Origin of the sequence: Streptomyces sp. NPDC058000, from assembly GCF_042886435.1 — a bacterium.
GTDB lineage: Bacteria > Actinomycetota > Actinomycetes > Streptomycetales > Streptomycetaceae > Streptomyces.
The window spans coordinates 1-57671 of sequence record NZ_JBHVQS010000047.1 but is presented as its reverse complement, the minus strand read 5'-3'; the positions used below and the strand labels follow the sequence as shown (position 1 = coordinate 57671).

The 57671-nt window shown below is 72.9% G+C and carries 39 protein-coding genes and 1 riboswitch (1 of these 40 running past the window's edge); of the genes, 25 read left to right on the top strand and 14 right to left on the bottom strand.

From position 1 onward, the window contains the following. From ACFVT2_RS32290 to ACFVT2_RS32220, 15 genes are all read left to right on the top strand, one after another. On the top strand, positions 1–184 hold the end of the coding sequence (locus tag ACFVT2_RS32290) for an ATP-binding protein (protein WP_390023665.1). It extends 1922 nt beyond the left edge of the window; the window shows 184 of its 2106 coding nt (coding positions 1923–2106); its start codon lies off the left edge, out of view; the stop codon is at positions 182–184. A gap of 266 nt (positions 185–450) precedes the next feature. Next, on the top strand, positions 451–696 hold the full coding sequence (locus tag ACFVT2_RS32285; RefSeq protein ID WP_390023663.1) for a hypothetical protein: 246 nt from the start codon (positions 451–453) through the stop codon (positions 694–696). Further along, positions 693–7784 carry a DUF4157 domain-containing protein gene (locus ACFVT2_RS32280; protein ID WP_390023661.1) on the top strand — a complete coding sequence of 2364 codons (7092 nt, stop codon included), beginning with the start codon at positions 693–695 and terminating at the stop codon, positions 7782–7784. Before ACFVT2_RS32285 ends, ACFVT2_RS32280 begins: the two co-directional genes overlap by 4 nt. Before the next feature lie 23 nt (positions 7785–7807). After that, complete coding sequence (locus ACFVT2_RS32275; protein ID WP_390023659.1) at positions 7808–8401, top strand: hypothetical protein; 594 nt, start codon at positions 7808–7810, stop codon at positions 8399–8401. Next, positions 8398–9069: a hypothetical protein gene (locus tag ACFVT2_RS32270; protein WP_390023657.1), complete on the top strand. Its 672-nt coding sequence runs from the start codon at positions 8398–8400 to the stop codon at positions 9067–9069. The genes ACFVT2_RS32275 and ACFVT2_RS32270 overlap by 4 nt, the downstream gene beginning before the upstream one ends. Positions 9070–9072: 3 nt before the next feature. After that, positions 9073–9459, top strand: coding sequence for a hypothetical protein (locus ACFVT2_RS32265; protein WP_390023655.1), 387 nt, complete (start codon positions 9073–9075; stop codon positions 9457–9459). Next, on the top strand, positions 9452–10597 hold the full coding sequence (locus ACFVT2_RS32260; RefSeq protein ID WP_390023653.1) for a hypothetical protein: 1146 nt from the start codon (positions 9452–9454) through the stop codon (positions 10595–10597). Before ACFVT2_RS32265 ends, ACFVT2_RS32260 begins: the two co-directional genes overlap by 8 nt. Positions 10598–10655: 58 nt before the next feature. Beyond that, positions 10656–11180, top strand: a complete 525-nt coding sequence (locus ACFVT2_RS32255; protein WP_390023651.1) for a phage baseplate assembly protein V — start codon at positions 10656–10658, stop codon at positions 11178–11180. Between the two features lie 59 nt (positions 11181–11239). Then, entirely contained in the window at positions 11240–11575 is a 336-nt protein-coding gene (locus tag ACFVT2_RS32250; protein ID WP_390023650.1) for a hypothetical protein, read from the top strand. After that, positions 11572–11961 carry a GPW/gp25 family protein gene (locus ACFVT2_RS32245; protein WP_390023648.1) on the top strand — a complete coding sequence of 130 codons (390 nt, stop codon included), beginning with the start codon at positions 11572–11574 and terminating at the stop codon, positions 11959–11961. Before ACFVT2_RS32250 ends, ACFVT2_RS32245 begins: the two co-directional genes overlap by 4 nt. Then, positions 11961–15305 carry a putative baseplate assembly protein gene (locus tag ACFVT2_RS32240; RefSeq protein WP_390023647.1) on the top strand — a complete coding sequence of 1115 codons (3345 nt, stop codon included), beginning with the start codon at positions 11961–11963 and terminating at the stop codon, positions 15303–15305. Before ACFVT2_RS32245 ends, ACFVT2_RS32240 begins: the two co-directional genes overlap by 1 nt. Beyond that, on the top strand, positions 15302–19345 hold the full coding sequence (locus tag ACFVT2_RS32235) for a putative baseplate assembly protein (RefSeq protein ID WP_390023645.1): 4044 nt from the start codon (positions 15302–15304) through the stop codon (positions 19343–19345). The genes ACFVT2_RS32240 and ACFVT2_RS32235 overlap by 4 nt, the downstream gene beginning before the upstream one ends. Continuing rightward, positions 19342–21567 (top strand): hypothetical protein, encoded by a 2226-nt coding sequence (locus ACFVT2_RS32230; RefSeq protein WP_390023643.1) that lies wholly within the window; start codon positions 19342–19344, stop codon positions 21565–21567. Before ACFVT2_RS32235 ends, ACFVT2_RS32230 begins: the two co-directional genes overlap by 4 nt. Positions 21568–21678: 111 nt before the next feature. Further along, complete coding sequence (locus ACFVT2_RS32225; protein ID WP_390023641.1) at positions 21679–23319, top strand: DUF6519 domain-containing protein; 1641 nt, start codon at positions 21679–21681, stop codon at positions 23317–23319. Beyond that, positions 23319–24380: a peptidoglycan-binding protein gene (locus ACFVT2_RS32220; RefSeq protein WP_390023639.1), complete on the top strand. Its 1062-nt coding sequence runs from the start codon at positions 23319–23321 to the stop codon at positions 24378–24380. The genes ACFVT2_RS32225 and ACFVT2_RS32220 overlap by 1 nt, the downstream gene beginning before the upstream one ends. Positions 24381–25037: 657 nt before the next feature. On the opposite strand, the gene ACFVT2_RS32215 is transcribed toward ACFVT2_RS32220, so the two are convergent. From ACFVT2_RS32215 to ACFVT2_RS32195, 5 genes are all read right to left on the bottom strand, one after another. Continuing rightward, the gene (locus tag ACFVT2_RS32215) at positions 25038–26168 is read right to left on the bottom strand and encodes a hypothetical protein (protein WP_390023637.1); all 1131 of its coding nucleotides are present in this window, start codon (positions 26166–26168) and stop codon (positions 25038–25040) included. A 91-nt stretch (positions 26169–26259) separates the two neighbouring features. After that, a complete protein-coding gene (locus ACFVT2_RS32210) occupies positions 26260–27144 on the bottom strand; it encodes a hypothetical protein (RefSeq protein ID WP_390023635.1) in 885 nt (294 codons plus the stop codon). A gap of 134 nt (positions 27145–27278) precedes the next feature. Then, the gene (locus tag ACFVT2_RS32205) at positions 27279–28469 is read right to left on the bottom strand and encodes a VWA domain-containing protein (protein ID WP_390023633.1); all 1191 of its coding nucleotides are present in this window, start codon (positions 28467–28469) and stop codon (positions 27279–27281) included. Next, positions 28466–31162, bottom strand: a complete 2697-nt coding sequence (locus ACFVT2_RS32200; protein ID WP_390023631.1) for a DUF5682 family protein — start codon at positions 31160–31162, stop codon at positions 28466–28468. Before ACFVT2_RS32200 ends, ACFVT2_RS32205 begins: the two co-directional genes overlap by 4 nt. Next, positions 31159–32286 (bottom strand): AAA family ATPase, encoded by a 1128-nt coding sequence (locus ACFVT2_RS32195; protein ID WP_390023629.1) that lies wholly within the window; start codon positions 32284–32286, stop codon positions 31159–31161. Before ACFVT2_RS32195 ends, ACFVT2_RS32200 begins: the two co-directional genes overlap by 4 nt. A gap of 214 nt (positions 32287–32500) precedes the next feature. Here ACFVT2_RS32195 and ACFVT2_RS32190 point away from each other — a divergent pair, with 214 nt between their 5' ends. Both ACFVT2_RS32190 and ACFVT2_RS32185 read left to right on the top strand, forming a co-directional pair. Next, positions 32501–33952, top strand: coding sequence for an SWIM zinc finger family protein (locus ACFVT2_RS32190; RefSeq protein ID WP_390023627.1), 1452 nt, complete (start codon positions 32501–32503; stop codon positions 33950–33952). Positions 33953–34075: 123 nt separating this feature from the next. Next, the gene (locus ACFVT2_RS32185; protein WP_390023625.1) at positions 34076–35773 is read left to right on the top strand and encodes a DUF5691 domain-containing protein; all 1698 of its coding nucleotides are present in this window, start codon (positions 34076–34078) and stop codon (positions 35771–35773) included. Between the two features lie 206 nt (positions 35774–35979). Here ACFVT2_RS32185 and ACFVT2_RS32180 read toward each other — a convergent pair whose 3' ends face one another. Then, on the bottom strand, positions 35980–36438 hold the full coding sequence (locus ACFVT2_RS32180; protein ID WP_390023623.1) for a cobalamin B12-binding domain-containing protein: 459 nt from the start codon (positions 36436–36438) through the stop codon (positions 35980–35982). A 375-nt stretch (positions 36439–36813) separates the two neighbouring features. Between ACFVT2_RS32180 and ACFVT2_RS32175 the strand changes: the two genes are divergently transcribed. Then, the gene (locus ACFVT2_RS32175; RefSeq protein ID WP_390023621.1) at positions 36814–37620 is read left to right on the top strand and encodes an esterase/lipase family protein; all 807 of its coding nucleotides are present in this window, start codon (positions 36814–36816) and stop codon (positions 37618–37620) included. 318 nt (positions 37621–37938) lie between these two features. Beyond that, positions 37939–39759 (top strand): peptidoglycan DD-metalloendopeptidase family protein, encoded by a 1821-nt coding sequence (locus ACFVT2_RS32170; protein ID WP_390023619.1) that lies wholly within the window; start codon positions 37939–37941, stop codon positions 39757–39759. Positions 39760–39871: 112 nt separating this feature from the next. Here ACFVT2_RS32170 and pcrA read toward each other — a convergent pair whose 3' ends face one another. Further along, positions 39872–42406 carry a DNA helicase PcrA gene (gene pcrA / locus ACFVT2_RS32165; RefSeq protein WP_390023617.1) on the bottom strand — a complete coding sequence of 845 codons (2535 nt, stop codon included), beginning with the start codon at positions 42404–42406 and terminating at the stop codon, positions 39872–39874. A 234-nt stretch (positions 42407–42640) separates the two neighbouring features. After that, positions 42641–42827: riboswitch (cyclic di-AMP (ydaO/yuaA leader) on the top strand. Between the two features lie 7 nt (positions 42828–42834). On the opposite strand from pcrA, the gene ACFVT2_RS32160 reads away from it, so the two are divergent. Next, positions 42835–43968 carry an NlpC/P60 family protein gene (locus ACFVT2_RS32160; RefSeq protein WP_390023615.1) on the top strand — a complete coding sequence of 378 codons (1134 nt, stop codon included), beginning with the start codon at positions 42835–42837 and terminating at the stop codon, positions 43966–43968. 187 nt (positions 43969–44155) lie between these two features. Here the strand turns inward: ACFVT2_RS32160 and ACFVT2_RS32155 are convergent, their stop codons facing one another. Then, the gene (locus tag ACFVT2_RS32155) at positions 44156–44509 is read right to left on the bottom strand and encodes a hypothetical protein (protein WP_390023613.1); all 354 of its coding nucleotides are present in this window, start codon (positions 44507–44509) and stop codon (positions 44156–44158) included. A 257-nt stretch (positions 44510–44766) separates the two neighbouring features. On the opposite strand from ACFVT2_RS32155, the gene ACFVT2_RS32150 reads away from it, so the two are divergent. Then, entirely contained in the window at positions 44767–45564 is a 798-nt protein-coding gene (locus ACFVT2_RS32150) for a C40 family peptidase (RefSeq protein ID WP_390023611.1), read from the top strand. Between the two features lie 318 nt (positions 45565–45882). On the opposite strand, the gene ACFVT2_RS32145 is transcribed toward ACFVT2_RS32150, so the two are convergent. From ACFVT2_RS32145 to ACFVT2_RS32130, 4 genes are all read right to left on the bottom strand, one after another. Continuing rightward, positions 45883–47007 (bottom strand): alpha/beta hydrolase, encoded by a 1125-nt coding sequence (locus ACFVT2_RS32145; RefSeq protein WP_390023609.1) that lies wholly within the window; start codon positions 47005–47007, stop codon positions 45883–45885. Between the two features lie 215 nt (positions 47008–47222). Beyond that, positions 47223–47933, bottom strand: coding sequence for a LuxR C-terminal-related transcriptional regulator (locus tag ACFVT2_RS32140; RefSeq protein WP_390023607.1), 711 nt, complete (start codon positions 47931–47933; stop codon positions 47223–47225). A 119-nt stretch (positions 47934–48052) separates the two neighbouring features. Next, on the bottom strand, positions 48053–49384 hold the full coding sequence (locus ACFVT2_RS32135; protein WP_390023605.1) for a PspC domain-containing protein: 1332 nt from the start codon (positions 49382–49384) through the stop codon (positions 48053–48055). A 495-nt stretch (positions 49385–49879) separates the two neighbouring features. After that, positions 49880–51745, bottom strand: coding sequence for a serine/threonine-protein kinase (locus ACFVT2_RS32130; protein WP_390023682.1), 1866 nt, complete (start codon positions 51743–51745; stop codon positions 49880–49882). Between the two features lie 420 nt (positions 51746–52165). Here ACFVT2_RS32130 and ACFVT2_RS32125 point away from each other — a divergent pair, with 420 nt between their 5' ends. Further along, the gene (locus ACFVT2_RS32125) at positions 52166–53587 is read left to right on the top strand and encodes a PspC domain-containing protein (protein WP_390023603.1); all 1422 of its coding nucleotides are present in this window, start codon (positions 52166–52168) and stop codon (positions 53585–53587) included. After that, entirely contained in the window at positions 53584–53808 is a 225-nt protein-coding gene (locus ACFVT2_RS32120) for a hypothetical protein (RefSeq protein WP_390023601.1), read from the top strand. Before ACFVT2_RS32125 ends, ACFVT2_RS32120 begins: the two co-directional genes overlap by 4 nt. Positions 53809–53848: 40 nt before the next feature. Here ACFVT2_RS32120 and ACFVT2_RS32115 read toward each other — a convergent pair whose 3' ends face one another. Continuing rightward, the gene (locus tag ACFVT2_RS32115; RefSeq protein ID WP_390023599.1) at positions 53849–54382 is read right to left on the bottom strand and encodes a DoxX family protein; all 534 of its coding nucleotides are present in this window, start codon (positions 54380–54382) and stop codon (positions 53849–53851) included. Positions 54383–54621: 239 nt separating this feature from the next. Beyond that, positions 54622–55899, bottom strand: coding sequence for a hypothetical protein (locus ACFVT2_RS32110; protein ID WP_390023680.1), 1278 nt, complete (start codon positions 55897–55899; stop codon positions 54622–54624). Between the two features lie 279 nt (positions 55900–56178). On the opposite strand from ACFVT2_RS32110, the gene ACFVT2_RS32105 reads away from it, so the two are divergent. Further along, positions 56179–56814, top strand: a complete 636-nt coding sequence (locus ACFVT2_RS32105; protein WP_390023597.1) for a hypothetical protein — start codon at positions 56179–56181, stop codon at positions 56812–56814. 9 nt (positions 56815–56823) lie between these two features. Next, a complete protein-coding gene (locus ACFVT2_RS32100; protein WP_390023595.1) occupies positions 56824–57582 on the top strand; it encodes a hypothetical protein in 759 nt (252 codons plus the stop codon). Positions 57583–57671 lie beyond the last annotated feature (89 nt).

Below are 57671 nucleotides of genomic sequence, written 5' to 3'. Positions count from 1 at the left end.
GGCGCTGCTGGCCCAACTCACCGTCGCCGGCGGCTCGATCCGCAACATCGCGCTCTCCGGCGCCTTCCTCGCCGCGGAGGAGGGCGACCGCCTCCAGATGCGCCACATGCTGGCCGCGGCCCGCACCGAGTACCTGAAGTTGGAACGTTCTCTGGCGCCGTCGGAGGTCCACGGATGGGTCTGAAGCACGAGATCGGCAGGAACGTCGCGCGGGCGGCCGGAAGCGGTCCGGGGTTCGGGGCCGGTACGGGGCACGGGGCCGGTACGGGTTCCGGTCCCGGTGCCGATTCACCGGCGACGGCGACGGCGCCGTCGGCATCGCCATCGGCATCGGCATCGCCATCGGCATCGCCGTCATCGGGAGCGGCAGCGCCGGCGCCGGCGCCGGCGTCCGAAGGGCCGCAGTCCGGCCGTTCCGCCGGCACGTTCCGGATCGAGATCGGTGAGCTGGTGCTGGACGGCTTCGATGCCCGGGTCGATCCGAGCCGGGTATCGGCCGCCTTCCAGGCCGAGTTGAGCCGTCTCGTACGCGAGCGGGGCGTGCCGCTGGCGGCGGACGGTGGCGGTGCGGACATCGCGCTCGACGGGCTCGCCGGCCTGCCGCCGCTGCCGGCCACCACCCATCCCGTACGGCTGGGTGAGGCACTGGCCCGTGCGGTGCACGCGGGCCTCGCCGGACGGGGGGAGGCGCGATGAGCGGCTCGGCCCGGTCGGCCGCCCAGGACGGCCAGTCCGCCCGCGACGAACGGCGTCGCAAGCGCAAGGAGCGGTCCGCCAGGTCCGCCGCCCCCGAGCCCAAGCGCATCGTCAGCGGCGCCGGCCAGCCCCTCGACCTGAGCGTCCGCCGTGAGCTGGAGGAACAGCTCGGCCACGACTTCAGCCAGGTCCGCCTGCACACCGACCGCGACTCCGGGCAGCTCGCCGAGCTGATGGGCGCCGACGCGTTCGCCGTCGGCCAGGACATCTTCTTCCGCGCGGGCACCTACCGCCCCGGCACGGCCGACGGCCGGCGCCTCCTCGCCCACGAACTCCTGCACACCGTCCAGAACCCGCACGGCCTGGGCGCGTTGCGCGCCGGCCGCGACCTGGGCGCGGTCAGCCTGCCGCAGGAGACCGTCGAGCGGGAGGCGGAGTCGGCGGCGCAGGAGTCCGTCCGGTCCGCCATGCTCGGCGCCGTACGGGCGGCCGAGCCGGCGGCCGAGATCGAACCGGGCCAGGCCACCCCGGGCTGGCTGCGCTACGCCACGGTGGACGCCGACCGCCGCCGCATGGAGCTGATCGACCCGGCGACGTTGGTGGACCGGCTGGCCAACGGGGTGCTGCGGTCGTTGCGGGGGGATCCGGAGGACCGGTCCAAGCGCGCCCGGATGCAACTGGCACAGCTGCCCGACGAGTTGCAGGACGCGGTGCTGGAGCGGCTGGAGCGGCGGCTGCTCAGCTCGGAGCACGAGCGGGTGCTCGACCTCGTTGCGGAGATCGAGGCCGACGAGGAGCTGGAGCGCGGTTCGCTCGATGCGCCGGTGGTCGAGACGGACCCCGCCGAGGAGCTGCGGTCCACGCGCGAGAGCGCGTGGCAGGAGGCGGCCGAACAGCGGGAGCAGGAGGAGAAGCCGGGCCTGGCGCCCGGGCCGGAGAAGGACGAGGACGAGGCGGCGGGCGCCACCGGGAGCACCCCGCGGAACGGTGGGACCCGGGAGGACGGCACCACTCCGCAGGGCGGCGGCGCACCGGGCGGGCCCGTCACGGAGGGCGGGAACGCGGGGCCGGAGCAGCGTGTGGTTGGCGGGGGCTCGTCCCCGGGGGCCGCTGCCGGGGCGCCGGGTGCCGCGCCCGCACAGCAGGCGCCGCAGTCCGCGGCCGCGGCACCGGGCGGTCAGCCGGCGGACCGGGCGACGGCCGGCGGTGGGCAGTCCACCGACGGGAAGTCCCCCGACGGACAGTCCTCCAACGGACAGTCCTCCAACGGTGGGCAGCAGGCCGGGGGCGCGAAGGACGCCGGGGCCGACGGCAAGGAGGGCACCGAGCGCGAGGGCACCCCGGTGGCCAGCAAGGAGGAGTCCGCGGCCAAGAACCGTCCCGGCGCCGTCGACGCGCTGGTGGCGGGGAAGCAGCTGAACCCGGCGGACAAGCGGGGGCAGGCGAAGCCCTCGGGTTCGCCGTCGACGGCGGGGGCCGGGGCGCAGCAGCCCGGCGCGGTGAGCACGCTCGACGGGGTCCGCACCCAGGACCTCGACGGCCCGGAGCCGCAGGCCGACGAGGACCCGTTCGGCGCGGGCAGCGAGTCCGAGGTGGACGTCGGGGGCGGGGAGCCGAGCGCCTGGGACGTCACGCTTCAGCCGGACGACTACCTCCCGGCCCAGGACCTGGACGTATCCGCCGTACCGACCGCGGACCAGCTGGACCCGTCCTCGTCCGGCAGCCCGGCGGCCCCGTCGTTCCCGGCTCCGCCGGTGACCAGGGCCGACAAGGTGCAGGCGGAGCGGGCCGCCGAGGACACGGAGGACGCGGCGTCGGACGCCGGGCCCGAGGAGGACGTCGACGACGGGCCGGCCGGTGCGGAGGCCACCACCGAGGCGGACGGGGCGGGGCCGGACGACGGGCTCGCCCCGGACCGGGCCGCCGAGGCGCGGACGGCGCCGGGTACCGCGTCGAAGGATCCGAAGGGCGGCGCCGACCCGAAGGCCGGTCCGGTGGCCGCGCAGGTGGCGGTGCAGGAGGCGCCGGGCCGGCCGGAGGGCGGCGGCGAGGCCCAGGAGCAGGCGGCCAAGGAGGAGAAGGGCACGCCGGCCGCGGGCGACGCGTCGGGGGCCGGGCAGGAGAAGGGCTCCCCGCAGGCGGCGGGCGGTGGGCCGGCGGCGGCCGGGTCCGCGGGCGGCGGCGAGCAGCAGAAGGCCGGGGCGGCACCGGCGGACAAGGGCGCCCCGGCGGGCGGCGCCCAGATGTCGTCGCCGGGGCGGGACAGCCATGTCTCCGGCGGGTCCAACGCGGACACCTCCGGTGGGGCGAGCGCGGACGCGGCCGCCGGGGCGCGGCGCGAGCCGTCGGGCGGGGGGACCGGGTCCCGTACGGAGCAGCCCGCGGCCCGTACGGAGGCGCCGGCGCAGAAGGGGGCCCCGGCGGGCGCGGAGCAGGGCGCGGGCGGTGCTCCGCAGTCGGCCAAGGCGGCCCCCGAGGCTCCGGCGGCCGACGCGTCGGCGGGCGCGTCGGCGCCGGCCGCCAAGGAGGAGCGGGCACCCGAGGCCGCGGCCCGGCCGGCGCCGGCCGCCACGGGCGCGGGCGGAGGCGGCGGGGGCGGCGGCAGTGCGGCCGTGCCCGTCAAGAAGGCCAAGAAGGACTCCGGGCCGGCGCCGAACCTGTCGAACGTCTCCCCCGAGGCGGGCCTGTCGACCGCGTCGAAACTCAAGCCGCACAAGGCACTTGAGGCCATGGGCGGGGTGGGCGGTGCGGTGGACCGCACGGTCGGCGACGAGCACAAGGCGCTGTCCGCGGCGCCGCCCTCGATGCAGCGTCCGGCCGGTGCGCCGCAGACCCTCCAGGGCCAGCCGAAGACCGACGCCCCGGCGCAGTACGACCAGAATCCGGCGCAGAAGAGCGACGCGCCCAACGCCGACAAGGCCGAGGTCACCGGCGCCAAGGAGCCCGAGGGCCAGATCGAGGCGGAGAAGGCCGAGGAGCCCGGCGGCTGGCAGACCTTCAAGATGGCCCTGGGCTTCGGCATCGGGTGGGTGGCCGAGGAGCTCGGCTTCAAGGTGGACAAGCAGGAGCTGGCCGCCAAGTTCGCCGGGCTGCCGACGAAGGACGAGGCGCTGAAGAAGGCCCAGGCGGGCAATGCGCCGGGCGTGCAGATGCAGGGCGCCGCCGGGGACAAGGCCGACGAGCAGGGCGGCGCCGTCGACGCCAAGGGCCAGGACACCGTCGCGACCGGCCGGGACGACGCGGGCCGGCCGATGGGCGAGGACCAGGTCTACCCGGACGCCCCCAAGGAGCAGATGGCCGCCAAGGTGCCCGGTGCCCAGGGCGGGAAGGGCGGCGGGCCGCAGGGGGCGGCGGACACCGGGGCGGTACCGCCCGACGCGGCTTCGGAGGTGGCGGAGCACGAGCGGGGGCCGCAGTTCCAGGCCGCGTTCGGCGACGGCCAGAAGAGCATGTCCAAGGGCCGCGAGAAGAAGGACCAGGACTTCCGCGACTCCCAGGAGAAGCACAAGAAGCAGGTCGACGCCGAGATCGACGGCAACACCAAGAGCCAGACCGAAGAGCGCCACAAGGCGATGGGCGAGGTCACCGACCACCGCTCCGACTGGCGCAAAGAACAAGACACGGAGCTGAAGAAGCTCGGCGACAAGAAGTCCGACCGGCACGACAAGGTCCGTAAGGACGTCAAGGACAAGGAAGAGCAGACCGACAAGGACTCCACCAAAGAAAAGGACGACGGCGACAAGCAGATCCAGGACAAGAACACCTCGGCCGAGAACGACGCGAAGAAGAAGCGCGACGACAGCGTCAACGAGTCGGGGAACTGGCTCTCCGAGGGGTTCGACTGGATCAAGAACAAGGTCATCGAGATCAAGAACGCGATCGTCGATGTCATCAAGCGGGCCCGCGAGGCCGTCGTCGGCTTCATCAAGCACTTCAAGGAGACCGTCGAGCGCTTGATCAACGAGGCGCGCCAGTACATCGCGGACGCCATCAAGACCCTGATCAACGACCTGATCGAGTTCGCGAAGGACATGGTCCGCGCGGTCATCGAACTCGCCCTGCGCATACGCAAGTTGATCGCCGACCTCGTCTCCGCCGCGATCGCCCTCGTCAACAAGCTCGCCACGATGCTGAAGAAGGTGCTCACCGACCTTCTCGACGCCATCGGCAAACTCCTCAGCGGAATTCTCGACATCCTCAAGCAGGTTCTCGACGAAGCGATCAAGCAGGTCATCGGGGCCATCAAGGCGGTCCTGGACTTCGCGTCGAAACTGCTGAGCGCGCTCGGCGACTGGATGCTGATCGCGGTCGACTTCCTCTCCGACCCGGGCGGCTGGCTGAGCGGCGCGAAGAACTCCGCCGTGGACGGCGCGAAGAACCATCTCTTCCGGGAGATCTCCACCGCCGTCAAACAGTGGTTCAAGGACAAGATCCAGGAAATCATCGGCGTCCCGAAGGCCATCCTGGACAAGCTCCTCAACGGCGGCTTCAAACTCGACGACATCGTCAAGGAAGCCTGGGAGGCGGTCCTCCCCCAACTCCCGCTCATCATCGGCGAACTGGTCATGACCAAGATCGTGGCCAAGCTGATCCCCGGGGCCGGCTGGGTGATGGCCGTCATCGACGCCATCCGCACGGCGTGGGGCGCGCTCAGCGCGATCCTGCGCGCGCTGTCCATGGTCCTCGACTGGCTGAAGGCGGTACGCGCGGGCGGCGCCGGCATCCTCTTCGCCAAGGCCGTCGCGGCGGGCGTGGTGGCCCTCCTCGAAACCCTCTACCAATGGCTCCTGAACGGCATCGGCAAGTACGTCGCCAAGGTCGGCCAACGCCTCAAGGGCGTCGCCGCCCGCCTCGGCAAGGGCTTCGGCAAGGAAGGCCGCGGCGGCCGGAAGGGCGCCGCGGGCGAGGGCTCGGGCGGCAAGGGCGACCGAACCGGCGACAAGAAACCCCGGCCCGCCGACGCCCCTTCCAAGGAACCCGCCCCGAAGTCCGCCGGCGCCCCGGCCACCCGCCCGACGACCGCCAAGCCCCACGAGACCAAGCCCGGCGAGACCAAGCCCGGCGAAAAACCGGGCGAGAAGCCGGGGGCCGGCAAGCCCACGTCCAAACCCGGCGAAACCCCGGAACGGCCGACGCCCGGCAAGCCCAAGTCCCCCGCCGACGAGCCCAAGAAGCCCACGGGCAACGACAAGAACGGCAAGCCCAAGTCCAAGGCCGACGAAAAACCGGACACCCGCCCCACCCCGTCCCCCAAACCCAAGCCCGAACCGGAACCCCGCCCCAAGCCCAAGCAGGAACCGGAATCCACACCCAAGCCCAAGGAGGACTCCCCCACCAAGCCCACCGACAAGGAACCCGCCAAGCCCAAGGACAACGAAAAGCCGACCACCAAACCCAAAGAAGACCCCCACGACCCCAACAAGCCCAACAAACCCAACAAGCCCAAAGAAGAAGACCCCACCAAGCCCAAGCCCGGCAACGAGGACGACCACCCCCACAAACCCAACGACAAACACCCGGGCGAAGACCCCAAGAAGCCGAAGAACAAGCCCGACAAGGAGCACGACCCGAAGAAGCCCAAGGAAGGCGACAACAAAAAACCCAAACACAAGCCAGACGAAAAGGGCCCCCACAAGCCCAAGGAAGACCACCCCAAGGACAAGGACCCCAACAAGGAAAAGAACGACAAGAAGGACAAGAAAAAGGAAGACGAGAACAAGAAGGACTCGAAGGACGCCCGGCTGGCGAAGATTGTCGCGCGAATAAGGCCAGCGTTGAACGGGCTGCTGAGAAAGGGCGTACAGGACCGCATCCTCCGAGGAACTGCGGGCACTCTCAAGCTCTGGCATCGCCTCACCGAGCTCACCGAGCAAGGCGCAGAGAAATTCGACTTCGAAGCCGTTCTCAACCCTAGGGCGAGAGCTCGAATAGCCGGTGTCAGGGTTGAGCGAGACGAGATTCTCCGCTTCATACGAACAGTGGCTAGCGAGGTGCAGAATTCGCCAAGAACACAAGCACGCGCAGAGGCACTGTCCGGACAAGGACGACAGGTAAATGTTGGAGAGAATGGGTACTCGCCAGCATTCGCCTCACACCTGAGGGAACCGGAAACGGACATGTCGCGCGGACAAAATGTGCGCTTCACGACCAACAGCGGAGATTCCGCTTCCGTGCAGCAAGGGTCCAGCGTGCGCAACCGGTTCGTGAGTCAGGTGGGCGTAAAAAAGGAAGACCGCTTCAACGATGCCTACGCCACCATGCTGGGCGGCATGCCGGAAGGTGCACAACGAGATCTCGCCCAGTCGATGATGGGTGACTTGACCGGAACTGCGGAACCGGCGACAGCACCGCAGCACCAACGTCTCTTCCTCCACTCACTGGGAGCGGTGGAAGAGAATCGCTCCCCCAGTGACATCGTCTATCGCGGCCTCGCCTACAGCCTCGCCGAACTCCCCGAGACGCAGGTCACCCGCGCCCAGCGGCAACGCGGATTGACATCTCTTCAAAAAGTTCTCCCGAAGATTCCAATGGGCCTAAGCACCGAGGTAGCAAAGAAAAACAGCAAATGGGGCGGCGGAGCGCAGAGCATGGCACGCCAACTGAACTCCAGGCTTCTCTTCGAGGACCAGATCGCCGGAGCGAGCAGTTCAGCCTCACCCGAGAGCATTTCTCGTAGGATGATTGCTTACAGCAAACGAGAAGGCGTGACCCCTTCAGATCTGGAAAGGCTCACCGGGCTCCAGCGCGACGGTCACACGACAGCAGACGGAATCACAAAAGCCGACTATAACGCGGCCCTGAAGATCTCCAGGAATAAGGAAGCCGACCCGGCGGAACGCGAAAGAGCCCAGGAAAAAATGTCTCGCTGGGAAGACTCCTACACCAGGGCTGCATGGGGGCGAGCAGCACACCAAGGTGGGGTCGCCGACACACCCGGGGCGAAGGCCATGGCGCAGCGTGAGATCAGGTTCCTGCAAGGGTGGGCGTCATCGCTTCAGCTCGACTACACCGGGAGCCCCGAACCGAAGAAGGAATTGTTCGACAGGATTCGTGCTGAAATCCACAGAATTTATGGCCTCACCTCATGAGGCAGGGAAAGGTAGCAGAAAACATGAAAGAGCGACACGCAAGCCGTCGCATCGTCCTTCGGCACAATATTCCTGACAACGCAATCTGGGAGTTCGCAGAGGAGCAAGGATGGGAATATCTGGGGCACGTACCCCGAGACCCCGATAGAGGCGTGTTTTACGAAGCCCGATGGGAATCCAGCGAGGGCAATACCGTCCACTTCATCATCGACGAATTTGCCGACACGCTGTATATGGTGGCGCAGAACCATATCGAGAAAGCAGCGGATGAGATCGCGGAACGCATCCAAGCTTCCTTGCCTTCTTTCTCGATTGACCAGCTGGCGGAAGAGTTCGATGTCAACATGTATCCCGCCGGGTGGGCGGCTGCTCTGCTGCGGCTGGGCGTGGCGGCACCGAGAACCACAGACGAAGAGATCCTGACCCGGATCCGAGAGTCTGTGGGGCACCGTGAGGCGGCAGTGCGCAGGGCTGCTGTCTGGGCGATGAGGTATGCGGCATGGCCTGAGCTCAAGGGGGAGCTGGAGAAGATGCTGAGCGTCGAGAAAGAACCGGAAATCGCTGAAGAAATCCGGCGAGCGATCGCCGCGTTCGGCGAGGCGGGGGGTGAAGCATGACCCGCTACGCCGACATTCCCAAGCCCATCCGTTCTGGGATCGTTGTCGTCGACCCCGATCTTGGTATTCCGCAGCGGATCATTGTGCTGCAGTTCAACCCGGACACGTTGGAGCGGCAGGTGGCGCCGCAGGCGGCCGGGGGTGAGGGCGATAGTGGTGGCGGCGGGGGTGGGAGCGGCGGGGATCGGAATGAGGCGCTGCGGCTGAAGGGGCCGGCGCAGGAGACGTGGAAGTTCACGGCTGAGATCGATGCGACGGATCAGCTCGACGTAGCGGCGCCGGACGGGATTCATCCGGAGTTGGCGGTGTTGGAGATGTTGGTGCAGCCGACCACCGCGCAGCTTTTGGCGGCGTCGAAGCTGACCAAGAACGGGACTATTGAGATCAGTCCCATTGAGACGCCGTTGACGCTGTTCACGTGGGGCAGTAAGCGGGTCATGCCGGTGCGGTTGACGGAGTTGTCGGTCAACGAGTCGGCGTTCGACGTGAACCTCAATCCGATTCGGGCTTCGCTCAGCATCGGGATGAAGGTGTTGACGGTGAGTGATTTGCCGGCCGGGCATCCCGGGGCCGCGTTGTACCTCGCGCACCTGGCGCAGAAGGAGCAGTTGGCGCGGCGGGCGCGGGGCGGGTCGTTGGCGCAGTTGGGGTTGGGGAGGGGGATCTGAGGCATGGCCATCGAGCCGTACGAGAGTGCGTTGGACGACGTGCCCGGGGCGCATCCGTATCCGCGGAGCAGCCGGTATGCGGGGATCGGCATCGGGGTGCACACCCTGCCCGACGGGACGGAAGTGCGGTATGCGAAGCGGAGGTTGTTGCCGCCGCTGCACGAGGCGGCCGACGAGGCCGTGCCGCATGTGGTGAGTGCGGGCGAGCGGCCCGATCAGCTCGGGCAGCGGTATTTCGGGGATCCGGGGCAGTGGTGGCGGATCGCGGATGCCAATCCGGTGTTGGAGCCACGGGAGTTGACGGCGGAGCCCGGGGTGGAGATAGCGGTGCCGTTGCCGGGTGGGTTTTCCGGCGGGGTCGGCGGCGGGCCGGGGGTGCGGCATGGCTGACGGTGATGAGCCGGTCGGGCGGGGGCCTATTCACGTCTCGCTGTATATGGGCCCGAAGTTGGCGCGGTTGGTCCCGCAGGAGGTGGTGGAGGCGCTGTTGTCGGCGCAGATCACCAGTACGGCGGGTGAGCGGAGCGGGTTCCAGCTGGCGTTCGACCTGACGAAGAAGGGGGCGATCGTCGAGCGGTTGCTGCCGGAGGGGTTCTTTGATCCGAAGACGCGGGTCATCGTCACCGTTGCGATCAAGGGGACGCCGGTGGTGCTGCTGGACGGCGTGATCGTGCGGCAGGAGGTGGGGAGCAGCAATCATCCCGGGCAGAGCACACTGACGGTGACGGGCGAGGACCTGACGCTGCTGATGGATTTGGAGGAGCGGACGGATCGGTATCCGAACCTCGCGCCGTCGCAGCGGGTGGAGCGGATTCTGGGGAAGTACGCCGATTACGGGATCGACGCGCGGATCATTCGGGAGCAGATTCCGCAGCCGCCGCGGGAGCAGGTACGGGTCGATTACCAGACGGGGACCGATCTTCAGTACATGAACGACCTGGCGCGGGCGAACGGGTACACGTTCTACCTGGAGCCGGGGCCGGTGCCTGGGCGATCGATGGCTTTCTGGGGGCCGGAACAGCGGCTGGGACAGCGCCAGCACGCCCTGAATGTGAATATGGATGCGAACTCGACCGTCGATCAGTTGACGTTCGCCTATGACGGGACGGCGAGAGAAGAGCCGCAGGCGCGGGTGCAGGACCCGGTGACGCGGCAGGCGCCGTTGCTGGCGCAGCCCGATATCAGTCCGCTGCGGCCGCCGTTGGGGCTGCGGGGGTCGCCGGCGCTCAAGCGGAAGACGCTGAGCGGGACGGCGAAGATGGATGAGGGGCTGGCGAAGGCGGAGGCGCTCGGCCGGGCCGCCACCAGTGCGGACGCCATTTCGGGGTCGGGGTCGTTGGACGTGACGCGGCATGGATATGTGCTCCGGCCGCGGGAGTTGGTGGGGGTGCGGGGCGCCGGGGTCACGTATGACGGCGATTACTACGTGAAGACCGTGACGCACAATCTGCGGATCGGCTCGTACTTGCAGAATTTCACGCTGTCGCGGGAGGGGCTGATCGCCCGTAGCGGCACTGTTCGGCCTTAGCGCACCGCATCCTTCGCGCGTAGCGACGCGTCACAGCACGTAAGGAGAGAAGCCCCGCATGGCTGCTGCACCGAACAACCGCTTCCTCGGCAAATTCCGGGGCCGGGTGGCGGCGAACGACGACCCGATGGGAGTCGGGCGGTTGAAGGTCCAGGTTCCGGACGTGTTGGGGGACGAGGTGTCGACCTGGGCCCTGCCGTGTTTCCCGTTCACGGGGGAGAAGGCCGGGCAGGTGGTGGTGCCGTCGGTCGGGGCCGGTGTCTGGGTGGAGTTCGAGCAGGGGGATCCCAGTTTCCCGGTGTGGGTGGGGTGTTGGTACGGCCGGCGGGAGGAATTGCCGGAGGATGCGCAGCGGGATCCGGCGATTTCCCGGCCGGTGGTGATCCAGACGCCCGGGAAGCACAAGATCGTGATGTCCGACGTGCCCACCGAGGGGATTTTGCTGGAGGCGCCGGGTGGGGCGTATGTGCGGATCGACGCCACGGGCGTCCATCTCAATAACGGGCACGGGGCGTCGATTTCCCTACGCGGGGAGCAAGTCGACGTGAATGACGGCCGGTTGACCGTGCAGAAGAAGCGCTGACGGAATCGGGGGAGGCAGGGCAGATGGCGAGCGGGAATCTCCTTCACGGCGGATTAGCCATGGGGTGTCCGCACGGCGGACGGGTGGTGCCGGTCTCGGCCGGCGGTGGAGTGGGTGCGGCGGTACGGATCGACGGTGCGGCGGTGGCCACCGCCGCGGACCTCTTCGTGGTCAGTGGGTGTGCGCAGGTCGTGGCGGGGCGTCCGCAGCCCTGTACCAGCGTGCGGTGGATGCCGGACGGCGGTGGTCGGAACGTGTGTGTGGACGGTGTGCCGGTGCTCCTGGACACGACGGCGGCGATGTGTTTCAGCGCCGGGCTGGTGCCGCAGGGCCCGCCGGTCGTGGCCGCCGTCAACCAGGTGAGCGGACCGCAGCAGGGGGTGACGAGCCGATGAGGGCGACACGGCAGGTACGGCGTACCGATATCGCCTTTCCGTATCGCGTGGACCGGCGGGGGCGGACCGCCCACGCCCGTTATGACGCGCATGTGCGGGATCTGGTCGAGCAGTTGCTGTTCACCAGTCCTGGCGAGCGGGTGATGCGACCGGATTTCGGGTGCGGACTGTTGGATCTGGTCTTCACGCCGAACAGTCCGGAGTTGGCCTCCGCCATCGAACTGTCCGTGCAGGCGGCGCTCCAGCGCTGGCTGGGCGAGCTGATCGAGGTGGAGTCGCTGGACGTGGTGAGCGAGGAGAACGTGGTGCGGGTGTCTCTCCAGTACGTGGTCCGCGCCACCGCCAGCCGTCGCGATGAGGTGTTCGAGGGGCGGGGGGCGGAGTGATGAGCAGCGGTACCCGAGCGGCCGGGGTGAGCCGGCGGGAGCGGATCAGGGAGGCGCGGCGCAATGGTGTGGACGCGGTGGAGGTCGCCGAGGACGGGCGGACGCTGACCGTCGCCTTCCTGGGGAAGGCGCCGCACGGGCTGCGTCCGGAGAACGTCCGGATCGACGGCGGGCGGCGGATCACCGGTATCGAGGCGCTGGAGATCACGGTCGAGCGGGAGGAGGATCCCGAGCTCGACGACCGGCTGGTGGTGGTGCTGGACCGGGCCGGTGACTTCTCGTCCTACCGGCTGTCGGTGGTGGAGACCGATCCGTACGGGCGGCCGGGCACCGAGCCGTTCCCGGGGTTCGACCAGCGGTATTTCTCGGCGGAGTTCTCGTTCCGGCCGAATTGTCCGACCCCGTTCGACTGCCAGGACGGGAACGGTGGCGGCGACGGGGACGACCACCGCGGTGGGGCCGGGCGGCTGCCGGCGGCGTTCCGGTCCGCGCCCGTCATCGACTACACCGCCCGGGACTACGACACCCTCCGGCAGGTCGTCCTGGACCGGCTGCGGCTGACGACCCCGGAGTGGGTGGAGCGGAACCCCGCCGACCTCGGCACGACGCTGGTCGAGCTCCTCGCCCACACCGCCGACCAGATCAGCTACCAGCAGGACGCGGTGGCGACCGAGGCGTATCTGGACACCGCGCGTCGCCGGGTGTCGGTGCGGCGGCACGTGCGGCTGATCGACTACCCGATGCACGACGGGTGCACGGCGCGGGCGTTCGTGACGGTGGAGGTGGTGGCGCCGCTGACGCTGCTGCCGGGGACCTTCCGGTTCGCAGCCGTCGACCACCGCACTCCCCCGGACCCCCACGGGCCGCGGGACCGGCCGGAGATCGGGTCGGTGATCGACGACGGGGAGCTGGCCGTGCTGGCCGAGCGAGGGGCGCTGGAGGTGTTCGAGCCGGTGGTGCGGGACGTGCCGCTGCGGCTGCTCCCCCAGCACCACACCATCCGGTTGTGGACGTGGGGCGGGGAGGTCTGCGGACTGCCGAAGGGGGCGACCGCCGCCACCCTCGCCGACGGTTGGGCCGATGAGGACGACGGGCGGCGGGAGTTGGCGTTGGCCCCCGGTGACCTGCTCCTCTTCGAGGAGGTGAAGGGGGTGCGGACCGGGACGCCGGGCGATCAGGATCCGACGCACCGGCAGGTGGTGCGGCTGACGTCCGTCACCCCGGGCGTCGATCAGCTCGTCGGGCAGCCGGTCCTGGAGGTCACCTGGGCCGCGGAGGACGCGCTGGCGTTCCCGTTGCGGCTGGCCACCCGCGGCGGCCGGGACTGTGCGCCCGTCGAGGACGTGAGCGTGGCGCGCGGCAACGTGGTGCTGGTGGACCACGGGCGGACGCTGGACGGATACGGGGACGGGGACGCATACGGGGACGGGGACGAGGGCGACGGGCACCTCGTCGAGACCGTGCTCGTTCCGCCCGTGCCCGCCGTCCTGGAGTCCTGCGGCCCGCCGGCGTTCGGCTGTTGGGACGGTGGGCACGGCGGACACGTCGGCAACACAGTGGCGCAGTTGGTGAACGACCTCATCGACCGGGCGGAGGGCGGTCGGGAGCTGTCGCCCGACGACGTCCGGCGGCTGTTCACCGCGGTGGGGGAAGAGGCCGCCGAACGGGCCGGCATCGGGCTGGAGTCGGCGGGGCTGCGCGCCGAGCGGGTGGTACCGGGGACCGCGTACGCGCAGGCCGCGGCGTTGCGGACGCTCCTGGCGCAGTCGGTGTACCCGGGGATCGTGCCGCGGTTCCGGCCGGTGTTGGGCCGTTCGCCGGTCGTGCAGGCGGTGCCGTTCCCGCAGCCGCGGTACATCGCGGCCGGGCAGGCGGAGCGGCTGGCGGCGATCCCGGAGCGGGTGCGGGAGCGGCTGGTGGAGCTGTGGCGCGGCGCCCGGGACCGGGACGGGCTGGACGAGGCGGAGATCGCCGAGCTGACCGTGCTGTTCGGGCTCAAGGTGGTGGAGCGTCTGGAGCTGGCCCGGCATCCGGTGCGGGCGCTGCGGGAGTTGCTGCACCGCAGCCCGCAGTTGCTGGACGGCAAGCTGCGCAGGCTGGCGGTGCTGGCGGCGCGAGCGCGGGCAGGAACGGTGCTGGACGGGCGTACCGCGTGGGAGGTCGCGCAGACCTGGGGGCCGGCCTACGCGGCGGGGCTGCACCCGGACGAGCCGGTGCTGCACGGCCCGGCGGCCGCCGTCCTTCAGGACCCGCGGGAGGCCCTCCCGGCGATCCGCCTCCAGGAGGTCACGGACGCCAACGGAACTGACGGGACTGACGGGTCGGAAAGGGCAGACAGGTCAGACGAGGCCGGCAGGGCCGCGGACGCCATAGGCGGCGCAGCGGCCGGCACCGCCTGGCTCCCCCGTCGCGACCTGCTCCGCAGCGGCCCCCGCGACCGGCACGTCGTGGGCGAGCTGGAGGACGACGGGCGGCTGGCGCTGCGGTTCGGCGACGGGCGCTACGGGGCCCGGCCGACGCCCGGCAGCCGGCTCGCCGTCCACTACCGGATCGGCGGCGGTACGGCCGGGAACGTCGGTGCCGAGTCGATCGGCCATCTGGTCCTGCGGCGCGACCCGGAGGAGTCGGAGGCCGCGGATCCGCTACCGGTGGCCGGGGTCCGCAATCCGCTGCCCGCGGTGGGCGGCACGGAGCCCGAACCGGTTGAGCAGGTACGGCAGTTGGCGCCGCTGGACCTGAAGCGGACCCGCCTGCGGGCGGTCACCGCGGAGGACTACGCGGCGCTGGCCGCCGGTCTGCCGGGCGTGCAACGCGCGGCGGCGGAGATCCGGTGGACCGGCAGCGTCCATGAGGCGCACGTCGCCCTCGACGCGTACGGGACCGAGGACCCTCCCGCGGCCCTGCTGGACGCCGTCGGTTACGCGCTGGAGAGCTACCGCCGGATCGGGCACGACCTGGTGGTGCAGCCGGCGCGCTGGGTGCCGCTGGACGTGGCGCTGGAGGTGTGCGCCGAGCCGGGACACCAACACGGGCAGATCCTGGCCGAGTTGTATCGGGTGCTGGGCGGCCGGGCGCTGTCCGGCGGTCGGCTGGGCTTCTTCCATCCGGACGCGCTGACGTTCGGGGAGCCGGTGCGGTTGAGCCGGTTGGTGGCGGTGGCCGCGGCGGTGCCGGGCGTCCGGAGCGTGGTGGTGAGCCGGCTGCGCCGGATGTTCCATGAGGACCAAGGGGAACGGGAGGCGGGGGTGCTGCGGCTGGGGCCGTTGGAGATCGCCCGCTGCGACAACGATCCGGACCGGCCCGAGAACGGCCGGCTGGTCATCGAGCTCGGGGGTGGGCGATGACGGAGCACGAGACGGCGGGTGGGGGCACCTCCCGCTGGCGGGGAACCGGGAGTGGCGACGGGTGCGGCTGCGGCTGCGACGCGGGCGGGGACGGGGGTGGGCACGACGAGCGCCGCGCCGATCCCGCGCTCTACAACCCGCCGGGTCGTACCGCCCTCGCCTACCGGGTGGGCGACCACGGCGCGTTCCTGGCCGCGATGCTGGACCGGCTCGCCTCGCCGGCGTATCCGGCGCTGCGCGGCCTGACCGTCCGCACCCCCGACGACCCGTCCATCGGGCTGCTGGACTCCTGGGCCGTGCTCGGTGACCTGTTGACGTTCCACAGCGAGCGGATCGCCGACGAGGGGTATCTGCGGACCGCCAACGAGCACCGTTCGCTGGCGTTGCTGGGCCGGCTGGTGGGGCACCGGCCGCGGCCGGGGGTCGCCGCCGACACCCATCTCGCCTACGTCCTGGACCGTGATCCGCGGGCCGGGGACCTGCCGGTGGTGATCCCGCGCGGGGCGCGCAGCCACAGTGTGCCGGCCGGATCGGACGAGGAGTCGCAGACCTTCGAGACCGACGAGGACCTGACGGCGCGCTGGGCGTGGAACGAGCTGAAGGTGCGGCACCGCCGGCCCGCGCTGCTGACCGCGGACGATCTGAAGAACCGCCCCGAGCTGCTGGTCGCGGGGACGTCCACGGGGCTGACCGTCGGCGACCGGCTGCTGTTCGACTTCGGGGCGCAGCGGGTGCTGCTGCCGGTGGCGTCGGTGCGGTCGGACCGCACGGAGGACGTGACCGGGCTGGGGCTGCCGAAGGCGGCGCCGGCGTCGCTCCCGGAGTTGGTCACCGAGCTGCGGGCGTGGATCACCGAGCCTCCGCTGTCCACGGACCCGGACTATCCGCCGCCGGCCACACCGCAGGCTCCAAATCCCCGGCCGGTGAGCCGGTTCATCGCGGATTTCGACGGGCAGGTGCTGGCGCCGCTGCGGAAGGACCTGGACGGGATCGCCACCCCGGACGCGTTCGTCGCGCGACTGGCCGGGCCGCACGAGCGGCTGGCGGAGGCGCAGGCGGTGGCGGCCGGCTACCCGGAGGTCGTGGCGTGGTTCGAGGAGCTGCAAGCGGTCGTCGGTGAACTGGCGCGGCGCGCCGGCCAGTTGGCCGGGGAGGCACCGGAGCCGCCCGCTCCGGGGTCGGGGAGCACGGCCCCGACCGCGGGCCCGACCGCGGACCCCACCCGGTCCCCCGCCCCCTCCCCGGAAGCGGCCCCTCCCCCGGTCCCCGCCGCCCTCGCCGCCCTCGCCGCCGTCCTGCCGGCGTTGCGCACCCGGGTCGTCCGCCCGCCGTCCGCCGCCCGGGAGGCCGCCGGTGATCCCCGGCGGGCGTTCGGTGCCGGCTCGGACCTGGGCGCGCGACTGCTCTCCGCGCTCGATCCACGGGTCGCCGACGGCCTCTACCCGGCGTGGCGGCGGGCGGCCGCGCCGCCCCCGGCTACCGGCGCGGAGACGCCCGGGAGCACCGGGAACACCGGGAACACCGGGAACACCCGAAACGCCGGGCAGACCGGGACGACCGGGCAGGCCGCACCCCCCGCGCAACCGCTGCTCCGCGCCCTCCTCGCCATGCGGGTCACCGCCACCCCGTTCGGTGCGACGGCGCCGCTCAAGTCCGTACAGGACGACCGGGGCCGGGTCATCAGGACCGCGGACTGGCCGGTGACCGGGGCCGCGCTGACCACCGTACGGGTGGTGTTCGACACCGCGGGGAAGGTCCCGGTGCGGGCCGAGGTGCAGCACGCCGAGACCGGCAGTTCGGATCAGCGGGCGGAGAACCTGCCCGCCGACACCTCCTTCGCGCTCGGCCCGGGCCGGGTCGAGCTGCACACCCGCACCGGCCCGGACCACGACCTGAGTTGGCTGGGCCGCCGCCCGGTGGACTCGCAGGAACCGGGGGTCACCGCCCGGCTGCTGGCCGGGCTGCCGGAGCGGACGGTGTTCGTGTCCCGGCCGGCGGAGGACGGCCGGGTGCATGTCGCGGTCGACAACGGGAGCCCGCAGTCCTGGCAGTTGGCACCCGGCGAGCACCGGCAGGTCACCCAGGGCGAGTACGAACTGCGGGTGCGGGTGGCGTCCGGTGGTGAGCCGCCGGGCGTGGAGATCGGGATCGCGACGGTCCCGAAGCCGTCCGACCGGCACGCGCTCGCGCTGGACGCGGTGTACGACGGGATCACGGTCGGCAGTTGGGTCGCCATCGAGCGGCCCCGCAAGGGCGCGGACGGCCCGGACGGCATCCCCGGCGACAAGAAGCTGGCGTTCGTCACCACCCGGGTCACCGCGGTCCGCACCGCGGTGCACACCCAGTACGGGATCACCGGGCGGGGCACGGTCCTCACGCTCGCCGACCCGTGGCTGGACGAGCACGACGTCACGCTGGACGCCATCCGGGACACCACCGTCCACGCCGCGGGCCAGGACCTGACGCAGGCGGACGACCCGGTGGGCGAGGACGTCCACGGCGACCGGCTGGAACTCGCCGCGCTGTACGACGGGTTGCACCCGGGCCGCTATCTGGTGGTCTCCGGCGAGCGGACCGACATCCCCGGGGTGACCGGGGTGCGTGGCACCGAGCTGGCGGTGATCGCGGGCGTGGAACAGAGCCTGGATCCGACGCTGCCCGGGGACCGGGTGCACACCACGCTGACCCTGACCCGCAATCTGTCCCACCGCTACCTGCGGGATTCGGTGCGGGTCCAGGGCAACGTCGTCCCGGCGTCGCACGGCGAGAGCCGCGACGAGGCGATCGGCAGCGGTGACGCGGCGCGCGCCAACCAGACCTTCGCGCTCTGGCAGTCCCCGCTGACCTGGCTGCCGTCCGACAATCCCCTGGGGGCCGTCCCGCAGTTGGAGATCCGGGTGGACGGGCTGCGCTGGCACCCGGTGGACAGCCTGGCCGGCCGCGGCCCCGACGAGCGGGTGTACGTCACCGGGACGGCCACCGGGGGTGCCTCCGGTACGAGCGGGGCCGAGAAGGGGGGCGGGCGGACGACGGTGACCTTCGGCGACGGGGTGCACGGCGCCCGGCTGCCGACCGGCCACGACAACGTGCGGGCCCGCTACCGCTTCGGCACCGGCCGGGCCGCCGACGTCGCGGCGGACCGGATCACCCAGGCCGTCACCCGCCCGCTGGGCGTCACGGGCGTCACCAACCCGCAGCCGGCCACCGGCGGCGCGGACGCGGACGGCCCGGCGCTGACCCGGCGCACCGTTCCGTTGGCGGTCTCCGCCCTGGACCGGCTGGTGTCCCTGGCGGACTACGAGGACTTCGCGCGCTCCCGGGCGGGCATCGGCCGGGCCGCGGCCCGCGAGGTGTTCGACGGGCGGCGGCAGGTACTGCACGTGACGGTGGCCGGGGTGGACGACATCCCCATCGCGCCGGACGCGGAGGTGCTGCGGGCGCTGCGGTCGTCGCTGGCGGAGTACGGGGACGGCCGGCTGCCGGTGCGGGTGGACGTCCGGGAGCCGGTGCTGCTGCTGTGCGCGGCGAAGGTCAAGGTGGCCCCGGATTACGCGTGGCCGCTGGTGGCACCGCGGGTCCGGGCGGCCCTTATGGCGCGCCTCGGCTATGACGGGCGGGAGCTGGGGCAGCCGGCCCAGTTGTCGGAGGTGCTGGCCGCCGCCCAGGCGGTGCCCGGGGTGGACTACGTGGACGTGGACGCCTTCACCGGCGTACCGGCGTCCGTCACCACGGAGGAACTCGCCGCGCTCACCGACGCGTTGGCGGAGCCGCCGCGGACGCGGGTGGCGGCGCGGCTCGCCCGGTACGACGAGCGGATCCACGAGGTGCCCGCGGACGGCGAGGAGACCCTGACCTCCGTCGCCGCCCGGTACGGCATCTCGTTGGCCGAACTCCTGCGCCTGAACCCCGACCTCACCGACACCCGCCCGCTGTCCAAGGGCCGCGCGGTCAGTGTCTTCCGCGGTATCCGGCCGGCGCAGCTCGCGCTGTTCTCACCGCGGGTCGCGGACACGCTGATCCTGACCGAGGAGATCCGATGACCACCAACAGGGAGCCGGACGGGCTCGCGGAGCTGCTCCCGCAGTGGCACCGGCTGCGGGACTCCGAAGACCCCGCGCGGGGCGAGCCGCTGCGGGCACTGCTGGCGGTGATCGCCGAGCAGGTCGACCGGGTCCGGGACGGCGTCGCCCAGCAGTACGACGACTGGTTCGTGGAGAGCGCCGCCGAGTGGGTGCTGCCCTACCTGGGCGATCTGGTGGGCTACCGCCCGCTGCCCGGCTACGAGCGGGTGCTGGCCACCGGACTGCGGGACGGCGGACTGCCGGACGCCTCGCGGCGGCGGCTGGCGGAGGCGCTGGCGCCGCGCCGCGATGTGGCGGCCACGGTCGGCAACCGGCGGCGCAAGGGCACCCTGGCGCTGCTGGAGGAGCTGTCCGAGGGGGTGGCGGGCTGGCCGGCGCGGGCGGTGGAGTTCTCCCGGCTGGTCGCGCACCAGCAGCCGGTGCGGCTCTACGGGGCGGCCACCGAGGCGGCCGACGCGCGGCGGCGCGGAAGCGGCCGGCTGGTGGACGTCCGGGACGGTGCGGCGCTGGACCTGGCCGGTGGGCCGTTCGGTACGGTCGCCCGCTCGGTGGACGTCCGACGCGTCAACTCCCGCCGCGCGCAGGGCGGTTACTCGCCCGCCGGGGTCGGCCTGTTCGTCTGGCGGCTGAAGCCGTACGCGGTGACCCGGGCGCCGGCGTACTGCATCGACCGGGCCCGCAGCCTCTACACCTTCTCGATCCTGGGCAACGACACCCCGCTGATCACCCGCCCGGAGCCGGAGCCGTCGGCGACCCACCTCGCCACGGTCGACAACGTCCCGGCGCTGATCACCCGCCGGCAGCTGCACGACCGGCTCGCGGACTACTACGGGCCGGGCAAGAGCTTCGTGATCCGGCGGGACGGCGCGGACCGGCCGGTACCGCTCGCCGACGTCGTCGTCGCCGACCTGGGCCAGTGGCGCTACCGGCCCAAGCGCGGGCAGGTCGCCGTCGACCCGGAGCTGGGGCGGATCGCGTTCGGGGCCCGGTCGGCGCCGCGGCAGGGCGTCTGGGTGGACTACCACTACGGGTTCGGGGACGACCTGGGGGGCGGGGAGTACCCCCGCGAGCGCGACGAGACGGGGGTCCCCTCGGCCGACGGCCGGGGGAGGTCGACCCCGCCGGACGCCGCCGTCTACCGGGTCGGTCCCGACGGGCCGTTCCGGCGGATCATGGACGCGTACACGGCCTGGCAGCACGACCGGCGGGCCGGCCGGTGCGGCCCCGACGGCCTCATCGAGATCACCCACAGCGGCGCCTACCAGGAGCAGCTGGACTTCGACCTGGAGCCGGGCGACCGCCTGGAGCTGCGCGCCGCCGAGGGCACCCGCCCGGTCATCCGGCTGCTGGACTGGTACAGCAACCGGCCGGACGCGCTCAACATCCGTGCCGCACAGACCGCATGCGCGCCCGGTGAACGGCCTCGGATGGTGCTGGACGGGCTGCTGGTCGCCGGCCGCGGCCTCAACGTCACCGGCCCGCTGGGGTCGCTGGTGCTGCGGCACTGCACCCTCGTACCGGGCTGGTCGTTGGAACCGGAGTGCCACCCCGCCTCCCCCGAGGAACCGAGCCTGGTCCTGGACCGCACGACGGCCTGTGTGGAGATCGACCGGACGATCCTCGGCACCATCGAGGTGATCGGCGACGAGGTCGGCACCGATCCGCTCCCGATCCACCTGCGCGACAGCATCCTGGACGCCACCGGCCCCGACCGCGCGGCACTGTCGGCGCCGGACTGCCGCCACGCGCACGCGGAGCTGTCCGTGCACCGGAGCACGGTCCTCGGCGAGGTGCACACCCACGCGGTGCGCCTCGTCGAGAACAGCCTCTTCACCGGGCGGCTGCGGGTGGCCCGGCGCGGGGTGGGCTGTGTGCGGTTCAGCTACGTCCCGCCCGGGTCGCGGACCCCGCGCCGGTACCGCTGCCAGCCGGACCTGGCGGGCCCCGGCGGGGAAGCCGCCCGGGTCCGGCCCCTGCTGCGCAGCGAGCGCTACGGGACGCCGTGGTACGGGCAGTTGGCGGCGGGCTGCGCCGAAGAGATCGTCCGCGGTGCGGAGGACGGCGCGGAGCTGGGCGCGTACCACGACCTCTACCTGCCGCAGCGGGCGGACAGCCTACGGGCCCGGCTCGCGGAGTACACCCCGGCGGGATCCGACACGGGGATCGTGTTCGCAACATGACCCACCACCCACCCCACCCGCCCGCCGAACTCCCGGCCCGCGGCGGCCACTTGCGCACCACCACCGCCCACCACCGACCGTCAAAGCTTCCGTACGAGGGGGACCCCTTCCATGCACGCTGACCTCTCCCGCATCACCTACCGGCCGGAGCGCCACTACTCCGCGGTGGTGGCGCAGCAGGGCCGGGTCCAGCTGGACGCCGACGCCAACGAACAGACCGCGATCCAGCTGTTCCAGGCCCGCACCCTGGCCGCCGACCTGATCGGACCGCACGGCGGACCGCACGGCGCCACCGGCTTCAAGATCGACCTCCGGGGCGGCCCGCGCGAGTTGGACGACCTCGTCATCCGCGGCGGCCGCTACTACGTCGACGGGATCCTCTGCGACGCCACCCGCCCGAAGCCCGGTACACCGGTACCGACCGCCACCGGCCACAAGGAGGGCGACGAAGAAACGAGCGCCCCCACGGGGAACGCGGACGCCCCGGCCGAGCCCGCCGCCCCCGACACCTGGACGTACTGGGACCAGCCGGACGGCTTCCGCGACCCGGAACGCCCCGGCGACCGACTGCCCTCCCGGTTCCCCTACCTGGTCTATCTGAAGGTGTGGGAACGACTGGTCACCGCCGCCGAGGACCCGGCGCTGCGCGAGGTGGCGCTGGGGACCGCGCTGCCGGACACCGCGGCCCGCACCAAGGTGGTGTGGCAGGTGCTGCCGCTCCCGGCGTCCGCGCTGGGCCTGGACGGCGACAACCCGCCGGCCGACGACATCCGCACCGCCTTCGACCACTGGGCGCAGAAGACCGCCACCCCCGACTGCCGGCTGGCGGCGCGCAGCGAACGCCCCGACCACGCCGACGACGACCCCTGCCTGGTCGCCCCCGAGGCCCGCTACCGCGGCCCCGAGAACCAGCTCTACCGCGTCGAGGTGCACGACGGCGGCACCGCCAAGGACGCCACCTTCAAGTGGTCCCGGGAGAACGGCTCGGTCACCTTCCCGGTCGACGAACTCGACGGCACCTGGGTCGAGTTGGCCTCCCTGGGCGGCGACGAAAAGCTGTCGCTCCAGGTCGGCGACCTGGTCGAGTTCGTGGACACCGGCTACACCAGCCGGGGCGAGGCCGCCCCACTGCTGCGGGTGGAGGAGGTCGACCTGCCCGGCCGCCGGGTGCGCCTCTCGGACGAACCGGCCCCGCACGTGGGCCGGCGGCCCGAGCTGCATCCGTTCCTGCGCCGCTGGGACCACCAGGAGGCGGGGAGGAAGACGGTGCGCCGCGGCGACCGCCCCGGCCGGCTCCGGCACGGCGCGATCCCGGTGGAGGAGGGCGACTGGCTGCCGCTGGAGGACGGCGTCGAGGTGTACTTCGAGGCCGGCCGCACCTACCGCACCGGCGACTTCTGGCTGATCCCGGCCCGTACCGCCACCGGCGGCGTCGAGTGGCCCACGGACCCGGCGCGCCGCCCGCTGCTCCAGCACCCGTCCGGGATCGCCGTGCACTACGCGCCGCTGGCCTGGGTGCACGGCGAACAGGCCGTGCCCGACCTGCGGTTGGCGTTCCCGCGGCTGGCGACCGGCATCCCCGCGGCGGACGACGCGGCGCTGGCCGCCGAGGCCGCGGCGGAGGCGGCGGACGGCGGCGAACCGGGGACGCTCTCGGCCGGCGCGGCGGGCGGAACCGGCCCGGCACGGCCCCGGTCGCAGACCACCGCGGAGGCCGAAGCGCAGGTGGACGAGACCGGAGAGGCAGGCTGATGGCCACCCCGCTGACCGGAAGCCAGCTGCTGGCCGCGCTGCGCACGGAGGGGCTGGTCATCCACGAGGTCCGCGACTGGCGCCGGCACAACCGGAACACCAAGGGCGCCTGGGGGCCGATGAACGGGGTGGTCGTCCACCACACCGCCACCGAGGGCACCGACACCTCGGTGGACCTCTGCTACGACGGGCGCCCGGACCTGCCGGGGCCGCTCTGCCACGGCGTCATCGACAAGGCCGGCGAGGTGCACCTGGTCGGCAACGGCCGCGCCAACCACGCCGGCCTCGGCGACCGCAACGTCCTCCAGGCGGTGATCGACGAGGAGGAACTCCCCAAGGACCGCCTCGCCGACACCGACGGCAACCGCCACTTCTACGGCTTCGAGTGCATCAACCTCGGCGACGGCCAGGACCCGTGGCCGGAGCCGCAGTTGCTGGCGGTGGAGAAGGCCGCGGCGGCGATCTGCCGGGCGCACGGCTGGGGCGAGCGGTCGGTGATCGGGCACAAGGAGTGGCAGCCGGGGAAGATCGACCCGCGCGGCTTCACGATGGACCTGCTACGGGACCGGATCAAGGACCGACTGTCCCGTCCCCCCGAGGGCCCGGTCCCCCAGGATCCGGCCACCCAGCAGCAGCCTGGCGGAACCGCCCCGGACCCGGCGAACGGGGGCGGCGGCAGCGGCGCCGGGGTCGGTGGCGGTGCTGGTGGCGTGCCCGGTGGCGGTGGCGGTACCGCTGCCGGTACCGACGGCGCCGGGGTCCCCCCGGCCACCCCACCCATGCCGCAACACCCACCCTACGAGCCCTTCCCCGGCAGCGAGTTCTTCCGGTCCGGCGCCCGCAGCCCGGTGATCGCGGCGATGGGCGAACGCCTGATCGCCGAGGGCTGCGACCACTACCGCCGCGGCTCCGGCCCGGACTGGAACGACGCCCACCGCAAGTCCTACGCCTCCTGGCAACGCAAACTCGGCTTCCACGGCAAGGACGCCGACGGCATCCCCGGCCGCATCACCTGGGACCGCCTCCACGTCCCCAACACCCACCCCACACCCAACACCTAGACCCTGGGCCGCCGTTAGGCCCGGACCCACCATTAGCCCCTGACCTCTGGCCCGTAGCCCTGGCCCTTGCTCGAAGCGCGGGGCCGGGGACGGGGCCGGGGCCGGGGCCTGCTGACCGGGGCCGAATCCGTGCCCGAGATCGAATCGACCACCAACGCAGAAACGGCCACCAACACCACACGTTGGTGACCGAATTGATCGATCTCGCCCGGGACTTCGCCGCAGCATCCCCCTCCGGGACCGGGGCCAGAATCGAGGCTGGAACCGAGGCCGGGGCCGGGGCTGGAACCAGGGCTGGAACCGAGGCCGAAGCCGGAACCTAGACCGGGACCGGGACCGGGTCTGGGGCCGATACCGGGAATACCTCCCCCGCCCCACCCGTTGTGGCCCCGCAGGGGGCCCGCGCATCCCCTAGGGAATCCGTTCCCCTCCCACCTACGGGAAAAGGCCCGCCCCCACCCAAGGGAAGCCGCCCTTCCCGCCTACGGAAAAGGCCGGGTGACCCTCCCCCACAGAGGGCCACCCGGCGTCTTTCACTGGGCGGGGTGAGGTGATCCCCACATCACCCCGTCCGCCTCATCCGGCATCCCGGGTGCTCGGGTTCCGACCGCCGCCGCGGCCGGTCACCGGTGCACCCCGTGCGGTCTACCGGACGGTTCAGAGGCCCTGCACAGGGAGGGCGGGCACCGCCGGGATGTTGGCGGCGTTGGTCAGGTCGGCCAGGTTGGCGGGCACGGCCGGGGTCAGGGCCTTGGCGCCGGCGACGGTGGTGGTCGCGGTGCCCTTGCCGTCCGTCACCACCACGGTGACCAGGCCCTGCGCGAACGGCGCGGCGTCGCTGCCGACACCCTGCGCGAGCCCGGTGGCCTGCCCGGCAACACCCTGCGCGAACGGCACCGCCGAACCCTGGGCGTTCTGCGCGAAGAGCTGGACGCGGCCGCTGACGACGGTCACGAACGGGGTGGCCTGGCCCGCGGCGTCACCGGCGAGCGCACCGACGTGGCCGACCGCGCCCTGGGCGACCGGCAGGACCTTGGCGACCGCCCGACCGGCGACCGGCGGCAGCACGTCGGCGGAGGTGCGGTCGACGACCGGACGCGCGGTGGCCAGGGCGCCCTGGGCCTGCTTGGTCAGCTGCTCGGGACGCAGACCCGCACCGGCGAGACCGGCCAGCAGGTTGTCGGCCGAGCCCGGGGCCTTGGGCAGACCGGGGGTCTTGGGCAGCGCCGGGACGCCCGGGAGGCCCTTGGGCAGACCGCCGGGCAGCTTGGCGGCGGGCACGCCCGGGACGGCGGGCAGCTTCGGCAGGGCCGGCAGCTTGCCGTTCACCAGCGCGCCGGCCTTGCCCAGGTCCGCGGTCTTGGCGACCTTGCCGACCTGCTTGACGGCCTTGGTGGCCTGCTTGGTGTCAACGGCCTTCTGGACGTCACCGGTGTTCACGCCGGACAGCCCGGCACCGCCGACGAGCCGACGCACACCGTCCACGACGCCGCCGGCCTGCGGCAGCTGACCGGTGGGCAGCTGACCGGCCGACACCCCGCCGCCGAGCGCCCCGGTCGCCTTGCCCGCCACTCCGCTCACGGTCTTGGTGGCGGTACCGGCGGCCTTCTGGACGGTGCCGGTGACTGCGCCGGTGGGCAGGTGCTGGGCGGCACCGGTGACCGTGCCGACGGCCGGCAGGTGCGGGGTGGCCGGCAGCTCGGCGGCGTTGGCGGCGACGGAGCCCAGGGCCCACAGGCCGGTGGCGGTGGCGGCGACGGCGATGGAACGGCGGATGTTCGAGCGCATGGTGGTGATGTCCTTCGAATTCGTGAGGTTCAACGGGCAGACCTGTGCCACCCCCGCGCGGCAGGTCTTTCAGACGCGGAGCGGGTCTGCCCTAGCCGGGGAATTCGAGGATTTCTTCGGCCCTGCGGCGCGTCGGAGCGCCATCGGCCGTACGGACGCCACCGGGCAGCAGCCGGAAGCGCGCGGAGTCCGCCGGAACGGCGGCGTACTGGTCCCCACCACGGGGACCGTGACCGCCGCCCGCGGTGTGTGCGGGCGGTGCGGCCGGGCCCTGCGGGCCCTGGCCCGGCAGGCCGTGGTGGCCGGCGTCCCGCTGCGGATGGGCAACGGGGCGGGGCTGTGCGGCGGCCGGGTGGTGCGCTGCGTCACCGCAGTGCGCCGGACGGAACAGGTGCGGCGCACCCGGACCGTCGCCGGTGGGCGTGGCCCCCGGGCCGGTCGCGGCGCCACCGGGCACCCCGCCGTGCGTGGGCGTGCCACCGTCGCCGGGCCGTCCCGGGTGGGTGCCGACGGGGAGGTGGACGGGCAGCGCACCGCTGACCGTGTCCCCGATCCCGCCGATCCCCTTGACCACACCGGTCACGCCGTCCATCGGGCCGGTGAGCCGGCCGGTGACCGGTGCGGCGGCCTGCTCGGCGGGGCGCACCGCGCCCTCGACCTCGGCCGCTGCGGTGTCCGTACGGCGGGCGAGTGAGGTGCCGTGCGCCGCGCCCTGCCGCGCCAACGCGTCCCCGGACTCCGGCAGTCGGCCGGTGTGCTGCGGGGTGCTGGCGTGGTCCGGGGCCTGGGCCCCGGTCAGGGCGGCCGCGGCCGGGTGGCCGTCGGCGGGCGTCCGGTCGGCGGCGTGTGCGCCGGTTCCGTAGGCGACGCCGAGGAGGACGAAGCCGATCAGGAAGAGCCCCGCCAGCAGCGCACGCCGCACGGCCACGGTGCGCGGCAGGCGCACAGCGGCAGGCGTGGCGAACACAGCAGACAAGGAGGGGACCTTCCCAAACGGACGGGGACAGCCGGGCGCACTGCCTCGGTGTCGCACCCGTCACGGGTGATCGAGCGATGCCCTGATCCTTGCACGACCCGCCAGGTGCCACGCAAGTCCCCCCGGGATTCCTGTCACCGTTGCTCCGCCATGTCCGGTATGGGCAGTGGTCTTTTCTCCAGCGCGGCCGCCATCACGTCCGGGAACAGCTCCGGTGTGCAGGCGAACGCCGGTGCTCCCAGGGCCGCGAGGGCCGCCGCATGATCCCGGTCGTAGGAGGGCGCCCCTTCGTCGGAGAGCGCGAGCAGGGTCACGAACTGCACCCCGGACGCCTTCATCGCGGCGACGCGTCCGAGCATCTCGTCGCGGATCCCGCCCTCGTAGAGGTCGCTGATGAGGACGACCACTGTGTCGGCGGGGCGGCGGATCCGCGACTGGCAGTAGGCCAGCGCCCGGTTGATGTCCGTGCCGCCGCCGAGCTGGGTGCCGAACAGCAGGTCCACGGGGTCGTCCAGGTGGTCCGTCAGGTCGGCGACGGCGGTGTCGAAGACGACCAGGCGGGTGTCGAGGGCCCGCATCGAGGCGAGGACCGCCCCGAACACCGACGCGTACACCACGGACGCGGCCATCGATCCGGACTGGTCGATGCAGAGCACCACGTCCTTCTTCGTGGACTGCGCGGCGCGCCCGTATCCGATCAGCCGCTCGGGGACGACGGTGCCGTGCTCCGGGAGGTAGTTCTTGAGGTTGGCGCGGATGGTGCGGTTCCAGTCGATGGCGCGGTGTCGTGGGCGGCTGGTCCGCGCGGCGCGGTCCAGCGCTCCGGTGAGCGTGGCCCGGGTGCGGGTGGCCAGCCGTTTCTCCAGCTCCGCGACGACCTTGCGGACGACCGCCCGGGCGGTCTCCTTGGTGGTCTCGGGCATCACCTTGTTCAGCGACAGCAGCGTGCCCACCAGGTGGACGTCGGCCTCGACGGCTTCCAACATCTCGGGCTCCAGCAGCAGCGCGGAGAGTCCCAGCCGGTCGATGGCGTCCCGCTGCATCACCTGGACCACGGAGGACGGGAAGTACGTCCGGATGTCGCCGAGCCAGCGGGCCACTTGGGGCGCCGACGCGCCGAGCCCGGCCGCCCGGGTGCCGCCGCCGTCGCGCGCCCCGTGGCCCGCCCGCTGGTGCTGGCGCTGTCCGTAGAGCGACTCCAGCGCCCCGTCCATCGCGGCGTCCTTGCCGCGCAGTTCGCAGCCGGTGCCGTCCGCGCCGGCGCCGCCCAGCACCAGCCGCCAGCGGCGCAGGCGCTCCGCGGCCGGATCGGTCGTGGTGGTCATCTCCCCACTCCCCTCAGCTCGTTGATCCGTCGTCCTGCCGGGTCGGGGCCGTCACCGGTCTCCGCGCCCCCGTCCCCGTCCCAAGCCCCGTCCCGATCCCCGTCCCCGTCTCCTGCCCCGTCCTCGTAGCCGTGCTGGGGTATGCCCAGCAGGAGCCGGAGGGTGGGGAGGACGGCGGCGGCGCGGTCCCGGTCCAGGCCGGGGCCGAAGCCGGGCGCCGCCGCGTCGGCGGGGCCGGCCGCCGGCTGACCGGGACCGCCGGTCGGGCCGCGGCGGACCAGTTCGCCGAGGGTGCGGCGGACCCCGGTGTCGTACGCGGCGAAGGTGCGTCGCAGCAGCGGCAGGACGTCGGTGAACGCGGTGTCCGGTACGCGCGTCAACCAGCCGTCCACCAGCGCCAACAGCCGTTCGTCGTGGAGCAGCAGCAGGCCACCGTCCTGGCCGCCCACGAAGCCCTCGATCCAGCCGGCGGCGTCGGCGGGCGGGGTGCCGGGCGAGAGGGCGAGCGCCATCAGCCGCTCCGCGCCGTCGTCGGGCAGTCGTCCGTCGTCCAGCAGCAGCCGGGTGGCCCGCCCACGGAGCAGCCCGGGAACGGTGTCCCGTTCGGTGAGGGTCCGGAGGACCGCCGTCCAGCGCTCCCGCAGGGGCACCACCGTCGGGGGCCCGCCGGGCGTGCGGGCCGGCGCCCCGGTCTCCGCCGGCGCCTGCCCGAGAAGGCCGACGGCCTGGTGGGTGGCGTCGAGGTGGCCGCGCAACTCGGCCGCGCCGTCCGCGTCGAGGCCCGTGCAGGCCGGGGGCAGTCCGACGAAGATCCGGTCGGCCAGGCCCAGCGCCACCTCGCGGAGCACCCCGGCGTCGGTGCCGCGGACGTCGCCGTAGCGCACCGACCGGACGAGGGCGGGCAGGGCTTGGGCGAGGCGGCCGACGTCCGCGTCGAGGGCGGCGCGGTCCGCCAGCACCCGCATCACCACCGGCAGCGCGTCGGGCAGCGCGGCGAGCAGGCAGCGCTCGGCGAGCGTGGTGACCTCGGTGAGCACGGTGGCCGCCGCGGCATCCGCGGCGGCCTTGGCGGTGGCCGCCGCGAGCACGGTGGTGCCCCAGATGCCGGCCTCCGCGACCCGTACGGACAGCTCCGGCTCCCAGCGCAGCCGCCAGGTCTCCCGGAAGGTGCCGGTGCTGCCCCGGGAGCGGGTGGGCTCGCCCCAGGGGATGCCGAGCAGTCGCAGTCGGTGCAGCAGTCGGCTGCGGCCGGCGTCGGTCTCCTTGCGGAGGTCCAGCTCCACCTCCCGCTCCGCCGCCTCGGGTTTGAGCCGCAGCGTCCGCTGGCAGCGGGCGAGGTCCCGTTGGAGCGGGACGGCCGGGGCACCCTCGGGCACCTGGCCCAGTACCTCGCCGACCACCAGTCGGTCGCGGATCAACGCGGCCGGCACGTCGGAGCCTTCGGCCATGACGGCCCGGACCGCGTCGTCGAGCTCGGCGAGGCCGGCCAGGGGGCGGCCGCGGACCGCGGCGAGCCCTTCGGCGAGCCGCACCGCCTCGATGACGTGTGCCGACGAGACGGCGTAGTCCTCCTCGCGGAGCAGCCGGGCGGCCTTGGTCAGCCAACGCTCGACGGGGCGGTCGGGGGCGTCGAAGAGGTGGCCGTACCAGCCGGGCGAGGTGATTCCGGCGCCGTATCCGCTGCGTCGGGCCAGCCGCCGGTGGGTCCACGGCACCCAGGTCAGTGCCGTCTTCACCTTCGGCAGGCCCTTGAGGAGTTGCCGGTCGGCGGCCACGGTGGGGTGCGGGCTCGCTCGGAGCGGCGAATGCGGGAGGGCCAGCGCGGGGAGGTGCCAGGCCCCGCAGACGACGGCGACCGGGTCGCCGAACTCCCGGCGCGCGGCGCGCAGTCGGAGCCGCATGTGGGCCTCCCGCACCGGGTCGCGGCCGTGGCCGCCGTCGCCGTACGCCGCGCGCAGCGCCGCCATGGCCTCGGCGAGCGCGGCGAACGGAGCCAGTGCGTCCGCCCCGGGCCCTCCCCCGCTCTCGGCTCTTCCCCCACTCTCGACTTCGTTCGAGCGGGGCGACCCCCATGCACGGGAGGTACCGCCGTCCCCACGGTGCTCGACGACGTCCTCCCACCACCGTTCGGGATCGTCGTGACCGGCGGTCTCGGCGAGCACCCGGAGGGGGTCCAGCCGCACGGCGTCCAGCGCGCCCGCCCCCTCCGCTTCCCTTTCCGCCTCCCCGATTTCGACCTCCCCGCGCGCCTCTCCCCGCGTCGCTCCCTTGCTCTCCCCCTTGCTCTCTGCCTTGCCCTCTCCCTTGTGCTCCCTCTCCGTCTCCTCGTCCGGCTCCTCCCCCGTCTCCTCGTCCGGCAGTGCCAGGGTGTGCGCCGCCGGAAGGTCGATGAACCGCACCGGAACGTCGTGTTCCAGCGCCCAGCGCAGCGCCACCCACTCCGGGGAGAAGGCGGCCAGCGGCCAGAACGCCGCGCGGCCGGGGTCGTCCACCGCGTGCGCGAGCAGGGCGACCGGCGGCCGCATCTCCGGGTGGGCGGCCAGCGGCACCAGGTCGTCGGCCTCCGCCGGCCCCTCGATCAGCACCGCGCGGGGCGCGCACTGCTCCAGCGCGGCCCGCACCGCCCGCGCCGAACCCGGGCCGTGGTGCCGCACCCCCAGCAGCACCGGCCCGGTCCCGCTTCCGCCGGTCATGCGCTCACCTCCCGGCAGGCGCGGTAGAAGTCCTTCCAGCCGTCGCGCTCGCGCACCACGGTCTCCAGGTACTCCTGCCAGACGACGCGGTCCGCGGCCGGATCGCGGACCACCGCGCCGAGGATCCCGGCGGCCACGTCCCCGGCGCGCAGCACTCCGTCGCCGAAGTGGGTGGCCAGCGCCAGGCCGTTGGTGACCACCGAGATCGCCTCGGCCGTGGAGAGCGTCCCGGACGGCGACTTGACCTTGGTGCGGCCGTCGGCGGTGACGCCGTCCCGCAGCTCCCGGAAGACCGTCACCACCCGGCGGATCTCGTCCATCCCCTCGGGGGCGGGCGGAAGTTGGAGCGCGTGTCCCATCTGCTCGACGCGCCGCGCGACGATGTCCACCTCGTCCTCCGGGGTGGCGGGCAGCGGCAGGACGACGGTGTTGAACCGGCGGCGCAGTGCGCTGGAGAGGTCGTTGACCCCGCGGTCGCGGTCGTTGGCCGTGGCGATCAGGTTGAAGCCGCGGACGGCCTGCACCTCCTGCCCCAACTCCGGTATCGGCAGGGTCTTCTCGGACAGGATGGTGATGAGGGTGTCCTGGACGTCGGCCGGGATCCGGGTCAGCTCCTCGACCCGCGCGGTCATGCCCTGCGCCATCGCCCGCATCACGGGGCTGGGCACCAGGGCCTCCCGGCGGGGGCCGTGGGCGAGCAGCTGGGCGTAGTTCCAGCCGTAGCGGATCGCTTCCTCCGGTGTGCCGGCCGTGCCCTGCACCAGCAAAGTGGAGTCGCCGCTGACCGCCGCCGCCAGGTGCTCCGACACCCAGGTCTTCGCCGTGCCGGGCACCCCGAGCAGCAGCAGCGCGCGGTCGGTGGCGAGGGTCGTCACCGCGACCTCGATGATCCGCCGCGGGCCGACGTACTTGGGTGTGATGACCGTGCCGTCGGCGAGCGTGCCGCCGAGCAGGTACGTGGCGACCGCCCACGGTGAGAGCCGCCAGCGCTCCGGTCGGGGCCGGTCGTCGGCCGCCGCGAGCGCCGACAGTTCCTTCGCGAAGGCGATTTCGGCGTGCGGCCGCAGCACCTCGCCGGCCGCGCCGCGGGCATCGCCCGCCGTCGTGATGTCGTTCTCGGACATGCTTCCCCCTCGTCGCACGGTGTGCGGCCGGCACCCCGCGGAGATCCCGCCGGCCGCTTGCGGTTCCAAGCCTGCACCAGACCACTGACAATTCCCCGAAAACCGCCTCCGACCTGCGGAGTTGTCGACGGGCGAGGGCGATTGTCAGTGGGTCGTCGTAGCGTCGGAGACAGCAAATCCGCAGGGGTTCGACGGGAGTCCGCAGGGGGATCGGATGAGTCCGCACGAGGAACGCTGGACGACGGAGCAGGTGCTCTCGCTGGCGCCGGACGAGGTATCGCGGGCGGCGGGCGGAAAGCTCGCCCGGTCCGGCCGTTGGCCGGAGACCGGCGCGGGCGGGGGCGCGGTGTGGGGCGTGTGCGAGGGCAGTGGCAGCACACCGTACCGAATGGTTGTGGAGCTCAACGGCCCGGCCTTCCGGTGTAGTTGCCCGAGCCGGAAGTTCCCCTGCAAACACGCGTTGGGACTGCTGCTGCGATGGGCCGCCGCCGACCCCGAGGAAGGGGGGCGGCCGACGGGCGGTACGGCCGCGAGCGGCGCGCCGCCGCCGTGGGCGGCCGAGTGGCTGGCGGCACGCCGGGAGCGGCCCGAAGGCCCGACGGGGGAGGCGGTGACCGGCGGTCCGGCCGCCGGCGCTCCTTCCCGCGCGCCCGCGGATCCGGAGGCGGCCAGGCGACGGGCGGAGCGCCGGCTGCAACGGATCGGCGCCGGGGTCACGGAGTTGGAGCAGCGATTGGAGGATCTGCTGCACTCCGGCCTCACGACGACCGGCCACACCGGTGGCGCCCCCTCCCCCACGGGTGCGGACGGAGCCGCGGGCGGCGGGCGGGATTCCTGGAACGAAACCGCCGCCCGGATGGTCGACGCCCAGGCACCCGGACTGGCCTCGCGGGTGCGGGAGTTGGGTTCGCTCGCGGCATCCGGTGCGGACTGGCCGTCCCGGCTGCTGGCGGAGTGCGCCCTGCTGCACCTCCTCGACCAGGGGTTCCTGGGCATCGAGCGGCTGCCGGCCCCACTCGCCGCGACGGTCCGCACCCGCGTCGGGCTGACCACGGAGGCCGCGGAGGTACGGTCCGGTCCGGACACGGTGACGGTTCGGGACCGCTGGCTGGTCCTCGCCCAACAGGACGCCGAAGAGGGCGCGTTGACCACCCGCAGGATCTTCCTCCGGGGCGAGCGGACCGGCCGGATGGCGCTGCACCTCTCCTTCGGCGGCGCTCACCGCCCCCTGGACGTGACCCTGCCGCCGGGCCTACTGCTCGACGCCGACCTGGCTTACTACCCGGGGGCCCGGCCGCTGCGCGTCGCCCTCGGCGAGCGACACTCCCCCGCGGCCCCGGGGCCGATCCCGCCCGGCTGCGGTATCGACGCCGCCCTGGCCGCGTACGGCCACGCGCTGCGCGACGACCCCTGGCTGGACGCCTGGCCGGTGGTCCTCACCGATGTCGTCCCGATACCGGGCGGGGCCGGCGGCGACTGGCAACTAGCCGACGCGGACGGCGAGTCGGCCCTCCCCGTGGACCCGCGCTTCCTGGGACGTACGGCGCTGTGGCAGCTGGCGGCCATATCGGGTGGCGAGCCGGTCACGGTCTTCGGCGAATGCGGCCACCGCGGCTTCCTGCCACTGACGGTCTGGGACCCCGCACCGGTGCCCCTGTCCCCGTAACCCACCCTCACCACGCCCCACTGCCCACACCCACCGCCCACCGCCCACCGCCCACCGCCGCACCCTCCCGTCCCACCACCGCGAGGCCCCACATCCGCGCACCACCCCCTCCGGAGGCAGCGCATGTCCACCACACCCACCACAGCCATCACAGCCATCACACCCACCACCCCGATCCCGTCTCCCACCCCCACCGACCCGACCACCGCCCTCGCCCCCTGGGCCGATCTGGTCAGCGCCGCGCTCCTCGGGGCCGAGCGGCGCACCCCGCCGGTGGTCGTACGAGCCGGGCAGAGACCCGCGGCGGCGCTGCTGGACGCGGCGGCGGTGAGCACCGTGCGGCGACGCGCCGCACTGCGTCCCGCTCCGGCCGGTGAACGGCCCGCCCCGGCCCCCACCGACCCGCGTCCCCCGCTGCCGCCGGCCGCCCGGCGCCGGCTCGCGCTCCTGCTCGCCGACCGCGGCCCCGGCTCCGGCGGCCGGCGCGGCACCGACCCCGACCTCACCGAGTTGCTGCCCCAGTGGCTGGCCGCCGCCGGCGAGCACGGCTACCGCGCCCCCGAGGCGCTGCTGCCCGCACTGTTGGACGCCGCCCGGTCGCGTACGGACCTGCGGCCCGCCGCGCTCGCCCTGGCGGGCCCCCGCGGCCTGTGGCTGGCGCGGCTGAACGACGACTGGAGGTTCGTGCTCCGCGGCATCGGCGGTCCGCTGTCGCTGCCGGGCGCCGACGCCCCCGAGGCGGTGCGCCGACTGTGGGACGAGGGGCTGTTCGCGGAGCGGGTCGCGCTGTTGACCTCGGTGCGCCGGCGCGATCCGCGGGCCGGTCTGGAGCTGCTCGCCGCCACCTGGGCGACCGAGCGCGCCGAGGACCGCCTGATGTTCCTGGACTCCCTCGGCGAGGCCCTCACGCCGACCGACGAGCCGTTCCTGGAGCAGGCGCTGTCCGACCGCAGCCGCAACGTCCGCACCACCGCCGCGGAACTCCTCTCCGCCCTGCCCGGCTCCGCGCTCGCGGCCCGGATGGCCGAGCGCAGCCTGGCCTGTGTCCATCTGGCCCCGGCCGCCGGGGATTCCGCCACCGCCGAGGTCCTTGCCATCGACCCGCCGGGCACCTGCGACGCCGGGATGCAGCGGGACGGCATCACCGCCAAGCCGCCCTCCGGAAGGGGGGAACGCGCCTGGTGGCTGGGCCAGTTGGTGGAGGCGACACCGCTGGACCGTTGGCCCGGGCGGCTCGGCGGCCGAACGGCGGCGGAGATCGTCGCGCTCCCGGTGGCCGGCGACTGGCGGACCGAGCTGCACGACGCCTGGTGCCGCGCCGCGGTGCGCCAGCGGCACCCGGGTTGGGCGCGGGCGTTGCTGGGCGCGCCCGGCGACCCGGTCCTGGCCGCCCCGGAGATGGCACCGGCCGGTTCGGCCCGGGACCTGACGAAGCTGCTGACCGTGCTCCCGGACGACGAACGGGCGTTGTGGGTGTCCGAGTTCATCGCCGTCCACGGCCTCTCGGACGCCTTCCGGATGCTGGGCGTCTGTGCGGTGCCCTGGTCCGAGCCGCTGGGCCGGGCGGTGGTCGATGCGCTGGACATCGCCCGGGACGCGGGCAGCTATCCGTGGAGCTTCAGCGGGGTGATGGGCCTGGCCGAGCGCTGTCTGGACCCGGCGGAAGCCGGCCGACTGGACATGCTCACGGCGGTCACGGACGAGCCCGAGGGCGCCTCCCCGGGCTCCGGCGGCTACTGGTCCGAGGCGTTCTTGCGCCTGGTCGGCACGCTCCGCCTGCGCGCCACCATGTACGCCGAGCTGGCCGGGGAGCCGTCATGATCCGCTCAGCCGCCGGCCCGCCGTCCCCGAGGACGACGCCCCCATTCCCCCGTCGATCGGGCCCGCCCCCAGGAGCGGGCCCCTCCCTCACACACGGCCGGCCCGTCGCATACGGCCCCTCCGCGGCGTCCGGACAATCCGCCGCACCCAGACCACCCACCGCATCCGGACCGTCCGCCACACCCGGACCGCCCACTACAGGTCGCTCAGACGGCCAACGGGCGAACGTTGGCGTTGACCCACTCCACGATCGAGGTGGTGGTCGCCCCCGGCGTGAAGATCTCCGCGACGCCCTGCTCCTTCAACGGGGCGATGTCCGCCTCCGGGATGATGCCGCCGCCGAAGACCTTGATGTCCGCCGCGTCCCGTTCCTCCAGGAGGGCGAGCACCTTCGCGAAGAGGGTGTTGTGGGCACCGGAGAGGATGGACAGCCCGATCGCGTCGGCGTCCTCCTGGATCGCGGTGCCGACGATCTGCTCCGGCGTCTGATGCAGCCCGGTGTAGATCACCTCCATACCGGCGTCCCGCAGCGCGCGGGCGATGACCTTGGCGCCCCGGTCGTGCCCGTCGAGCCCCGGCTTGGCGACAACGATCCGGATCGGCCCCGACCGGCCCGCCGCGCCCTGGCCCTCCGCCTGCACTCCGTCTTGCCGCGCCACACCCATCACTGCCTCCAAGCCATGCGCGGCACCGCCAGGGCGGGGCCGCCGAGCCGACATCAGGTCGCGCCACCGCGATCCGGCGGCCACGAGCGTGAACGAACGTTATCTACAGCATCCCGTACCCAGCCGTTTCGTGACATCCGGCGAGGGGGAAATCACACACGGGACATATTCGCCTGGGACACATTCGCCACGCGCCGCGTTCCGCATGTCGCACCGCCGCCAGGGACGGCCGGCGAAGCACACGCGGGCCGGGCGCCCGGGGAGCCGCAGCCGGGCCATCACGCGGGCCGCCGCACCGCTCTTTCCGCTCACGGCTTCCCACAAGGGCATTCGGGGGTCATCGACGCCTTCCGCATGCCGTTCGGGAGGTCGGCCATGGGGGCCCTGCCTGTTCTCTCCGCACCCCTTCTCCTGCGCAGCGCGCTCGTGGACCTGGGCGTGCTCGTCGCCCATCTCCTCCTCTATCCGACCGGGATCGCCCAGGAGCAACCCCTGCCCGTACCCCCCGAGGCCGGCTCCGCGGCCCGCCTCCCCACCGAGGGCCGCGCCCACCCGCCGGTCCTGCTGCTCCACGGCTTCGTCGACAACCGCTCGGTCTTCGTCCTGCTGCGCCGCTCCCTGCACCACCACGGCTGGCCCCATGTCGAGGCGCTCAACTACTCCCCACTGACCTGCGATCTGCGCCGGGCCGCCGAGTTGCTGGGCCGCCATGTGGAGGAGATCTGCGCCCGGACCGGACACCGCCGGGTGGACATCGTCGGCCACAGCCTCGGCGGTCTGATCGCCCGCTATTACGTGCAGCGGCGCGGCGGTGACGCCCGCGTCCGGACGCTGATCACGCTCGGCACCCCGCATGCGGGGACCCGCGTCGCGCCCCTGATGTCGGCGCACCCGATAGTCCGGCAGCTGCGCCCGGATTCGGAGGTGATCGCGGAGTTGGCGCTGCCGGCGCCCCGGTGCCGGACGCGATTCGTGGCGTTCTGGAGCCAGGAGGACCAGGTGATGGTGCCGGCTTCGACCGCCCGGATCGAGCACCCGGACCTACGGGCGGAGAACGTCCGGGTCGTCGGCGTCGGACACCTCGCGCTACCGGTCAACGCCACCGTGGCAGCCGGCATACGGACAGCACTGGCCACTACGGAAGCGGCCCCGTCCTCCCGCAGCGCGATATCGGTGGCCTGAGCAACGGCACAAGCAGCGGCCTTTGCAGCAGCCCGAGCGACGACCTGAGCCGCGTCCTGAACAGTCGACTGAGCAACAGCATGAGCCGCGGTGTGATCGGCAAGCTCCACGGCACCTGCGCGCCCGCTCCGCGCCATATCCCGGCCGCATCGTCGAACGACCCTCGAACGGGGCGCCAAGAACGCGCATGGGCGTTGCCGAAAGCGGGCCAATCGCCCGGCCTCGCCGAGCCCGAAACCTCGGGAAGATTGTGGCCGTCGCGTACCGCCGGGTACAGTCGCCGCTAATTCTCCTGCAGCCGAGGCGAAAGAGAAGTTGGTGGACGACCGTCACTCGTCGGGGGCTCAGCTTCCGACCGCCCCCGCTTCCGATGCCTCCTACGCACAGTCGGCATACGGCGACGGCGACCCCCTCTTCGGCTCGCACCCCGGCGGCTACGCCCAGGGCGCCTACGACACGGGCGGCCACCCCACCGACGCCTACGGGACCGGCAGTTACCCCACCACCGGGTACGACACCGCCGGGCACAACACCACCGGGTACGACACCGCCGGGCACAACACCACCGGGTACGACACCGCCGGGCACAACACCGCCGGGTACGACACCGCCGCCTACGGCAGCACCGGCTACGACCCGTACGCACACACCGGCTACGACGCCCCCGGCTACGGCACCGGCGGCACCGCCCCGTATGACGCCGGGTACGACACCGCGGCCTACGGGGGCAGCGGAAGTTACGACTCCGCGGCCCACGGAAGCGGCGCCGCCTACGACACCACCGCCTATGACACCGGCGGTTACAGCGGTTACGACACCGGGAGCTTCGCCACCGGCGGCTTCGACGGCGGGGCGTACGGCACCGGAAGCTACGACACCGGCAGCTATGGCACCGGCGCTGCGTACGGCACCGGGGACGACCTCACCGGCGGTTATCCCACCGGGAGTTACCCCACCGGGAGTTACGCCACGGCCGGGTACGACACCGGCTACGGGACCGCGGCCTACGACTCCGGCGCCTTCGCGGCCGCCGCCACGGCCGTCCAGGAACCGATCGACTACGAGGCCACCGCGGTCTGGTCGACCACGGACTACACCGACTACACCGGCCGGTCGCACGACCCGGCCCCCGGCGTCCCCGCCCCCGGCATCCCGGCCCAGGCGGGCCCGCCCGCGGCCGACACCGTCCAGTGGGACGAGCCCCTCGTGGCGTTCACCCATGAGACCGGCGACGACGATGCCGCCGCCCCGCCCGGCGCCGAGGCCGCCACGGCCGACTCCGCGTCGATCGCCGAGGCGATGACGCAGGCGATGCCCGTCACTTCCCTCCCCGACGACGACGCCCCTGCCGGCCAACGGGTCAGCGGCCCCCCGGCGGGCAAGGCCGTCCGCGGCGGCAACCGCGGCCGGCGCCGCCAGGCCAAGCGTTCGGCGCTGCTGACCGTCGCGGTGCCCTCGGTCGCCGCGATGGGCGTCTGCGCGGCGGCCGCGGCCTCGGTCAGCCAGTTCGGCGGGGACAGTCAGGACAGTGCGACGACCCAGGCCGCCCCGGACGCCGGTTCCGCGAAGCGGACGACGGCGGCCAACAAGAAGCTGGACAGCCAGCTCGCCGGACTCAGCGCCAGCGCCCAGGACTTCCGCGAACGGGCCAGCCGCACCCAGGAGCGGCTGGACCTCAAACAGCGGCAGTCCGATGAGCGCAAGCGCAAGGAGGCGGAGGCGGCCCGCAAGGAGGCGCTGCGCCCCAAGTTCGTCCTGCCGGTCACCCAGCACGGCCTGAGCGCGCTCTTCGGCCAGGCCGGGGTGAACTGGATGTCGGTGCACACCGGCATCGACTTCCCGGTCAGCTACGGCACCACGGTCATGGCCGCCACCGACGGCACCATCCGCACCCAGTGGAACTCCGCCTACGGCAACATGGCGATCCTGACCGCGCCCGACGGCACCGAGACCTGGTACTGCCACCTGAGCAGCACCAAGATCCGCTCGGGTTCGGTCAAGGCCGGCGACACCATCGCCTACTCCGGCAACTCCGGTAACTCCACCGGCCCGCACCTGCACTTCGAGGTGCGGCCGGGCGGCGGCGCGGCGGTCGACCCGATCCCGTGGCTCCGCGCCCACGACCTCAACCCGTACTGACCCCGCGCGCCGCGCACGTAGCCGGAGGGGCCTGCCGCACATCGCGGCAGGCCCCTCTCCGGTTCTCCTCGCCCAGGGCCCCTCTGAGGCTTCCCCGGGGCTTCCAGAGGCCCTAGAGCTTCTCCACCGGCGCGTACCGCAGCAGCAGCCGCTTGGGCTTCTCGCCTCCGAAGTCGATGGTCGCCTCGGCGTTGTCCCCGCTGCCCTTGACGCCGACGACCGTGCCGAGCCCGAAGCTGTCGTGGGTGACGCGGTCGCCGACGGCCAGCGAGACCACCGGGCGGTCCGCGGCGCGGCGGGTCGCGAAGCCGCTCGGCCCCTTGGACCGGGCCGACGACAGTGACGCCCCGATGCCGCCGCCGAAGCCTCCCCCGCCCGAGGAACCGCCCGACGACAGCCCGCCCATGGACGCGGACGGCGTCGCGGGACCCGTGCGCTTCCACTGCACGTACTCGTCGGGGATCTCTTCCAGGAAGCGCGAGGCCGGGTTGTACGAGGGCTGGCCCCAGGCGCTGCGCATCGTCGAGCGGGTGACGTAGAGCCGCTCACGGGCGCGGGTGATGCCGACGTAGGCGAGCCGACGCTCCTCCTCCAGCTCCTTGGTCTGGCCGAGCGCCCGCATGTGCGGGAAGACGCCGTCCTCCATGCCGGTCAGGAAGACCACCGGGAACTCCAGGCCCTTGGCGGTGTGCAGGGTCATCAGGGTGATGACGCCGGCGCCCTCCTCGTCCTCGTCCGGGATCTGGTCGGAGTCGGCGACCAGGGCGACCTGCTCCAGGAACTCGGCGAGCGTGCCGGGGCTCGGGGCGGCGGCCGCATCGACGTCGGTCGCCTCGGCGTCGGCCGCCGGCGCTGCGCCCTCGCCGCGCTCCTGCTCGAACTCCAGGGCCACCGAGGCGAGTTCCTGGAGGTTCTCGATCCGGGTCTCGTCCTGGGGGTCGGTGGACGCCTGGAGTTCGGCGAGGTAGCCGGTGCGCTCCAGCACCGCTTCCAGGACCGTGGCGGGGCCGGCCCCGGACTCCACGATCGTGCGCAGCTCCTCCATCAGGGTGTTGAACCGCTTGACGGCGTTGGCGGAGCGGGCGGCCATGCCGTATGCCTCGTCGACCCGGCGCAGCGCCTGCGGGAAAGTGATCTTCTCGCGCAGCGCCAGGGCCTCGATCATCGCCTCGGCGCGGTCGCCGATACCGCGCTTGGGGACGTTGAGGATCCGGCGCAGCGGGACGGCGTCCTCGGGGTTGGCCAGCACCCGGAGGTAGGCGAGGATGTCGCGGACCTCCTTGCGCTCGTAGAAGCGCACGCCGCCGACGACCTTGTAGGGCAGTCCGACCCGGATGAAGATCTCCTCGAAGACCCGGGACTGGGCGTTGGTGCGGTAGAAGACCGCGACGTCGCCGGCCTTGGCGTCGCGGGCGTCGGTGAGCCGGTCGATCTCGTCGGCGACGAACTGGGCCTCGTCGTGCTCGGTGTCGGCCACATAGCCGGTGATCTTCGGGCCGGCGCCGGCGTCCGTCCAGAGGTTCTTGGGGCGGCGGTTCTCGTTGCGCTCGATGACGGCGTTGGCGGCGGAGAGGATCGTCTGCGAGGAGCGGTAGTTCTGCTCCAGCAGGATCGTGGTGGCGTCCGGGTAGTCCTCCTCGAACTGGAGGATGTTGCGGATCGTGGCGCCGCGGAAGGCGTAGATCGACTGGTCGGCGTCACCGACCACGCACAGCTCGGCGGCGGGCGTCTCGGGCGTGCCCGGGCCGACCAGTTCGCGGACGAGGGTGTACTGGGCGTGGTTGGTGTCCTGGTACTCGTCGACGAGGACGTGGCGGAAGCGGCGGCGGTAGTGCTCGGCGACGTCCGGGAACGCCTGGAGCAGGTGGACCGTCGTCATGATGATGTCGTCGAAGTCCAGGGCGTTGGCCTCGCGCAGCCGCGACTGGTACATCGCATACGCCTGGGCCAGGGTCTTCTCAAAACCGTCGGCCGCCGTGCCCGCGAAGCTCTCCTCGTCGATGAGCTCGTTCTTGAGGTTGGAGACCTTCGCGCTGAAGGACTTGGGCGGGAAGCGCTTGGGGTCCAGATCGAGATCGCGGCAGACCAGGGCCATCAGGCGCTTGGAGTCGGCCGCGTCGTAGATCGAGAAGGAGGAGGTGAAGCCGAGCCGCTTGGACTCGCGGCGCAGGATCCGCACACAGGCGCTGTGGAAGGTGGAGACCCACATCGCGTTGGCCCGCGGGCCGACCAGGTCCTCGACGCGCTCCTTCATCTCGCCCGCGGCCTTGTTGGTGAAGGTGATCGCGAGGATCTGGCCGGGGTGGACGTGGCGCTCGGCGAGCAGGTGGGCGATGCGGTGGGTGAGCACCCGGGTCTTGCCGGAGCCGGCGCCGGCGACGATCAGCAGCGGGCTGCCGCTGTGCGCCACGGCGGCCTTCTGCTGGTCGTTGAGCCCCTCCAGGAGCGCCGCCGGGTCGATGGGCGGGCGGGCGGCACCGTCGCGGTAGTACGGCTCCCTGGGGGCGGGCGCGTCGAACTGCCCGCCGAAGAGGTCGGCGGGGACCTCCTCCGGGGCCGGACCGGGCTCGTCCTCGGGCGGCGGCGGGGGCTCCTCGTCCGGGGGGCCGAGGTCCGCCAGGAAGCTGTCGTCAAAGAGGCTGCTCATCGCCCACCGAGTCTAGGCCGCCGCACTGACAACCGGTCCCGGAGTCCCGGATTGGCCGGTACCGCTCCGGATCGGGCAATTCCTTGTGCGACCTGGGGCAAACCCGGGGCCGCTCACATTCAGGTCACAAAAAGGTTTCGGGCATATCGAACACCAGCCTTCACAGAAGCCACACGAGTTGGCTACGGTCTCGCTCGGGCAGCCCGCCGTCCCCGCGGACGACAGCGTTCGCACGGGCCGCCCCCGCCGAGTCCGGTCCTGCCCTCAAAGGCACCCGGAGCCGGGGACCCACCAGCACCACCGGGGTGAATCGACCGGTGCGACCGTCGCCAGGCGGACGCACCAGTCGTAGGGCAAGCCTTCCGTCAGCAGACCGCCCGAACCCGACAGCTAACCCGGTAGGCGGTCCACGGAAGGAGTCGCCGGCCTTGGCGTCCCATCGCAAGCCGCGCACCCCCATACTCGCCACGCCCGGCGGCCGTCGTACGGCAACCGGGCTCACCACCGCCGCCCTCGCCTCGGTCACCCTGCTCTCGCAGACCGCGAACGCGGCCCCGAAGGCACCCCAGCCGACCGTCGAAGAGGTCAAGGCGAAGGTCGACGGCCTCTACCAGCAGGCCGAGGTCGCCACCCAGAAGTACAACGCCGCCAAGGAGAAGGCGGACGGCCAGCAGCGCACCGTGAACCGCCTGCTCGACGAGGCGGCCCGACGCGCGGACAAGATGAACGAGTCCCGGCGCCGGCTGGGCGCGTTCGCCTCGGCGCAGTACCAGAGCGGCGGGATCAGCCCGACCGCCCAGCTGATGCTCGCCAAGGACCCGCAGCAGTTCGTCGACCGCAACCATCTGATGGAGCAGTTGACCGGGCAGCAGAAGCAGGCGATCACCGACTACCAGGAGCAGGCCGCGGCCGCCTCCCGCCAGCGGGCCGAGGCCACCAGCAGCCTGGAGAGCCTCCAGCAGTCGCAGACGTCCCTGAAGGAGAACAAGAGAAGCGTTCAGACCAAGCTGGCCGAGGCACGCCAGCTGCTGTCCCGGCTGACCGCCCAGGAGAAGGCGCGGCTGGCCGAACTGGAGCGCCAGAAGGAGGCCGAGGCCGAGCGCAAGGCCGCCGAACAGGCCCGCAAGGAGCGGCAGCAGCAGCCCAGCGGCGGCAGCAGCAGCGGCTCCGGCCAGGGCTCCGGGGGCGGCACGTCCGACAGCGGCTCGTCCTCCACCAAGGCCCAGAAGGCGCTCGCCTTCGCCCGCGCCCAAATAGGCAAGCCGTACGTCTGGGGCGCGACCGGGCCCAGCTCCTATGACTGCTCGGGGCTGACACAGGCCGCGTGGAAGGCGGCCGGGGTCGACCTGCCGCGCACGACCTGGGACCAGGTCAAGGTCGGCAGCCGGGTCGGCACCAGCGATCTCCAACCCGGCGATCTGGTGTTCTTCTTCAACGACATCAGCCACGTCGGGATGTACATCGGCGGCGGCCAGATGATCCACGCCCCGCACCCGGGCGCCAGCGTCCGGGTGGAGTCGATCTACTACATGCCGATCTACGGCAGCGTCCGGCTCGGGTAGCCGGCATGCGGGCGCGCACCCCGCGCCCGCGCGGAACCCACCCCCCACAGCCACCCCCCACACGCCACCGCGCGGTCATCCTCCGCCTCCGGAGTACGGAGCGGGATGACCGCGCGGTGAGCCGTTGGTACGGCGGTGCGGCGCCGGGGCCGCCGGGCGGGGGCCGGGGGCCGAGCCGCCGGGGTGCTCAGGTCCAGAGCACCGCGATGAAGATGTTGAGCATGGTGAGCCCACCGACCGCGCCGAAGAGCGGCTTGGCGAGCTTCTCCTCGTCGCGCTTGACGTAGACCAGCGCCAGGATCACCACCAGGACGGCCATCTTGATGCCGATCTTGATGTTGTTGAGCGAGTGGCCCTGCATCTGGTTCAGGCCGACCATCACGATGCCGGTGACCAGCATCGTCAGCGCACCGTGCAACATGGCCGGCACGAAGCGGGCGGTACCCGCGCTCATCGCCTTCATCTGGGTCAGGAAGCCGCCCAGGAGAGAGGCGATGCCGATGATGTGCAGCGCGACGAAGACATTGATTACTACGTCCATAGTGCTGGATCGTATCCGCCCCATAGCACGCTCTTTCCGGCAGGGCGCCCGTGATGCCCGCTTCGGTCAGGGCCCGCCGCTCCCGCCCCTCCCCCGGCCGCCGGCCGGTCATCGCCGCGCGGCAGTCGCTCGGAATCGGACAATGCCGGGCAAGGGGGGTCCACACCGTGACCCCGGGCTTAGCTTCCTCCTGCAGACGACCGGGCCCACACCCCGCCGGTCGCATTCGCCCCGCAGGGAAGGAAGTGACGGCCGCCATGGCGTCGCACCACACGGCCGGAGAGCGGCCGCCGCTCGCACCCCCGCCGGCCGACACCCGCACCGCCCGCGGCACCCGCACCGGGCTGCTCCTCGTCGCGGACCCGCAGCGCTACCTGGACGGCGCCACGGTGCTGGAGCGCACGGGCAGCCACCAGGCGACCGCGGTGGCGGGCTGGGCCCGCCGCCTCGGCAGCGTCCGCCGCCTCGGCAACCACCCCACGGCCGCCCCGGAACCCACACCGAAGCCCCCGGCCACCGCGGAACGCGCACGGGAGGCCACGGCCACCGCGCAACACCCGCCGCCCCCCGCCACCACCACGGACCGCGCACCGAAGCCCACAACCACCCCGGAACGGGCACTGAAGCCCACGGCCGCCGTAGAACGCGCGCTGAAGCCCACGACCGCCCCGCGCACCGTACTTGCCCCTCCCGCCCCGGCACCGGACGGCCGTGCCGCCCTGGCGGTGGCCTTCGCCCACAGCGCCCTGGGCAAGCCCTACGCCTGGGGCGCGACCGGCCCGGCCGCATACGACTGCTCCGGACTGACCCTGGCCGCCTGGCACGCCGGCGGAGTCGCGCTGCCCCGGACCACCTACACCCAGATCACCTCAGGCGCCCGCGTCGACTGGCCCCAACTCATCCCCGGGGACCTGGTGTTCTTCTACTCCGGCATCAGCCACGTGGGCCTCTACATCGGCGGCGGCGAGATGATCCACGCCCAGCATCCGGGCACACCCGTCCAGATCGCCCCGATCGACCGGATGCCCTTCGCGGGCGCGACCCGCCCGGGCTAGGGACTGTCGTCAAGCCCCCGTCGCCTGCCCAACAAGCGCGCCGGGCGGCGACCACCAGGCGGCCGTGTGACGGCCAACGGGCGGGTGAGCGTCGGCCGCCCGCCCCTCTCCGGCCGGTCCGGGGCGAGCTGCGCCCCTTCGACGTCGAAGCGCCGCCCCAGTCCCCCACCGCTGTCGACCCACATCCCGCCACCCCCGGTTTCGCCGTACGTGACCTCCGTCACTCGCACAACGCTCCCCGGCACGGCTCTGTGCCCACTTCCGGAAACTCCGGCGGAGATTCACCGGAACGATGAACTCCGCCGGCTTCCCGGCCGCCTACCCCCGCAGGAACAGCCCGAACCACCGGAAGATCTCCGGCACTTGGCGCTTCCAGACCGGCACCGTGTGTCCGCCCGCACCGGACGAGATCTGCTGGACGGTCACCGACGTCGGGTTCTTGGCGATCTCCTTGAGGCCGACCCCTGCCTGGTAGCCGTCGCCGTTCGCGCCCGAGATGTACAGCGCGAGGCGGGGCGGCTTCCCGGCCGCGTTGGCGGCCTTCAGGATGTGCAGCGGGTTGGTCTCGACGCGCAGCTTGGGGTCCTTGCCGGCGAGCGAATCACGTTCTATGGCCGGGTCGTTGTAGCCGGACATGCCGACCGCGGCGCGGTACCGGTCCGGGTGGGCCAGCGCCAGCTTGGTGGCGCAGTGGGCGCCCGCCGAGTAGCCGGCCAGGCCCCAGGAGTCCGGCTTGTCGCCGGCCCGGAAGTTGTCGATCACCATCTGACGGACGTCGACGGTCAGCCAGCTGTCGGCGTTGACCTTGCCGGGGAGGTTGACGCACCCGCTGTCGGCGTTGGGCAGGACGTTGGTCCGCGGCGCCACCAGGATGAACGGCTTGACCGCCCCGCTCTGCATCAGCGACCCGAGCTGCTCGTTGGCCTTGAGCGATCCGAACCAGGACTTGGCGGACCCGGGGTAGCCGGGCAGCAGCTCGACCACCGGGAACTTCTTCTGCTTATAGGCGGGGTCGTTGTACTGCGGCGGCAGCCAGACGTACACCTCGCCGTTGACGCCCGAGATCCGGCCCTTGAGATCGGTCATCTGGACGCCGGGGCCCATCACCGGGTCATCGGCCGGCCGGAACTGCTGGAGCACCTTGGGCTCGTCCTTGAGGTTCTTGCCGCCCAGGCCGTCCGCGCCGAGGTTCCGCGCCTGGTCGATGTGGTTGCCGGTGCCGAGCAGGTCGCCCCAACTGTCGTAGAGGTTATTGGCGTTGTTGACCATGACGAAGACCACCGTGATAGCGGTGACCTGCGCGAACAACAACATCAGCAGCCGTGCCAGCCCCCGCAGCGGAGGTGGTCCGGCCACTCGACCCCACAGGGTGAACGGCAGCACGAGGGCGACGATCAACAGCAGGATCGAGAAGAGGAAGAAGGGCGTACCCGTCAGGCTCATCGGATCTCGTTTCCAGGACGTATGCGCGTAGGGCGTGGGCGTGGTTCCGGCCCCGCCTTCGGGCAGCGAGCCTCTCCGGGCCCTTAGATGGCGATCCGCGCGATCCTGGTTGCCCGCCTTGGGCCCTTCTTTACGCGCCCCGTCCGTGCCCGCCGCATCGGGGACGGATCCCGATCATCCGCCCCCGGTCGCCCCCTTCTCGACAAAACCGCAGGTCAGACCAGCCGCCGCGCGGCCGCCCACCGCGTGAGTTCATGGCGGTTGGAGAGCTGGAGCTTGCGGAGAACGGCCGAGACATGTGACTCAACCGTCTTGACGGAGATGAACAACTGCTTGGCGATCTCCTTGTAGGCGTACCCGCGGGCGATCAGCCGGAGCACCTCACGCTCACGCTGGGTGAGGCGGTCCATGTCCTCGTCCACCGGCGGGGCGTCCGTCGAGGCGAAGGCGTCCAGCACGAACCCGGCCAGCCGCGGTGAGAAGACCGCGTCGCCGTCGGCCACCCGGAAGATCGCGTCGACCAGGTCCGTGCCGGTGATCGTCTTGGTGACGTAGCCGCGGGCGCCGCCGCGGATGACCCCGATGACGTCCTCGGCCGCGTCGGAGACGGAGAGCGCCAGGAACCGCACCGGCCGCTCGGGGTCGGCCATCATCGCGGCGCTGCGGCGCAGCACCTCGACGCCGCCGCCCCCGGGGAGGTGTACGTCCAGGAGGACGACCTCGGGGCGGGTGGCGGTGATGACCGTGATCGCCTGGTCGACGTCGGCGGCCTCGCCGACCACCTCGACCCGGGTGAGCTCGGTCCGGCCGATCTCGGCCTGGACGCCGGCCCGGAACATCCGGTGATCGTCGACCAGCACGACCCGTACGGTGCGGCCCTGGTCCTCGCCGCCGGCCTCGCCCTGCTGTGCGTCGTCGCTGCTCATCTCGTCCGTCCGTCCTTCGGTGTCTGCCTCGTCATGATCCCCTGCCCCGGTCCGCGGTGCCCCCACGGGCCCGTGGAGGCCCCCGGCGTCCTCCGGGGCGGCCGGTGATGTCGCCGCGCTCATTCCGGCCTCCCCTCCCCGCTGGTGCGGCGCTCTGTGGGCTCGCGCTCCTCGGTGCGCTCCATCTCCAGTTCGACGACCGTGCCGCCGTCGGGCGCGGCGCGCAGCCGGGCCGTGCCGCCGTTGCGCTCCATCCGGCCGATGATGGATTCCCTTACCCCCATCCGGTCCGCGGGGACCGCGTCCAGGTCGAAGCCGGGTCCGTGGTCACGCACCGAGACGAAGACCGTCCGGCCCTCCACCTCGGCGAACACCTGTACCGCGCCGCCCTCGCCACCGTACTTGGCGGCGTTGACCATGGCCTCGCGTGCGGCCTGCATCTGGGCACCGAGCGGCTCGTCGAGCGGGCAGTCGCCGACCACCACGACCTCGATGGGGACGCCGTGATGGTCCTCGACCTCGGCGGCGGCCGCGCGCACCGCCTCGGCGAGCGTCGCCGGCTCCTCGTCCTCGTCCTTGCCGCGGCCCTCGGGCTTGTAGAGCCAGGCGCGCAGTTCGCGCTCCTGGGCACGGGCCAGCCGGGCCACTTCCCGGGGGTCGTCGGCGTTGCGCTGGATCAGGGTGAGGGTGTGCAGGACGGAGTCGTGGACGTGCGCGGCGACCTCGGCCCGCTCCTGGGCCCGGATCCGCATCAGCCGCTCCTCGGAGAGGTCCTGCGTGATCCGGACGAGATAGGGGCCGGCCAGCAGGGCGATGCCGACGACGACGGCGAGCGCGGCCTGGAGCACCGAGCCGAGGTTCTGCACGGAGCCCTGGAGCACGACGATGGCGGTGACCCCGGCGCCGACCAGCAGCACCCCGGCCGCGCCGCGCACCATCGGCAGCAGGCCCTTGCGGCGGCCGAGCTCCAGCCACTGGGCGCGGCGGGAGTTGTCCGCCTGGCGCCAGACCAGGGCGACGCCGGCGCCGATGAGCAGCACCGGCCAGAGATAGACGTTGGCCCGGCCCGTCTGGAAACGGGAGGCCACGATCGAGGCCCCCACCAGGAGCGCGATCAGTGCGAGGAGCTGCCCCTTGTCCGGCTTGCGGCCGAGCAGTCGCCGCCGGTCCTCCCCGGCCGCGGGCTGCCGGGTCTCGACGCCGCCGACGCCCAGCGGCACGAAGAACCAGAACGCGGCGTAGAGCAGGGCGCCCATGCCGTCGGCCATGAAGAGCGCGACGAAGACGATCCGCACCCAGGTGACCGGGAGACCGAGGTGCCCGGCGAGTCCGCGCGCCACACCACCGAGCAGCCGCCCCTCGGCGCTGCGGTAGAGCTTGCGCACGGGCGGGTCGTCGGGGTCCGGCGCCGGGGCGTAGATCGTCTCGGCGCGGGGTGGCGCTGTGGTCATGCCTCAGATCGTCACACGCCGGTCGGGTCCGGGACATCAGGGACGACCCTGAGCTGTCCCTGAGTCAGCGACAGTCAGCGACAGCGGGCACCGCGATCCGCATCGCCTCAAGGCAGCCTTCATCGTGGGCAGATATCCCGCCGGATCGACCTGACCACCCGAAGAGATAGCGTCGCTTCAGAACTCAGGTCGAGCCGGAAAAGGCCGACGCTGCTTGGCCAAATCAGCGTTTGGGCGCCCCCTGGGCCCGAAGCGTCGCCGAGCCACTACCGCAAGCCACGCAGAGCGCGACGCCCACTCGGCGTCACCACCCCCGTAGCGACATCAACAAATCAACACAGACGAGCAATCACGGCAGAACCAAAACCGACCCAATTACTTTCGAAGCCCCGAATTCTTCAGAGGTCACCCGAGCCCCAACCCTCCCCAAAGGGAATCGGAGAGCGCGAAAGGCATTCTCCATGTCGACGTCGAGCTGGTGGGCGGGGTGCTCGCTCAGCCCTTGGAATCCGCCCTGCGGAATCCGTCCTTCACGTTCGAGAAGATCTCCGCGAACTTCGACCAGTTCGCCGACGGCGCGGAGACATAGATGGCGTACTCCTTGTCGCCCTCGCGGCCGAATCCCAGATCGATGCCGCGATACTCACGAGCCCGGCCCTGGAAGGAGAACTCCCAGATGGCAGCCGGGTCGCCCTGGAAGATGGTGTCCTGGAGGCGGAGCCGCTTGTAGGTGGGGTACTGGGCCTTGACGTCCGATTCGACACTCTTGAAGTGCTGCACCTGATCCGCCGAGGAGAAGTCCAGGACGTTGAGGGTCAGCCTGGCCAGATCCGGGTCCGAGTAGTAGACGATCTGGCGCCCGCCGTCCTCGACCTGCCGCTTCCAGCCCGACGGCACCGGGAAGGACACCCCGAGGTCCTTCTCCGTGACCCGCCGGTAGCCCTTGGGCGTGGGTGGCGGCGGACTGGCGCTGGTGTGGGGCACCTCGGGCTGGACGGGGGTGTCGTTGTTGGCCACATTGCCGAGTGCGGACGTGTCTCCGCGGTGGTTCAGATACCAGGCCGTACCCCCGCCGCCCCCGGCGACCAAGACTCCGACGATGCTCCAGGCCACGACCCGACCGCGGCGCTTCCGAGGAGCCCGACCGGACGTCAGCACGTCCGTACGCACATCGGTGGACGCCCTGGGGACCGCGCCGTTCGCCACCACCACCGGGCCGGTGGCGGTGGCGGTGGCGAACCGCTCGGCCGCGTCGGCGGCCAGGTGGGCACCCGGGGCAGCGCCTTCGGGAACGGGCGCACCCGGGGCAGCCGCGGCCACCGACCCCGTGGCCTCGCCGGTCCCGGCGGGGCTCTCCGTGGCCGCGCCGGTGTCCGTACGTGCGCCGGCCCCGGCCCCGGTCCCGGTCCCGGTGGCGTTCTCCGTGCCGGTCCCGGTGCCGGTCCCGGTGCCGGTCCCAGTGCCGCTGCCGGCGGTCGCCGCCGCGCCGGGGTGCGCCACGGGGCTGGTGGGCGCCTCGGCCGGCTCGCCCCCCGCGGGCCGACCGCGACTGACCGTCCCCAGGGCCAACGTGGGCCAGCCCATCAGCGCCGTGTCCGCCTCGGCCTCGGCGGCCCGCAGCGCCTGCTCGACGACCTCGGCGGTGGGCCGCTCGCTCGGCTCCTTGGCGAGCAGTGCCTCGATCAGCGCGGTGAGCTGACCGGCGTTGCTCGGCGGCTCCAGCGGGTCGACGGCGATCGCGTACGCCGTCTCCACCGCGGTGTTCTTACGGAACGGAGGCTTCCCCTCGACCGCCTGATAGAGCGTCGCCCCCAGCGCCCACAGGTCCGAGGCGGGTCCCGGAGTCGATCCCTTGACCCGCTCGGGCGCCAGGTAGTCGATGGAGCCGACCAGTTCGCCGGTCTTGGTGAGGGTGGAGGTACCGGTGGCGACGGCGATCCCGAAGTCGGTGAGCACCACCCGGCCGTCCTCACCGAGCAGGACGTTGCCCGGTTTGACGTCACGGTGCAGCACGCCGGCGGAGTGCGCGGCACGCAACGCGGCGATCATGCCGCGGCCGATCCGGGCGGCCTCCCGCGGCGTGAGGTAAGTGCCGGACCCGGTGGCCTCCTTGATGGCGTCGCCGAGCGTCGCGGAGGGGACGTACTCCATGACGATGCACGGCGACCCCTCGTCGTCCACGACGTCGTGCACGCTGACGACGTTGGGGTGGTTGATGCGCGCGGCGGCCTGCGCCTCCCGGGTGGTGCGCTCGTGGCGGGTGGCCAGTTCGTCCGCGTCCAGTTGGGGCGAGACGTGCAGGCGTTTGACCGCCACCTGGCGCCCGAGGACCTCGTCCCGGGCCCGCCAGACGGTGCCCATACCGCCTTGGCCTATCCGCTCAACCAGGCGATACCGCCTGGCGACCAGTCGCCCCTCGTCCACCGTCGCCGCTTCCGCCACCGCTCGCCCCTCCGGAAACCCGTACGTATTCAGGGCGCAACGATAGTCTTCAGCAGGGCGAAAGAGACCTCCGGCCACCGCCGCGACGAGTCTTTTTCCGGCGCGGGCCACCGTGCGCGGGGCATTCGCGGCCCGTTTCCGGGTCTCGTGGCGCCACTTCGCGCCCCGCGATGCCACTCCTGCGCTGCCCCGTGGCGACCTCCGCGACGGCCCAAAGGAGGCATCGGGGTGGTATCGGGGAGCCACCGGGGAGCCCTCAGGGTCGTCTCGGGGGATCTCAGGGATCAGCCAGGGTTTTCACCGGTACCGCGACCCCGCCGGGCTTGTCACCATAGCTCCATGAACGATGTACCTCCCGCCGCGGAGCCGGCGGCCTCCGACCCCGCCGGCCCGACCCCGCCGCACGCCGCGCTGCGCCGCAGCCGGCGGCACAAGGTCGTCGCGGGCGTCTGCGGCGGCCTGGGCCGGCAGTGGGACATCGATCCGGTGATCTTCCGGGTCGTGCTCGCCGTGCTGTCCATCGGCGGCCTCGGCCTGATCTTCTACGGTTTCGCGTGGCTGCTCGTCCCCCTCGACGGCGAGGAGGAGAACGAGGGCCGCCGGCTGCTGTCCGGCCGCGTCGAGGGCTCGGCGCTGACGGCCCTGCTGTGCGCGCTGGCCGGCTGCGCGCTGTTCCTGACCACGCTCGGCAAGGGCAGCATGATGTCCTTCGCGATCATGGTGACGCTGGCCGTGGCCGGCGCCGCCTACTGGTCGCGGCAGCGCCGGCGCGCCCAGGCCGACGGCCTGGGGTCGGTGGACGCCGCCACCGCCCAGGCGGTCGCCGACGCCCCTCCGGAGGCCACCGCGCCCCCGGCGCCCAACACCCCTTCCTGGTGGCGCGATCCGCGCACCGAGGCACTGCTCCCCCGGGGCTACCTCTGGGGCCCGGAGGACACCCGGCTAGAGATCAACTACGCCGTCACCCACGGTGTGTCCGACGGCCCCCGCCCGCGCAGCAGCTGGTCCCCCGGCACCGGCGCCGCGGCCGCCCCGCGCCCCGTCGCCCCGCTCCGGCCGGTCCGCGTCGGCCGGGGGATAGGCGGCCGCACGTTCGTGCTGGCCGTCCTGGCGGGCACCGGTACCGCGCTCGCCGTCGCCCGGCACGCCGCGCTGGCCCCGTCCCTCCAGGCGGGCCTGGCATGCGCACTGGCCGTCTACGGGCTGGGCCTGGTGCTCAGCGCCTGGCTGGGGCGCACCGGCGGCGGCACGGTCTTCATGATGGTGCTGACGGCCGCACTGCTGGCCGGCGCGACGGCGCTGCCCGCCACCGTCACCGCCGACTGGCAGCGCCGCACCTGGGCCCCCACTACCATCGCCGCCGTCCAGCCGCACTACGCGGTCGGCTCCGGGGAGGGCCGGCTGGACCTCGGCCAACTACCCCTGAAGCCCGGCACCACGGTCCGCACCGGCGCCGACGTCGGCGCCGGCCGGCTCCAGGTGACGCTGCCGCAGGGCACCGCCGCCACGCTCCACCTCTCGCTCGGTGTGGGCGACATCCAGCTGCCGGGCGATGCGGCCAACGACGTGGAGATCGTCGCGGGCCACCGCGAGCGGCAGGTCACCCTGCCCGCCGACGGCCTCAAGAAGGGCGAGCAGCCGCGCGGCACGCTGGAACTGCACCTCAAGGTCGGCGCCGGCCAGATCGACGTCCGGCGTGCCGCTCCGGTCCCCTCATCCGCCACGTCCCCGGCCCCGACCCCCCAGGGAGCCCCCCAGTGAAGCGCCACCCCTTCGAACCCGGCCGTCTGATCACCGGCGCCGCCGCCCTCGCCGTCGGCACCGGCTACGGCCTCGACGCCGTCGGTCTCTGGCACGCCCCCGGCCCCTGGCTGTTTTTCGCCATCCCGGCCGGTCTGTTGGTCGCGGGGATCACCACCGCCGTGTGGGCCGTCGTCCGGCGCCACCACCAGCGGGACGCCCCGCCCGGGCAGCCGTCCTGACCGGCGGGTGGGGCGGCCGGCGGCCCCGCGCACGCGGGGCTCACCCGTAGAGCTGCGTCCCGTGCCGCTCGCGGCGGTTGGCCAGCGCCGCGTCCAGCGAGAAGCCGGGCGCGCCGGCCAGCACCAGCGGCGTCCAGGCCATCAGGTAGGCGAGGTCGTTGCCGTAGTAGTAGGGGGTGGCGGGCCAGCTCACGGTGAGCCACAGCGTCAGCGAGATCAGCGCGCCGCCGAAGGCCGCCAGCCGCCCCAGCAGCCCGATCAGCATGCCGATGCCGACCAGCACTTCCCCGCCGGCGATCGCGTAACCGAAGCCCACCGGGCTGCGCTGGGCCAGGTCCAGCAGCTGCGGCAGCGCCGCGGTGTCGTGCACCTGCCGCAGCAGTTCGCCCAGCGATCCCTTTCCGCTGGCGGCCAGGAAGGTCGGGTCGGTCAGTTTCTGGAGTCCCGCGTAGAGGAAGGTGCCGCCCAGGAAGAGCCGCAGCGGAAGCAGTGCGTGGCGCGCCAGCCCGCCCCGGAGACCGCCGGTTTGGGCACCGCCCACGTCGACAGGGTGTGTGCGGTGTGCGTGAGCCATGACGTCCGCCTCTCCGTTACCACCGGGAGCGAACGATTGTGCCGTCGCCCGCACGGCTTGGCGAGATGTGTACGCACGGACGCGCGAGATTCCCCCCGCCGGCCGCCGGACCGCCCCCGGCCCGCACCGACGGCCGTCACGACCCCAATCAACCCCAATCGACCCCAATTGTCGCCCCTTCCCGGGGCATTGGCCGCCGAAGCCGCCCGGCCGCCGCTCGCGCCGCCCGTCCGGCACGCTCAGTCCTGGACCTCGATGCGATAGCCCCGCGTCTCCGCCCCGGCCGCCGTGACCACCCGGACCTCCACAGGACCAGGCTCCACGTCGACGGGCACCGGCACCGTCAACACCCCGTCCGTCGGGTTGGCGAAACCGCCGGGCACCGGGATCAACGGCACCGGCACGTGCACCCCACCGATCCGTACGACCGTACGGGCCAGCCGGTCCGGGGTGCCCGCGCCGGGCGGGACGAAGCCGGCGCCGCGGATCTCGATGTCGTCGCCGGTGCGGATCGGCGCGGCGAGATCGCCCAGTTCCCGGGCGCGTACGACGGAGAGGATCACCGGCCGACCGCCGGCGACGGCCTTGCCCGCCAGATACGTCACCCCGGAGAGCGCCGCCAGGACGACCAACACCCAGGGCAGCGCCGGCAGCCGGGCCGGGTCGGTGGCCAGCCGCACCAGCGCGAAGGCCAGTACGGCCGCGTTGACCAGCACGTACTGGGCGTCAGTGAAGCTGCCGCGACCGGCGTCGTCCGCCAGTAGGTCGGTGGCCCGGGGCCGGTCCGCCGGGATCTTCTGCACCCGCCCGGACCGGACCCGTCCGGCGGTCATCCCGTAGGCCAGCACCGCCACTCCGCAGCCGATGGCCAGCATGGCCAGCAACCCGCCCGAGGGGACCAGGCCGAGCCCGGAGAGCAGGCGCCGCCGGGCGTCCGGGCCGGGCCCGACGGCCAGTTGGACGGCCAGCGTCAGGACGGCGTAGAGCACCGCCGCCACCCAGGCCGCGGCGACCGCGCGGGAGGTGGACAGCCGGCGGTCCTCGCCGATCAACGGGCCCAGCGCGCCGCCCTGTTCGCGATGGAGCCAGGCGGTCACCGTCACGCCGAGGGCCAGCACGGCGGCCGCGGCCAGCGTGGCCGTACGGCCCGCCGTCCAGCCGCTTCCGACGGCGGTCAGCGCCTGCCCGAGCAGCAGCGCCAGCACCCCGGCCCACGCCGCCGCCACGGTGCGCCGGCGGACCACCACCGGCCAGGAGGCGCCCTCGGCGACGCCGCGCTCGGCCAGTAGCCGGGCGGACAGGGTCAGTTCGTCGGACACCCACTGCCGGGCGGCGCCGACGGAGTGCGCCAGCCCGGCCGGCACCCCGCGCCCGACGGCGAAGTCCTCCCGGAGCGCGACAAACGCGGCGAGCGCCTGTCGGTGCCCCTCGCGGGCCCCGTGCGGGCACTGTCCGCACCGGCACGCGCCGCCGTCGCCGGGCGTACCGCCGCCTCCCGGCTCGCCCCTTCCGGCCACTGTGCTCGCCGAATCCACCGACACGTCCGTACCGCCCCGCCGCCGCTCGTATCAACTTCTCGTGTTCAGACGGGAATTGTGCCCCAGACCCCCGGCCCGGCCGGTAATCGTCCTGGTCAGGGAAGTCCCGTTCGGTGGCGGCAGGTTGACGCTCACCTGTGCGCCCGGCGTCCCGATGGCCCGCACGGCGTCCGGACACACCTGCCCGCGCTTCCCCCGTTCGGGCGAATCGCTGCCGGTCGAAGGCTGCACGGCCCGGGCACTGCGCAAGCTCCCGCCGTGCGCGAGATACACGAATCTTCCCGAAATGACGTCGGTGCCGCTCGGCGCCGGGCCCGGCTCCCGTTCGCCACCCTGGCCCGGGTCGCGGCCCTGGCACTGGCCGCGGCCTCGACGCTGGCGGCCGCCCTGGCCCTGGCCGCGTCCCCACCGGCGGCCGCCCGTTCCGGGCCCCTCCAGCGGCCGTCCGGCGACAACTGCGCCTACGCCGGCACCACACCCCCCGTCCACCTGCCCACCGATTTCCCCGTGCCGCCCGGCTGGCACATCCCCTGCACCAAGCCCACGCCGCCGCCCCGTCCCACGCCCCCGCCGCCCCCGCGGACCACAGCGCCGCGCCCCCACCCGTGGCGCTCCCCGGCCCGCGCCCCGGCCCCCCGGCCGTCGCCCCCGGCGCCGCCCGTCCACCGCACGCCCCCGCCTCCGCCGCCGCCCACTCCGCGGCCCGCTGTACCCCTGGCGCTCCCGACCCCCGCGCGCCCGCTCGGCTACTCCGCGGTCCGCTCCCAACCGCACCACGCGCGCTCCGTGGTGACCAGGACGCTGCTGGTCACCACTCCGGCGGTGCTGGCCGGTGTCGCACTCCGTCCCCGTTCGCGCTCCGCGTCCCGTTCCGCCGGGCGCGGTTCCTCGTAGGAGGTCTCCATGTCGCAATGGCTGGTTCTGACCATCGCCATGGCCGCGGTCTGCGGCGTCGTCCTGACCATCACCGTCCTCAAGGAGCGCCGGATCGGCGAGGACGACGACCCGTCCGAGACGCCCGATGTGATCGAGTACCTGACGATGATGGTGGGGGTGGTCTACGCGATCGTGCTGGGCCTGGCCATCGCTGGCGTCTGGGAGGCCAGGAGCACCGCCGAGGACACCGTGCGGGCCGAGGCGCAGGCGCTGCACGAGGTCAGTGAGCGGGCCCGGGCCTGGCCGGCGCCCGTACGGGACACCATCCGTGCGGACGTCAACTCCTATGTCAGCTACGTCGTCCACAAGGAATGGTCGGTGATGGCCGAGCACGGGGAGCTCACCCAGCACGGTGCCGACCTGCTGGGGAAGGTCCGTGCCGACGTCACGGACTACCACCCCCGGGACGACTTCGAGCGGGAGTCCTACCAGCCCCTCGTCGATCAGGTGGCGGCCGCGGACAATGCCCGGATGGCCCGTTCGGACGCGGCGGACTCGACGCTTCCGGGTGTGGTGTGGTTCGGGCTGATCATCGGGGGCGCGATCTCCATCGGGGTGATGTACACGCTCCAGATCCGGCGTTCGGGGCGGGAGATGCTGATGGCGGGCCTGTTCAGCGCGCTGATCGCCTTCCTGCTCTTCCTGGTCTGGGACTTCGACGCGCCGTTCAGCCGCGGGCTGGCGGCCGCCGCGGACCCGTTCCTGAAGCTGTTCCCGCAGAAGTGACGTACGAGGGGCGGCGCCGCGCGGCCCACCCCGGCCGCGCGGCGCCCCCCCACCCGGGCGGCCGGCCCCCCCCCCCGCCCACCCCGCCC

What these genes read in the sequence shown, in the direction of transcription:
- ACFVT2_RS32280 (WP_390023661.1), top strand. Translation starts at nt 693, where the DNA reads ATGAGCGGCTCGGCCCGGTCGGCCGCCCAGGACGGCCAGTCCGCCCGC.
- ACFVT2_RS32275 (WP_390023659.1), top strand. Translation starts at nt 7,808, where the DNA reads ATGAAAGAGCGACACGCAAGCCGTCGCATCGTCCTTCGGCACAATATT.
- ACFVT2_RS32270 (WP_390023657.1), top strand. Translation starts at nt 8,398, where the DNA reads ATGACCCGCTACGCCGACATTCCCAAGCCCATCCGTTCTGGGATCGTT.
- ACFVT2_RS32265 (WP_390023655.1), top strand. Translation starts at nt 9,073, where the DNA reads ATGGCCATCGAGCCGTACGAGAGTGCGTTGGACGACGTGCCCGGGGCG.
- ACFVT2_RS32260 (WP_390023653.1), top strand. Translation starts at nt 9,452, where the DNA reads ATGGCTGACGGTGATGAGCCGGTCGGGCGGGGGCCTATTCACGTCTCG.
- ACFVT2_RS32255 (WP_390023651.1), top strand. Translation starts at nt 10,656, where the DNA reads ATGGCTGCTGCACCGAACAACCGCTTCCTCGGCAAATTCCGGGGCCGG.
- ACFVT2_RS32250 (WP_390023650.1), top strand. Translation starts at nt 11,240, where the DNA reads ATGGGGTGTCCGCACGGCGGACGGGTGGTGCCGGTCTCGGCCGGCGGT.
- ACFVT2_RS32245 (WP_390023648.1), top strand. Translation starts at nt 11,572, where the DNA reads ATGAGGGCGACACGGCAGGTACGGCGTACCGATATCGCCTTTCCGTAT.
- ACFVT2_RS32240 (WP_390023647.1), top strand. Translation starts at nt 11,961, where the DNA reads ATGAGCAGCGGTACCCGAGCGGCCGGGGTGAGCCGGCGGGAGCGGATC.
- ACFVT2_RS32235 (WP_390023645.1), top strand. Translation starts at nt 15,302, where the DNA reads ATGACGGAGCACGAGACGGCGGGTGGGGGCACCTCCCGCTGGCGGGGA.
- ACFVT2_RS32230 (WP_390023643.1), top strand. Translation starts at nt 19,342, where the DNA reads ATGACCACCAACAGGGAGCCGGACGGGCTCGCGGAGCTGCTCCCGCAG.
- ACFVT2_RS32225 (WP_390023641.1), top strand. Translation starts at nt 21,679, where the DNA reads ATGCACGCTGACCTCTCCCGCATCACCTACCGGCCGGAGCGCCACTAC.
- ACFVT2_RS32220 (WP_390023639.1), top strand. Translation starts at nt 23,319, where the DNA reads ATGGCCACCCCGCTGACCGGAAGCCAGCTGCTGGCCGCGCTGCGCACG.
- ACFVT2_RS32215 (WP_390023637.1), bottom strand. Translation starts at nt 26,168, where the DNA reads ATGCGCTCGAACATCCGCCGTTCCATCGCCGTCGCCGCCACCGCCACC.
- ACFVT2_RS32205 (WP_390023633.1), bottom strand. Translation starts at nt 28,469, where the DNA reads ATGACCACCACGACCGATCCGGCCGCGGAGCGCCTGCGCCGCTGGCGG.
- ACFVT2_RS32200 (WP_390023631.1), bottom strand. Translation starts at nt 31,162, where the DNA reads ATGACCGGCGGAAGCGGGACCGGGCCGGTGCTGCTGGGGGTGCGGCAC.
- ACFVT2_RS32195 (WP_390023629.1), bottom strand. Translation starts at nt 32,286, where the DNA reads ATGTCCGAGAACGACATCACGACGGCGGGCGATGCCCGCGGCGCGGCC.
- ACFVT2_RS32190 (WP_390023627.1), top strand. Translation starts at nt 32,501, where the DNA reads ATGAGTCCGCACGAGGAACGCTGGACGACGGAGCAGGTGCTCTCGCTG.
- ACFVT2_RS32185 (WP_390023625.1), top strand. Translation starts at nt 34,076, where the DNA reads ATGTCCACCACACCCACCACAGCCATCACAGCCATCACACCCACCACC.
- ACFVT2_RS32180 (WP_390023623.1), bottom strand. Translation starts at nt 36,438, where the DNA reads ATGGGTGTGGCGCGGCAAGACGGAGTGCAGGCGGAGGGCCAGGGCGCG.
- ACFVT2_RS32175 (WP_390023621.1), top strand. Translation starts at nt 36,814, where the DNA reads ATGGGGGCCCTGCCTGTTCTCTCCGCACCCCTTCTCCTGCGCAGCGCG.
- pcrA (WP_390023617.1), bottom strand. Translation starts at nt 42,406, where the DNA reads ATGAGCAGCCTCTTTGACGACAGCTTCCTGGCGGACCTCGGCCCCCCG.
- ACFVT2_RS32155 (WP_390023613.1), bottom strand. Translation starts at nt 44,509, where the DNA reads ATGGACGTAGTAATCAATGTCTTCGTCGCGCTGCACATCATCGGCATC.
- ACFVT2_RS32150 (WP_390023611.1), top strand. Translation starts at nt 44,767, where the DNA reads ATGGCGTCGCACCACACGGCCGGAGAGCGGCCGCCGCTCGCACCCCCG.
- ACFVT2_RS32145 (WP_390023609.1), bottom strand. Translation starts at nt 47,007, where the DNA reads ATGAGCCTGACGGGTACGCCCTTCTTCCTCTTCTCGATCCTGCTGTTG.
- ACFVT2_RS32140 (WP_390023607.1), bottom strand. Translation starts at nt 47,933, where the DNA reads ATGAGCAGCGACGACGCACAGCAGGGCGAGGCCGGCGGCGAGGACCAG.
- ACFVT2_RS32135 (WP_390023605.1), bottom strand. Translation starts at nt 49,384, where the DNA reads ATGACCACAGCGCCACCCCGCGCCGAGACGATCTACGCCCCGGCGCCG.
- ACFVT2_RS32130 (WP_390023682.1), bottom strand. Translation starts at nt 51,745, where the DNA reads ATGGGCACCGTCTGGCGGGCCCGGGACGAGGTCCTCGGGCGCCAGGTG.
- ACFVT2_RS32125 (WP_390023603.1), top strand. Translation starts at nt 52,166, where the DNA reads ATGAACGATGTACCTCCCGCCGCGGAGCCGGCGGCCTCCGACCCCGCC.
- ACFVT2_RS32115 (WP_390023599.1), bottom strand. Translation starts at nt 54,382, where the DNA reads ATGGCTCACGCACACCGCACACACCCTGTCGACGTGGGCGGTGCCCAA.
- ACFVT2_RS32100 (WP_390023595.1), top strand. Translation starts at nt 56,824, where the DNA reads ATGTCGCAATGGCTGGTTCTGACCATCGCCATGGCCGCGGTCTGCGGC.